44 protein-coding genes are annotated in these 40,843 nt (G+C 53.3%); 25 read left to right on the plus strand and 19 right to left on the minus strand.

Annotated elements, in window-relative coordinates; translation table 11 throughout:
* From TA5113_RS14825 to TA5113_RS14850, 6 genes are all read right to left on the minus strand, one after another.
* Positions 1 to 491, minus strand: a 491-nt coding sequence (locus TA5113_RS14825; protein ID WP_181949476.1) for a phosphate ABC transporter permease family protein, incomplete at its 3' end; no start/stop codon positions are given.
* Positions 492 to 600: 109 nt separating this feature from the next.
* Entirely contained in the window at positions 601 to 1,632 is a 1,032-nt protein-coding gene (locus TA5113_RS14830; protein WP_058316078.1) for a substrate-binding domain-containing protein, read from the minus strand.
* 141 nt (positions 1,633 to 1,773) lie between these two features.
* On the minus strand, positions 1,774 to 2,802 hold the full coding sequence (locus TA5113_RS14835) for a sensor histidine kinase (RefSeq protein WP_058316077.1): 1,029 nt from the start codon (positions 2,800 to 2,802) through the stop codon (positions 1,774 to 1,776).
* A 71-nt stretch (positions 2,803 to 2,873) separates the two neighbouring features.
* On the minus strand, positions 2,874 to 3,398 hold the full coding sequence (locus tag TA5113_RS14840) for a gamma carbonic anhydrase family protein (RefSeq protein ID WP_058316076.1): 525 nt from the start codon (positions 3,396 to 3,398) through the stop codon (positions 2,874 to 2,876).
* A complete protein-coding gene (gmk, locus tag TA5113_RS14845) occupies positions 3,395 to 4,036 on the minus strand; it encodes a guanylate kinase (protein ID WP_058316170.1) in 642 nt (213 codons plus the stop codon). Before gmk ends, TA5113_RS14840 begins: the two co-directional genes overlap by 4 nt.
* 6 nt (positions 4,037 to 4,042) lie before the next feature.
* On the minus strand, positions 4,043 to 4,933 hold the full coding sequence (locus TA5113_RS14850) for a YicC/YloC family endoribonuclease (protein ID WP_058316075.1): 891 nt from the start codon (positions 4,931 to 4,933) through the stop codon (positions 4,043 to 4,045).
* A gap of 246 nt (positions 4,934 to 5,179) precedes the next feature.
* Between TA5113_RS14850 and TA5113_RS14855 the strand changes: the two genes are divergently transcribed.
* Positions 5,180 to 5,827 (plus strand): PAS domain-containing protein, encoded by a 648-nt coding sequence (locus tag TA5113_RS14855; RefSeq protein WP_058316074.1) that lies wholly within the window; start codon positions 5,180 to 5,182, stop codon positions 5,825 to 5,827.
* A 65-nt stretch (positions 5,828 to 5,892) separates the two neighbouring features.
* On the opposite strand, the gene TA5113_RS14860 is transcribed toward TA5113_RS14855, so the two are convergent.
* Positions 5,893 to 7,263 (minus strand): class II 3-deoxy-7-phosphoheptulonate synthase, encoded by a 1,371-nt coding sequence (locus TA5113_RS14860; protein WP_058316073.1) that lies wholly within the window; start codon positions 7,261 to 7,263, stop codon positions 5,893 to 5,895.
* Positions 7,264 to 7,408: 145 nt separating this feature from the next.
* Between TA5113_RS14860 and TA5113_RS14865 the strand changes: the two genes are divergently transcribed.
* Positions 7,409 to 8,413 (plus strand): GlxA family transcriptional regulator, encoded by a 1,005-nt coding sequence (locus tag TA5113_RS14865; RefSeq protein WP_058316072.1) that lies wholly within the window; start codon positions 7,409 to 7,411, stop codon positions 8,411 to 8,413.
* A 6-nt stretch (positions 8,414 to 8,419) separates the two neighbouring features.
* Here TA5113_RS14865 and TA5113_RS14870 read toward each other — a convergent pair whose 3' ends face one another.
* Positions 8,420 to 9,514 (minus strand): PQQ-dependent sugar dehydrogenase, encoded by a 1,095-nt coding sequence (locus TA5113_RS14870; RefSeq protein ID WP_058316169.1) that lies wholly within the window; start codon positions 9,512 to 9,514, stop codon positions 8,420 to 8,422.
* A 246-nt stretch (positions 9,515 to 9,760) separates the two neighbouring features.
* Here TA5113_RS14870 and TA5113_RS17255 point away from each other — a divergent pair, with 246 nt between their 5' ends.
* Together TA5113_RS17255 and TA5113_RS14875 are read left to right on the plus strand one after the other, a co-directional pair.
* Positions 9,761 to 9,889, plus strand: coding sequence for a hypothetical protein (locus TA5113_RS17255; protein WP_258953933.1), 129 nt, complete (start codon positions 9,761 to 9,763; stop codon positions 9,887 to 9,889).
* 71 nt (positions 9,890 to 9,960) lie between these two features.
* Entirely contained in the window at positions 9,961 to 10,296 is a 336-nt protein-coding gene (locus TA5113_RS14875; RefSeq protein WP_058316071.1) for a TfoX/Sxy family protein, read from the plus strand.
* A 1-nt stretch (position 10,297) separates the two neighbouring features.
* Here the strand turns inward: TA5113_RS14875 and rpiB are convergent, their stop codons facing one another.
* Together rpiB and ndk are read right to left on the minus strand one after the other, a co-directional pair.
* On the minus strand, positions 10,298 to 10,738 hold the full coding sequence (gene rpiB, locus TA5113_RS14880) for a ribose 5-phosphate isomerase B (protein WP_181949477.1): 441 nt from the start codon (positions 10,736 to 10,738) through the stop codon (positions 10,298 to 10,300).
* 80 nt (positions 10,739 to 10,818) lie between these two features.
* Positions 10,819 to 11,241: a nucleoside-diphosphate kinase gene (ndk, locus tag TA5113_RS14885; protein WP_058316070.1), complete on the minus strand. Its 423-nt coding sequence runs from the start codon at positions 11,239 to 11,241 to the stop codon at positions 10,819 to 10,821.
* Between the two features lie 198 nt (positions 11,242 to 11,439).
* On the opposite strand from ndk, the gene TA5113_RS14890 reads away from it, so the two are divergent.
* The 4 genes from TA5113_RS14890 (at position 11,440) to TA5113_RS14905 (ending at position 15,007) form a co-directional block, all read left to right on the plus strand.
* Positions 11,440 to 11,799: a winged helix-turn-helix transcriptional regulator gene (locus tag TA5113_RS14890; protein ID WP_220387215.1), complete on the plus strand. Its 360-nt coding sequence runs from the start codon at positions 11,440 to 11,442 to the stop codon at positions 11,797 to 11,799.
* Positions 11,800 to 11,872: 73 nt separating this feature from the next.
* The gene (locus tag TA5113_RS14895) at positions 11,873 to 13,726 is read left to right on the plus strand and encodes an ABC-F family ATP-binding cassette domain-containing protein (RefSeq protein WP_058316068.1); all 1,854 of its coding nucleotides are present in this window, start codon (positions 11,873 to 11,875) and stop codon (positions 13,724 to 13,726) included.
* Between the two features lie 15 nt (positions 13,727 to 13,741).
* The gene (locus tag TA5113_RS14900; RefSeq protein WP_058316067.1) at positions 13,742 to 14,380 is read left to right on the plus strand and encodes a MarC family protein; all 639 of its coding nucleotides are present in this window, start codon (positions 13,742 to 13,744) and stop codon (positions 14,378 to 14,380) included.
* Positions 14,381 to 14,419: 39 nt separating this feature from the next.
* The gene (locus TA5113_RS14905) at positions 14,420 to 15,007 is read left to right on the plus strand and encodes a retropepsin-like aspartic protease family protein (RefSeq protein ID WP_058316066.1); all 588 of its coding nucleotides are present in this window, start codon (positions 14,420 to 14,422) and stop codon (positions 15,005 to 15,007) included.
* 14 nt (positions 15,008 to 15,021) lie between these two features.
* Here the strand turns inward: TA5113_RS14905 and TA5113_RS14910 are convergent, their stop codons facing one another.
* A complete protein-coding gene (locus tag TA5113_RS14910) occupies positions 15,022 to 15,489 on the minus strand; it encodes a DNA polymerase III subunit chi (RefSeq protein WP_058316065.1) in 468 nt (155 codons plus the stop codon).
* Between the two features lie 6 nt (positions 15,490 to 15,495).
* Positions 15,496 to 16,962 carry a leucyl aminopeptidase gene (locus tag TA5113_RS14915; protein WP_058316064.1) on the minus strand — a complete coding sequence of 489 codons (1,467 nt, stop codon included), beginning with the start codon at positions 16,960 to 16,962 and terminating at the stop codon, positions 15,496 to 15,498.
* A 127-nt stretch (positions 16,963 to 17,089) separates the two neighbouring features.
* Here TA5113_RS14915 and lptF point away from each other — a divergent pair, with 127 nt between their 5' ends.
* The 6 genes from lptF to rsmA are packed head-to-tail and all read left to right on the plus strand — an operon-like array spanning position 17,090 to position 24,572.
* On the plus strand, positions 17,090 to 18,205 hold the full coding sequence (gene lptF / locus TA5113_RS14920; protein ID WP_058316167.1) for an LPS export ABC transporter permease LptF: 1,116 nt from the start codon (positions 17,090 to 17,092) through the stop codon (positions 18,203 to 18,205).
* Positions 18,202 to 19,299 carry an LPS export ABC transporter permease LptG gene (gene lptG / locus TA5113_RS14925; protein ID WP_058316063.1) on the plus strand — a complete coding sequence of 366 codons (1,098 nt, stop codon included), beginning with the start codon at positions 18,202 to 18,204 and terminating at the stop codon, positions 19,297 to 19,299. The genes lptF and lptG overlap by 4 nt, the downstream gene beginning before the upstream one ends.
* Entirely contained in the window at positions 19,296 to 21,473 is a 2,178-nt protein-coding gene (locus TA5113_RS14930; RefSeq protein ID WP_058316801.1) for an LPS-assembly protein LptD, read from the plus strand. Before lptG ends, TA5113_RS14930 begins: the two co-directional genes overlap by 4 nt.
* 19 nt (positions 21,474 to 21,492) lie before the next feature.
* Positions 21,493 to 22,710 carry a peptidylprolyl isomerase gene (locus TA5113_RS14935; RefSeq protein WP_058316166.1) on the plus strand — a complete coding sequence of 406 codons (1,218 nt, stop codon included), beginning with the start codon at positions 21,493 to 21,495 and terminating at the stop codon, positions 22,708 to 22,710.
* Positions 22,707 to 23,705: a 4-hydroxythreonine-4-phosphate dehydrogenase PdxA gene (pdxA, locus tag TA5113_RS14940; RefSeq protein ID WP_058316061.1), complete on the plus strand. Its 999-nt coding sequence runs from the start codon at positions 22,707 to 22,709 to the stop codon at positions 23,703 to 23,705. The genes TA5113_RS14935 and pdxA overlap by 4 nt, the downstream gene beginning before the upstream one ends.
* A 24-nt stretch (positions 23,706 to 23,729) precedes the next feature.
* Positions 23,730 to 24,572: a 16S rRNA (adenine(1518)-N(6)/adenine(1519)-N(6))-dimethyltransferase RsmA gene (rsmA, locus tag TA5113_RS14945; RefSeq protein ID WP_058316060.1), complete on the plus strand. Its 843-nt coding sequence runs from the start codon at positions 23,730 to 23,732 to the stop codon at positions 24,570 to 24,572.
* 43 nt (positions 24,573 to 24,615) lie between these two features.
* Here rsmA and TA5113_RS14950 read toward each other — a convergent pair whose 3' ends face one another.
* On the minus strand, positions 24,616 to 25,026 hold the full coding sequence (locus tag TA5113_RS14950) for a hypothetical protein (RefSeq protein ID WP_220387216.1): 411 nt from the start codon (positions 25,024 to 25,026) through the stop codon (positions 24,616 to 24,618).
* Positions 25,027 to 25,124: 98 nt separating this feature from the next.
* Here TA5113_RS14950 and TA5113_RS14955 point away from each other — a divergent pair, with 98 nt between their 5' ends.
* Positions 25,125 to 25,430 (plus strand): metalloregulator ArsR/SmtB family transcription factor, encoded by a 306-nt coding sequence (locus tag TA5113_RS14955; protein WP_058316059.1) that lies wholly within the window; start codon positions 25,125 to 25,127, stop codon positions 25,428 to 25,430.
* Between the two features lie 127 nt (positions 25,431 to 25,557).
* On the opposite strand, the gene TA5113_RS14960 is transcribed toward TA5113_RS14955, so the two are convergent.
* From TA5113_RS14960 to TA5113_RS14975, 4 genes are all read right to left on the minus strand, one after another.
* Positions 25,558 to 26,175 carry a DUF4167 domain-containing protein gene (locus tag TA5113_RS14960; RefSeq protein WP_058316058.1) on the minus strand — a complete coding sequence of 206 codons (618 nt, stop codon included), beginning with the start codon at positions 26,173 to 26,175 and terminating at the stop codon, positions 25,558 to 25,560.
* A gap of 229 nt (positions 26,176 to 26,404) precedes the next feature.
* Complete coding sequence (gene prmC, locus TA5113_RS14965; protein ID WP_058316057.1) at positions 26,405 to 27,241, minus strand: peptide chain release factor N(5)-glutamine methyltransferase; 837 nt, start codon at positions 27,239 to 27,241, stop codon at positions 26,405 to 26,407.
* Positions 27,238 to 28,293, minus strand: a complete 1,056-nt coding sequence (gene prfA / locus TA5113_RS14970) for a peptide chain release factor 1 (RefSeq protein ID WP_058316056.1) — start codon at positions 28,291 to 28,293, stop codon at positions 27,238 to 27,240. The genes prmC and prfA overlap by 4 nt, the downstream gene beginning before the upstream one ends.
* 304 nt (positions 28,294 to 28,597) lie before the next feature.
* Positions 28,598 to 29,014, minus strand: a complete 417-nt coding sequence (locus TA5113_RS14975; RefSeq protein ID WP_058316055.1) for a DUF1499 domain-containing protein — start codon at positions 29,012 to 29,014, stop codon at positions 28,598 to 28,600.
* Between the two features lie 232 nt (positions 29,015 to 29,246).
* Here TA5113_RS14975 and TA5113_RS14980 point away from each other — a divergent pair, with 232 nt between their 5' ends.
* The 7 genes from TA5113_RS14980 to TA5113_RS15010 all read left to right on the plus strand — a co-directional run bounded on the left by TA5113_RS14980 (position 29,247) and on the right by TA5113_RS15010 (position 35,831).
* Positions 29,247 to 29,873: an outer membrane protein gene (locus TA5113_RS14980; protein ID WP_058316054.1), complete on the plus strand. Its 627-nt coding sequence runs from the start codon at positions 29,247 to 29,249 to the stop codon at positions 29,871 to 29,873.
* Positions 29,874 to 30,031: 158 nt separating this feature from the next.
* On the plus strand, positions 30,032 to 30,823 hold the full coding sequence (gene mazG / locus TA5113_RS14985) for a nucleoside triphosphate pyrophosphohydrolase (RefSeq protein WP_058316165.1): 792 nt from the start codon (positions 30,032 to 30,034) through the stop codon (positions 30,821 to 30,823).
* A 90-nt stretch (positions 30,824 to 30,913) separates the two neighbouring features.
* Complete coding sequence (locus TA5113_RS14990; protein ID WP_058316053.1) at positions 30,914 to 31,927, plus strand: Fe(3+) ABC transporter substrate-binding protein; 1,014 nt, start codon at positions 30,914 to 30,916, stop codon at positions 31,925 to 31,927.
* Positions 31,928 to 32,110: 183 nt separating this feature from the next.
* Positions 32,111 to 33,058, plus strand: coding sequence for a nucleoside hydrolase (locus TA5113_RS14995; protein ID WP_058316052.1), 948 nt, complete (start codon positions 32,111 to 32,113; stop codon positions 33,056 to 33,058).
* Positions 33,055 to 33,504, plus strand: a complete 450-nt coding sequence (locus TA5113_RS15000) for a GNAT family N-acetyltransferase (RefSeq protein ID WP_058316051.1) — start codon at positions 33,055 to 33,057, stop codon at positions 33,502 to 33,504. The genes TA5113_RS14995 and TA5113_RS15000 overlap by 4 nt, the downstream gene beginning before the upstream one ends.
* Before the next feature lie 57 nt (positions 33,505 to 33,561).
* Positions 33,562 to 34,980 carry a protein adenylyltransferase SelO gene (locus tag TA5113_RS15005; RefSeq protein ID WP_058316050.1) on the plus strand — a complete coding sequence of 473 codons (1,419 nt, stop codon included), beginning with the start codon at positions 33,562 to 33,564 and terminating at the stop codon, positions 34,978 to 34,980.
* 5 nt (positions 34,981 to 34,985) lie between these two features.
* A complete protein-coding gene (locus TA5113_RS15010) occupies positions 34,986 to 35,831 on the plus strand; it encodes a PhzF family phenazine biosynthesis protein (RefSeq protein WP_058316049.1) in 846 nt (281 codons plus the stop codon).
* On the opposite strand, the gene TA5113_RS15015 is transcribed toward TA5113_RS15010, so the two are convergent.
* Positions 35,828 to 37,240, minus strand: coding sequence for a DEAD/DEAH box helicase (locus TA5113_RS15015; protein WP_058316048.1), 1,413 nt, complete (start codon positions 37,238 to 37,240; stop codon positions 35,828 to 35,830). The genes TA5113_RS15010 and TA5113_RS15015 overlap by 4 nt on opposite strands.
* A 180-nt stretch (positions 37,241 to 37,420) precedes the next feature.
* Here TA5113_RS15015 and TA5113_RS15020 point away from each other — a divergent pair, with 180 nt between their 5' ends.
* Positions 37,421 to 37,840 (plus strand): Fur family transcriptional regulator, encoded by a 420-nt coding sequence (locus tag TA5113_RS15020; protein ID WP_058316047.1) that lies wholly within the window; start codon positions 37,421 to 37,423, stop codon positions 37,838 to 37,840.
* 1 nt (position 37,841) lies between these two features.
* Positions 37,842 to 38,702 (plus strand): DMT family transporter, encoded by an 861-nt coding sequence (locus TA5113_RS15025; RefSeq protein ID WP_058316046.1) that lies wholly within the window; start codon positions 37,842 to 37,844, stop codon positions 38,700 to 38,702.
* Here the strand turns inward: TA5113_RS15025 and TA5113_RS15030 are convergent.
* On the minus strand, positions 38,692 to 39,804 hold the full coding sequence (locus tag TA5113_RS15030; protein ID WP_058316045.1) for a PAS domain-containing sensor histidine kinase: 1,113 nt from the start codon (positions 39,802 to 39,804) through the stop codon (positions 38,692 to 38,694). The two genes, TA5113_RS15025 and TA5113_RS15030, sit on opposite strands and share 11 nt — an antisense overlap.
* A gap of 306 nt (positions 39,805 to 40,110) precedes the next feature.
* On the opposite strand from TA5113_RS15030, the gene eno reads away from it, so the two are divergent.
* Positions 40,111 to 40,843 (plus strand): phosphopyruvate hydratase (eno, locus tag TA5113_RS16715; protein WP_082638124.1); only part of this gene is annotated, 733 nt, incomplete at its 3' end.

Genomic DNA, 40,843 nt, shown 5'->3' on the forward strand with positions numbered 1-40,843 from the left:
ATGATCGTCGCGCCAAATGCAGACTGTTTGTTGTATTCCTGAGCGGCGCGAATGATTGGGGATGTGAGATCGGATGTGACGATCTGACCAGCATCCTTTAGGCGCTGGGTGAAATCAACAAAGTCCGCGCGACCGTCGGTTGCCATTTCGGATGTCATTGCCCCATCAGCAACAGCATTTCGAATACCGTCTGCCGTGCGAACCACCTCGGACATCACAAGCCCGATGCTGGACCCGTCTTTGATTTCAGAAGATGGGATCATCGCCGAGACATTGCGGTCGATCACAAAGGGTTGGATCAGAAGCCACAAAATCATAATGCCAAAAGCTGGCACGACGATTTTTAGAAGAACATTTGCCCCATAATAGGATGGCAGTGAGTGCAAATCCCGAGCGTCTCCTCCAGCGCTGCTTAAAGCGCGAGTGCGGCCCAGGATGTAACCGAGTGCTGACACAGCTAACACGATTATGACAAGCCAAGAAAGTGGCATCCGTCCCCCAGAAGATTTAGTAAATTTAAGCCGCTTATAAGCGACCGTTAAGACATTAAAAAGGGGCGGGGCAAATCCCCGCCCCCTCTATTTTAACCCTAAGGGTTAATTAGTTGGTCATTGCACCTTCAGCAGCAACGTTGCCTTGAGTGTCCGCCAGTTCTGGGTCGGAAACCAGACCGTACTGTGCCAGTGGGCCTTCTGGACCTGCCAGCTCATCAGAGATGAAGAACTGAGCGTATTCTTTCAGGCCAGGAACAACACCGATGTGCGCTTTCTTGACGTAGAAGAACAGTGGGCGAGAAACTGGGTATTCAGCAGAAGCGATGGTTTCAGTGGAAGGAACAACGCCTGCCATTGTCGCAACTTTCAGCTTGTCTGTGTTGTTCTCGTAGAACGCCAGACCGAATACGCCGATGCCGTTTGCGTTTGCGTCGATGGATGCCAGTGTTTCTGTGTAGTCACCGTCGATGTCGACTGCGCGGCCATCAGACATAACTTCCAGACATGCATCTTCTGCATCGTCTTCAGACATGCCAGCTGCCATCATCGCTTCGAATGCGCCAGTTGCTTCACAGCCAGCTGCAACAACTTTTTCTTCGAAAACTTCACGGGTACCGTGCTTAGTACCTGGGATGAAGGCCAGGATGTCTTCGGAAGGCAGGTCAGCGTTGAAGTCAGACCACTGCTTGTATGGGTTATCAACCAGCTTGCCGTCGACCATTACTTTTGGTGCCAGCGCGTTGAAGATGTCGGACTGTGTGAAAGCAGTGTATGCTGGGCCGTCTTTTTGAGACGCGAATACGATGCCGTCATAACCGATGCGAACTTCGATGATCTCGGTAACGCCGTTTTCAGCACATGCTTTGATTTCTTTGTCACGGATTTTGCGGGACGCGTTCGCCACGTCTGTGTGCTCTGTGCCAACACCTTGGCAGAAGCGCTTCAGACCAGCAGAAGAACCACCGGATTCAACAACTGGTGTTGGGAAGTCGGTGTTTTCGCCGAACGCTTCAGCAACGATGGAAGCGTAAGGAAGAACTGTGGAAGAACCGGCAACTTGCACTTGGTCGCGTGCAGCGGCAGATGTGGCAGCAACGGCAGCGATCGCCAGTGCGGAAGCAGTCAGTTTTACAGACATAGATTTTAACTCCTGAGTGTTCGAGCCGCTGTTTCGCGGCTTCGATGCACGACCTAAAGTCTCTGCACAACGCTTTTGTGACACCTATGTAACGGTTTTATGACAGTCCATCTGAAACGCCGAAACTTCTTAATTTTTTCTTTAGTTCCGGGGCAGAATGACTGTGAAAGTACTGCCCTGTCCAAGGGTGCTTTCGATCTTAATGCGGCCTCTGTGGCGAGCAACAATATGTTTTACAATCGCAAGGCCTAGTCCCGTACCGCCCATCTCTCGCGAACGATGAGAATCGATACGGTAAAATCGCTCCATCAGGCGGGGAATATGAACATCTTCAATACCTGGCCCTGTATCTTTGACTGCGATACGCAACGCCGGTTTGCGCAATGTTGGGTCTTTTTCCACTTCTTCGATGGTCACAGCGACAGTTCCTTGCTCCCCACCGTATTTCACACCGTTCTCGATTAGGTTCGTGAACACTTGGATCAACTGATCCCGGTCGGCCGGCAAAGTGACCGGGCGTTCCGGCTTTTCAAAGATCAGCTCGTGGCCCTTGGTGGTCGCCACATCCTGAAGATTGCGAATGACCGTAGACAGAATATCTCCAATATCCTCCGGATCACGCGGGCGCATGCGCGCTTCTTCCTCAACACGGCTCAGGGAGAGAAGATCGCCAACCAGTCGGTTCATGCGATTGGCTTCAGCTGCCATGATGTTAAGAAACCGCTCTCGCGCGCCTTCATCATCCTTTGCTGGCCCGCGCAGCGTTTCGATGAAACCAAGCAGTGCCGTCAAAGGGGTTTTCAGTTCGTGGCTAACGTTGGCGACAAATTCGCGGCGAATTTCGCCGGCCTGTTCCACATGTGTGATGTCTTGAAAGCAGGCCAATACACCGGTGCCCTCGCCGGTCTTTACCAGCGAAAAGGTTACTTCAAACCGGGTTTCTTGTGCATCTTCTGTATGAATGTAAATGGCTTGTTGCTGCGCGCCCGTGCGCAGACATTTTTCGGCCGCTGCGTTAAAGCCCGGCTGGCGAAACACCAAAACCATCGCGCGGTTTTCCGTCGCGTTGGGCTGGAGCGCCGCAGCCTTTGCATTCGCGCCAACAACACGTGCATCCGCACTGATGAACACCGCTGGAAGCGGAATGCCATTCAAGAGAGAGTTGATCATAGAGCGGCCCAAACACCTTTTAAGTCAATTGCGCCGCAGACTTGTGGAAAGCCTTCAAAATGTAAAGACCGTTAGCTGATCGGCTTCAGACCTTCGCGAAACCTGCGCATATAGGTCTGATAATTCAGCGCACTTTTCCGCAATCCTTCGATGGCACTGTCGTCCAATTGACGGATCACCTTGCCCGGCGCGCCCATCACAAGAGAGCCATCGGGGATCTCTTTGCCTTCCGTGACCAAGGCCCCTGCCCCAATCAGACAGTTTTTGCCGATCTTAGCCCCGTTCATCACGGATGCGCCCATGCCAATCAATGTGTTGTCGCCAATGGTGCAACCATGCAGCAACGCTTTGTGACCGATTGTGCAGCCAGCACCGATGGTCAGCGGATAGCCCATATCTGTGTGAAGAACACAGTTTTCCTGAATATTGCTGCCAACCCCTAAATGGATGACTTCATTGTCACCGCGAAGCGTAGAGCCGAACCAAATCGAAGCCGCCTCTTCCACAACGATCTTTCCGATCACATTGGCATCCGGCGCGATCCAAGTGTCTTCGGCGATTGTCGGCGCGATGCCATCCAAAGTGTAAAGGGTCATTGGCCATCCTCGAATTCTTGCTGCAATTGGCGCACATGCTCGACCAAATGCGGTTGCTGGATGCGTTTTAGCCGCGTCGCTGTCACGATTTGCTTCAGCTCAATTTCTGTCTGATCCAGGTCATCGTTGATCAGCACGTGGTCGTAGCTGCCCCAATGGCTGATCTCATCCCAGCTTTTCTGCATGCGTTTCGCAATGGTTTCGGCGCTGTCTTGGTTGCGGCTTTCAAGGCGACGGCGCAGTTCTTTGATCGATGGTGGCAGAATGAAGATAGACAAGGTGTGCTGACCAAGCGCCGAGTTTCGGATCTGCTGCGCACCCTGCCAGTCGATGTCAAAGAGAACATCTTTTCCGCCATCAATCGCCGTCTGAACCGGTGCTTTCGGAGATCCGTAGAAGTTCCCAAACACATGGGCATGCTCCAGCATGCCATCTTCTGCGACCGAGCTTTTGAAATCTGCTTCGCTCATGAAGTGATAATCTTCACCATCAACCTCGCCAGGACGTGGTTCACGGGTGGTGGCAGAGACAGAAAATTCAATCGTCGGATCCCAAATCCGCAGACGTTTGGACAAGGTTGATTTCCCAGCGCCCGATGGCGAAGAGAGAATTATCAAAAGACCGCGGCGATTTTGCATGATCACTTATTCCACATTCTGAACTTGTTCGCGCATCTGATCGATGACGGCTTTTAGGTCAAGACCAACCCGTGTCAGCTCTACATTCTGCGCCTTGGAACAAAGAGTGTTCGCTTCACGGTTAAATTCTTGCATCAGAAAATCCAGCTTGCGCCCGATTGGGCTGCCTTGACTGATCAGGCCACGCGCCGCATCCACATGCGCCTTCAGGCGATCTATCTCCTCGGTCACATCGGATTTCACCGCAAGCATCGCAAGCTCTTGCGCCACGCGATCCTCATCGGCGCCATCGGTGTTGTCCAAAACCCGTTGAAGATTTGAGCGCAGGGTCTCAGCCGTTTCCGCTTTGCGGGCTTCGGCAATTCCAGCAGCCGTCCCAGTCAGGGTTTCTATTTCTGAAATCTGCTCCAGCAAAACTTTCTCAAGCGCTACACCTTCAGTTTTGCGCATTTCAACGAAGCTTTTCAGCAGCTCAGGATAAGCTGCAATCAGTGCTTTCGCCAATGCTGCACTGTCCCCGTCTCCTGTGGCGCTTTCAAGCACGCCGCGCACGGCCAACACATCTGTTGCGTTGCTCGGTGATAGCGTATGACCCTGATCCAAAGCTTTTTGTTCGACTTCTGCCAATGCTGCCAGAACCGCATCCAACGTGCCGTGGTTTAGGGCCAAGCTCGCTGTTTCCTCGGCGCGTGAAACACGCAAGCTCAGTGTCATGGCGCCTCGGCTCACCGCCTTGGTTGTCAATGCACGCAGTTGCGGCTCCAGCCCTTCAATCCAGTCCGGAACGCGGAACCTAAGGTCCAGCCCCTTGGAATTCACGCTGCGCAATTCCCATGCCCAGCTATATCCTGCGGCGTCCCCTTTGCCCCCGGCAAACCCTGTCATGGATTGCAACATGCTCACTCTCCTGCGTTTTTTCCGTCTTAGCACTAAGCCCAAGCGGTTGACCATGTCTAAAGGAGGAAGGTCGGGTACAGGCGGGTTAACCAATTAGTAAGACTTCGCACCAATTTTCATTCAAATCTGCGATATTAATCTAACGGGAAGTATTCTCTGTGGGCGGAGCGATCCGTCCGAAACGAAGATGCCGGGGTCGAGTTTGAATTCGACGGGCGAAATTCACGTAGCGTGAGGAGACGCGTAGTGTTGAAAGGCATTTTGGGACAGTCAAAGGATCGCAGCTATAGCTTTCCACTTATCGCTGAGGTGGAAGCCTATTGGCAGAGATTGCGCCAAGGACGGTGCATTCCCAAACGCAGCGACCTTGTTCCTCGTGGCATACGCGGCGCTTTGCCGAATGCGTTTATCCTTAATGTTCCGGACCATGGGTCAGCGCGTTTTCGGATTGTTGGCTCACAAATATCATCATTGCGCCAGCGAGATCTAAACGGAAGTGCCGTATCTGATTTGATATCCGAGCCGCGCAAAGGGATCATTGATGATATTTTGGCGGATGTAACGGTTCTCCCGGCCAAGGCGCGGCTGAACTTCGCGCAGAATGAAAATGATGACCGCGTAATTGCCCAGATGGTGTTGCTTCCAATGACCAATGAGGCCGGACAGCTCAACCGTATCTTGGGGTGTTTGGATTTTCACCCGACGCTCGTTAGGAAAGCGTCGCCGCAGCTCTTGCACCCAACCGGAACGGTCGTCCGCTCTCTTGCGGTGAAATCTGAAGATAGGGTTCGACGGATGCGTCTGCCGAACTTACACCTTGTTTCCGACAACCAAATGAACCTGCCGCTACGTCCATCATCAAAAAGAACAGCCTTACGGCTTGTTGAAACCTAAGTTGGCATAAGCTCAATAAAAAAGGCGCACCCCATGGCGCGCCTTCTTCAAAAATTTTGAAAGCCTTAGCTTGCTTTCGCCGCAGGCGCTGAGTCGCGTAGGGATGAAAGCTCTTCCGCCACCAAGAACGCCAATTCCAAAGACTGGCTCGCGTTCAAGCGTGGGTCACAAGCTGTGTGGTACCGATCGGACAGGTCTTCCTCAGTAACGTCACGTACACCACCGGTGCACTCTGTCACGTCTTGCCCGGTCATCTCGAAATGCACGCCACCTGGGATTGTGCCTTCCGCTTTATGAACCGCGAAGAACTCCTGAACTTCGCGCAGAACGCTATCAAATGGACGGGTTTTGTAACCGGTCGCAGATTTGATGGTGTTGCCGTGCATCGGATCACAGGACCAGACAACATTCGCGCCTTCTTCCTGAACAGTCTTGATCAGACGCGGCAGGTGATCACCAACAGTGCCCGCACCAAAACGCGCGATCAAAGTCAGACGGCCCGCTTCGTTTTCAGGGTTCAGCTTTTCAAGCAGAACCTTCAGGTCTTCCGCTGTGGTCGTTGGGCCACATTTCAGACCGATCGGGTTTTGAACACCAGACAGGAATTCGACATGCGCGCCGTCAGGCTGACGGGTGCGGTCACCGATCCAAAGCATGTGGCCAGAACCTGCGAGCCACTTGCCGGACGTGGAATCAACGCGTGTCAGCGCTTCTTCATATTCCAACAACAGGCTTTCGTGGCTTGTGTAGAAGTCCACGGTGTGCAGGTCATGTTCGTTTTCGCTATCAATTCCAGCGGCTTGCATGAAGTCCAGCGCATCAGAGATACGGTTCGCCATATCCCGGAATTTCGCGGCTTTCTCGCTTTCGGTGAAACCCAGTGTCCAGCCGTGGATCTGACGCACATCTGCGTAACCACCGGTGCTGAAAGCACGCAGAAGGTTCAGTGTCGCCGCCGCCTGAGTGTATGCCTGCAGCATTTTTGCTGGATCAGGAATGCGGCTAGCGGACGTAAAATCGAGCTCGTTGATGATGTCGCCACGGTAGCTTGGCAGTTCCACGCCATCCACAGTTTCTGTCGGAGCAGACCGTGGTTTCGCGAATTGGCCTGCCATGCGGCCGACTTTCACAACAGGGACTTTGGCGCCAAAGGTCAGCACCATCGCCATCTGCAGCATCACTTTGAACGTGTCACGAATGTGGTCCGCGCTGAACTGATTGAACGCTTCCGCACAGTCCCCGCCTTGCAACAAAAAGGCCTCGCCGCGAGACGCGGCTGCGAGTTTGGCCTTCAGGCTCCGCGCTTCGCCAGCAAAGACCAAAGGCGGATAGCTTGCGAGCTTCGCTTCTACAGCGTTAAGCGCGTCCTGATCCGTATAGTCCGGCATCTGAACCCGGGGCTTCGCGCGCCAGTCAGATTTTTGCCATTCTGCCATTGTCTTTACTCCAATTGAATAAGCTAGTTTGTCCGCTAACAGTCGCGAACTGCCCTCATATGCCAAATATCGTGCTTGACGAAAACCCCGCAAATGCATCAAGTGATTTATCTGCGCAACTTTTGTTAGGTGAGAGCCAAGCCGCGTGTCCCAAGACTATGATTTCCCAGTCGAAGTTGAAACTTCTGACAAACCACCTCGTCGTTTCGTTTTTGTACTGCTCAATGAGTTCACTCTTTTTGCAGTCGCGAGCGCTGGCGAATGCCTGCGCGTGGCCAACCGGATGGCCGGAAAACACCTGTATCGTTGGGCTATCACGAGTGAGACCAATGAACCTGTGATGAGCTCCGCAGGAATCCCGTTCCCTGTCGATATTACCTTTGATGACGTGACAAAGGACGATACGCTTATCGTTTGCGGAGGCATGAATGTTCAGGCGAATTCCACACCAAAAACGCTGAACTGGCTGCGCCGGGAATCGCGCAAAGGTGCGACAATCGGATCATTCTGCGCCGGGGCCCATGCATTAGCGAAAGCTGGATTGCTAGACGGATACCGCGCGACGATCCACTGGGAAAACCAAGATGGATTCGTTGAGGATTTCCCCGAAATCAACCTTACCCGTTCCGTCTTTGCCATTGATCGCAAACGGTTTACCGCTGCAGGCGGCACCGCTGCAATTGATTTGATGCTGCGTATCATTGCGGATGACCACGGCACTGACCTTTCCAATGCGGTTGCGGACCAGCTGATTTATTCCTCAATCCGCACCGACCAGGATTTCCAACGCCTTTCCACACCAACGCGAATGGGGGTTCGTCACCCACGTTTGAGCATCGTGATTGAGATGATGGAGGAAAGCATCGAGGAACCCATCAGCCCAAGCGCATTGGCGGAGAGCGTGAATATGTCGACCCGGCAGCTTGAACGCTTGTTCCGTCGATACTTGGATCGCTCTCCTAAGCAATATTACATGGAACTGCGCCTTGCGCGTGCTCGGAACCTGTTGATGCAAACCAACATGAGCACCATCGATATTGCGATTGCCTGCGGGTTTACCTCTCCGAGTCACTTCTCAAAATGCTACCGAACCCATTACGGCGTGACGCCTTATCGTGAACGCGGCAGCCAAGGAACGGCTAAGAGCTAAGTCTGTTTATCGGGCGATCCGATAAACAGCGCCTCGATCGTCTGAAATAAACCAAATGCTGCCGTCAGGTGCTTGACGCACATCGCGGACACGTTTGGTTTCAGGTGATTTCAGGGCTTCGACCTCCTTTAGGTTCGCGCCGGAAAGCCTTGAAATATAATCAAACTTCAAGCTTCCGACAAAGATATCACCGGACCATTCGCTAAAGGTGTCGGCTTCATAAACCATCAAGCCTGACGGCGCGATTGACGGGTCCCAATAATGCTCGGGTTGCTCCATTCCCGTCTTTGATGTGCCCTCTCCGATCTTGCCACCAGAGTAATGAACGCCATAAGCAATCACCGGCCAACCATAGTTGTTGCCCTTCTGAACCAAGTTCACCTCGTCGCCGCCACGTGCACCGTGTTCAACGGCCCAAAGCCGTCCTCTGGAGTCAAAGCTCATGCCTTGCGGGTTGCGATGACCATAGCTCCAGATTTCCGGCTGAACCCCTGATAGCGACCCAAACGGGTTGTCCCGCGCAGGCGCGCCGTTGCGATCAATCTTCAATACGGATCCATTATGGTTGCTCCGATCCTGCGCCGATGGTCGATCGCCCCGGTCCCCGATAGTCACATAAAGCGCCCCATCAGGGCCTTCCGCCAAACGGCTCCCAAAATGACGACCACCCTGAGATCCTGCTGCGATTTCGAAGATCGTCGTCACATTGCTGAGTTGCCGGCGATCCACATCAAGATCAGCGCGCGCGACGGCAGTGCCACTGCCCCGGCTTTGGGGTTTGGAGTATGTCAGAAAGATCTGGCCGTTGGTTGCAAAGTCTTTTGGCACCAACACATCTAGCAATCCACCTTGCCCATCCGCTGCAACCTTTGGGAGACCGGTTAGTCGGTGTTTGTCACCACGACCATCCACAATAAAAAGCCGCCCTCTTCGTTCTGTTACCAAAAACTGATTGTTTGGAAGGAACCCAAGGGCCCAGGGGTTCTTAAACCCTGATGCCACCCTCTCAACCTTTAATTGTCCTAACGAGCTGTCCATAGATTGGGCAGCAGCCATTCCTGCCGACAAAAATATAATCAATCCAACGAATGCAGCGCGCATGAAAACCTCCTGTGTTGCCATCCATATTGGGGTCAAACAGTGTTGGGTAAAGACCAAAGCATCATTTGTGATGACGAGCATTTTTTCACCGCCGGCAACAGTTTATCGGTTCTCCGGCATATTGTTGCCAAATTTCTATCGCAGCCTATCCGATGGGACAGTGGGATATACGCCCGTTCCGTTGTGACTTGGATCTGAAAACAACAGCATAAGACAGGTTCAATGATGAGTATGAGGAGCAGCTAAATGCCTATTACAATGCAAAATGATCCGAAGCAGTCTTCTGGTTCGAGCCGTCCAACGCCGCCGGTAAAATCAGCACCGCAAAAGCCTGATGCCAAGAAACCGATCTTTTCGGATTGGGCGTCGATCTAATCCTGACAGACCCTGTCAGTTTTGTGTCATTTGTGATGTGACGCTTTGGTGATCCGTGATAGGCCAGACCAATGTCTACGCCCATCTCGTCGATCCGAAATCTTGGCCCAGCCATGGAAGAGGCCTGCGCACGCGCAGGCATACACTCGGCAGAAGAATTGCGCGAGATAGGTGCGGATGATGCTTACGCCAAGCTTCTGAAATCAGGCACTAAACCCCACTTCATCGGCTACTATGTTCTCGTCATGGCGCTTCAAGGCCGCCCATGGAACGATTGCAAAGGCAAAGAGAAAGCCGAGCTTCGCAAGCGCTTTGATATCCTCAAAGCTGGCAATGTGGATAAGGGGCGCTCAGAGTTGGAGCGGATGCTCAATCAGATCGGTGTGATTGAACGCCCCTTAGGTTAATCTATTGTTCGATCATATCCACGCGCGTTGCGTGGCGGCCGCCTTCAAACTCTGCGCTCAGGAACGCATCCACGATCTCAAGCGCCAGGCTTTCACCTATCACCCGTGCCCCAAGTGAGAGCATCTGCGCATTGTTATGGGCGCGGATCATCTTGGCAGAGAATGTATCGCTGCAGCCACCGCAGCGGATGCCCGGCACTTTGTTGGCCGCCATCATGATCCCCTGCCCGGTTCCACAAAGAATGATTCCAAGATCAGCTTCGCCATCAGCAATTTTTTGAGCGGCAGCCTGACCATGTAGCGGGTAATGGGTGCTTTCAGACGTCATCGGACCAATGTCGATGGCCTCATAACCCAGATCAGCAACGTGTTTGGCAATGGTCTTACGCAATTCGATATCAGCGTGATCGCTTGACAGGACGACGCGTGTTGGTGTGGTCATATTCATTTCCATTCAGGCAAAAGAAAAGCCGCCTCGCGAAAACGAGACGGCCTATCTTATTTCTCAGATCTCAGCGTGGCTTAGCCCACCAGCTCCAGACCGGAGAAGAAGTATGCGATTTCTACCGCTGCAGTTTCTGGCGCGTCAGAACCGTGTACGGAGTTTTCACCAACAGATTCAGCGAACTCTGCACGGATGGTGCCAGGTGCTGCGTCTGCTGGGTTTGTTGCGCCCATAACTTCGCGGTTTTTCAGGATTGCGCCTTCGCCTTCCAGAACCTGTGCAACGATTGGCGCAGATGCCATGAATTCGCACAGTTCGTCGTAGAATGGACGCTCTGCGTGAACTTTGTAGAACTCACCCGCTTGCGCTTTGGTCAGGTGGATGCGTTTTTGTGCGACAACACGCAGACCTGCTTCTTCAAATTTAGCGTTGATCGCGCCTGTCAGGTTACGGCGAGTTGCATCAGGTTTGATGATAGAGAATGTGCGTTCCAGAGCCATGGGACTACCTTCGGATAAAAGTTGAATTTGGCCGCGCAGTAGCATGTGAATTTGCGTTTGGAAAGCTTTTTGAATGACGCAATCGTCGAATGCGATTTTGGCCTATCATTTCATCTCAATCTAAGCGCATATTATGAATTAAGATATGGTTTCGAATTAAGTTAGATAATGTGACTTAGTTTGATTATGGAACTAAATATGAAATTCGAACTAAATTCAGAAAATGTACTTAGGTGTCTAGATATGATTGGCGGCAAATGGAAGCCCGCCATCCTTGCTGCCATACACCATGATGCAAATCGCTTCGGCGCGATGCGCAAGGCAATACCATCCATCACAAAGCAAATGCTAACCCAGCAATTGCGTGAATTGGAGCGTGATGGTCTGATTGATCGAGAGATTTTCCCAGAGATACCACCGCGAGTGGAATACACGCTGACGAAATACGGTAAAACTGCCCTTCCCGTGGTTCAGGCCATGCAGGATTGGGGTGAAGCGGATCTCGCAAAGCCCGATGCATCAGCCAAAGATCGCGACCAATTCATGCTCCCGCTCTAACGCACAAAACGACTGGCAAATGTTTGTGCCTTTCTGATTGACAAAAATCCCGCGCTCATAGAGTGCTCGGTCCATGCTACGTATTCAGGATATCTCCTATAAGGTCGAAGGCCGCTCATTGTTTGAGGGCGCTTCTGCCACCATTCCCACAGGTCATAAAGTTGGCCTGATTGGCCGTAATGGCGCGGGCAAGACCACGCTTTTTCGTCTTATTCGCGGGGAGTTAACCCTTGAGGGCGGTACAATCACCCTGCCCGACCGCGCCCGTATTGGCGGTGTATCGCAGGAAGTGCCCAGCAATGAGGTGTCGTTGATCAACACGGTGCTTGCTGCAGATACGGAACGCGCGAGCCTTATGGCAGAATCCGAGACGGCAACAGATCCCGCGCGGATTGCTGAAATCCAAACCCGGCTTGCCGACATTGATGCCTGGAGCGCTGAGGCACGCGCGAGCTCGATCCTTAAAGGGCTTGGTTTTGACGACGCTGATCAGCTGCGTCCCTGTTCGGACTATTCCGGCGGCTGGCGTATGCGTGTGGCCCTTGCTGCCGTTTTGTTTGCGCAGCCTGACTATCTGCTGCTCGATGAACCGACCAACTATCTGGATCTTGAAGGCGCGTTGTGGCTTGAGAACTATTTGGTCAAATACCCGCATACCGTTCTGATCATCTCGCACGACCGCGAGCTGCTGAACCGATCTGTCAACGCGATTCTGCATTTGGATGAGCGTCGTTTGACCTACTACACCGGCGTCTATGACCAGTTTGTTGCGCAGCGTAACGCACAGCGCGCTGTGCAGGCGGCAGCGGCGAAGAAACAAGAAGCGCAGCGCGCGCATCTGCAAGCCTTCGTGGATCGATTCAAAGCCAAAGCCAGCAAAGCTAAGCAGGCGCAAAGCCGGGTGAAGATGCTGGAAAAAATGACGCCCATTACTGCGCCCGAAGATGCGGCGCGGGTGGTCTTTACCTTTCCACAGCCTGATGAGTTATCTCCGCCAATCATTGCGACTGAAGGCGCATCGGTGGGATACGGGGAAACCATTGTTCTCAAAGGCTTAGATCTGCGAATTGATCAGGATGATCGCATCGCTCTATTGGGTAAGAATGGTCAGGGCAAATCTACCTTGGCAAAGCTTTTGTCCGGCCGTCTGGAAAAGATGGGTGGCAAATATAGCAAATCCAGCAAGCTCAAGATCGGCTTCTTTGCGCAGCACCAGGTGGACGAGCTTTACGTCGATGAAACCCCCATCCAACACCTGATGCGCGAGCGTGGCTATGAAGGTCAGGCCAAGATCCGTGCGCGATTGGCTGGCTTTGGTCTGGGGGCTGCACAGGCGGAAACAGAAGTCGGTCGCTTATCAGGCGGACAAAAAGCGCGTCTGTCACTGCTGCTGGCCACCCTTGATGCGCCGCAGCTTCTGATTTTGGACGAACCGACCAACCACCTTGATATCGAAAGCCGCGAAGCTTTGGTCGAGGCACTGACGGCCTATAAGGGTGCCGTAATCTTGGTCAGCCACGACATGCATTTGCTATCGTTGGTAGCTGACCGACTATGGCTGGTGAACAAAGGCACCGTCACCCCGTATGAAGAAGACTTGGCGGCCTATCGCAAACTCTTGCTGGCCACTGACAAACCAGCCGGGAATAAGGCTAAAGCTGCCAAACCCACCCCAAAGAAGGCGTCACAGGACACGATAAAGGCCCTGCGTGCTGAGGTGCGCAAATGTGAAGAGCGGATCGAAAAGATCTCTGCCATGGGCGACAAGCTGTCTCAGAAATTAGCAGATCAATCGCTTTATGAAGACGGCCGCATCGGTGAAATGGAAGTCTGGCAGAAGAAGTACAGCGAAGTGATGGAGGCGCAGGACCGCGCCGAGGCACTTTGGATGGATGCACTGGAAAAGCTTGAAAAAGCTGAAGGTTAAGAATTAGGGTCGCCCATGGATACTGCTTTTCTGATCACGTCTTTTGCGACGCTCTTTGTCATTATTGACCCGATTGGTTTGCTGCCAATTTTCATCGCTCTGACACCCGGTATGTCAGCCGCCCAGAGGCGCGCCATTGCCTTCCGCGCATGCGGAGTGGCCTTTGGCGTGCTCGCCCTTTTTGCGTTCTTTGGTGAAGCCGTGCTTGGGTTCATCGGCATTTCCATGCCCGCCTTCCGCATCGCTGGTGGCGCTTTGCTGTTCCTCACCGCGCTGGACATGCTCTTTGAACGCCGCACCAAACGGCGCGAAGATCAGGCCCATGAAGGTCAAGACAGCGACGAATACGATAGCTCCAGCGATCCATCAGTGTTTCCAATCGCGATTCCATTGATTGCGGGTCCGGGCTCGATCGCCACTGTTATCTTGCTTGGCGGCCAAGCGCCTGGCCTTCAGGGCACATTTGTGGTGCTGGGCGTCGCTTTGGCGGTGATCGTTTCCGCAATTTTGCTGTTCCTAGCGGGCAATATCTTAGAACGTGCCCTGGGCAAGGTCGGCATCAACGTCGTCACGCGCCTGCTCGGTATGTTGCTGGCCGCACTTTCCATTCAGTTCATCCTTGATGGGCTTAAAGCCTTTGGGTTTGCCTCGTAAACCTTTGATCCAATTCCTATATGGAGGTCAGGAGGCCCTATGGATCAAGTAGAGACAGGACATCTGATTTACCTCGTGGTGTTGACCGCCATGGTGGTGTTTTGGTTTTTTTCCGACATGCGTCAAAGCCTTGGCAAAACGCTGCAACATGCGGTGGCTTGGGGATTGATCATTCTCGGGGCTATTGCCGCTGTGGCCATGTGGGACACGATTGAAGCGGCGCTTTTTGGCGAACAGCAACGCTATGTTTACTCCGATAGTCCGTCGATTGAGATCCCGGTTCAGGCGGATGGCCACTATTATCTGACCGCAGAGCTAAACGGCAAAACCGTGGGTTTCGTTGTTGATACCGGCGCAACGTCGATCGTTCTAACGCAAGATGACGCGGCTAAGATTGGGCTTGATCCATCCAAATTGCGTTTCAATGGGATCGCGCGCACTGCGAATGGAACGGTTGCCACCGCAACAGCCATCGTTGATGAATTTGACGTCGGACCTTTTACGGATCGCTCGGTCCGTGCCGAGGTCAATCAGGGCGAATTGGATATCTCGTTGTTGGGAATGACCTATCTATCGCGCTACGGAGAGATCACGATTTCGGGCGGGAAGATGGTGTTATCTCGCTAATTTAAGAGCGCAGCTTATGCTGCTGACTTTTCGGCTTTTTTCTCCCATCGCCCACTCTCTTCAGACCAATATTGCGCCGCGCATCCAGCATCGGTCAGCGCTTTCCATTGGGTCCGCGCATGGGCAACAGCACTCTCATCCAAACCATCAAAGAGCACGCAAACCCGTTCTAGGTTTTGCACCTCATCGGCGCTGATCGCAGCACCATTTACGGTCATGATACAAGACGCCCCATTTGGGATTGCAGCGTCGGTTGTCAGCAAGATCGGCTGATGGGCATCATGGGCGCCACCCGCTTGGCCGTGGGGCAAGAAGTCATCATCCCGCCCCAACCACAGTTTTTGGTCCAAATGATCCAAATGCGCCGCATCTGTTCCTCTGACCACAATGCGCCAACCGGCCTCACGCGCTTTTCCAAGCAACATGGGCAAAGCCTGATCTAAGGCACTTTGGGTCAGATGGTAAAAATACGCAGCACCCATGGTGGATCACTCGGCGATCTCAAAGCGGTCAGACACCAACCGGTTCAGCGCCAAGACACCCCAACCAGAAGCGCCTTTTGGCGCGTATTTTGTATCGGTCTTGGTGCTTGCAACACCGGCGATGTCGAGGTGGATCCAAGGTGTGCCGTCTTGCACGAAACGGTGCAGGAATTCAGCGGCAGTGATGGAGCCAGCGGCGCGACCACCCACATTCTTGACGTCAGCGATGCGAGATTTCAGCTGATCGGCATAGGCTTTGCCCAATGGCATTTGCCATGCGCCTTCGCCTTCAGTTTCGGCCGCTTTCAGGAAAGCGCGTGCAAAGGAATCGTCATTGGAGAACACACCCGCGTTTTCATGGCCCAAGCCGATGATGATGGCGCCGGTCAATGTGGCCAGGTCGATCATGGCGGATGGCTTAAAGGTTTCCTGCGCATAATGCATAACGTCACACAACACCAAACGGCCTTCGGCGTCGGTATTGATGACCTCAATTGTGTCACCTTTCATGGACGTAACCACATCGCCCGGACGAGTTGCATTGCCGGACGGCATGTTTTCAACGAGCCCCACAAGGCCAACAACATTGGCTTTTGCTTTGCGAAGCGCGAGCGCACGCATGGTGCCGGCGACAACGCCAGCGCCACCCATATCCATGGTCATGTCTTCCATGCCGCCAGCTGGTTTGAGTGAGATGCCGCCGGTATCAAACACAACACCTTTTCCGATTAGGGCCAATGGCGCGCTATCGGCCTCACCACCCATCCATTTCATGACAACGACTTTGGAAGGGCTGACACTGCCCTGCCCGACGGATAGCAACGCTCCCATACCAAGCTCAGAAAGCCGGTCTTCTTCAAGCACTTCGACCTCAAGCCCGAGGCCTTCCATATCAACAAGACGATCCGCAAAGCTTTGCGTTGTCAGAACATTTGCAGGCTCATTCACCAAATCGCGGGTGAAGAACGCGCCTTCGGCAATTGCCAGTAACGGGCTTGCTTTCTCTTCGACTTCCGCAGGCTTTGTGACCATTACGGTCACAGCGCGCGCATCCTCTTCAGCGGCGGCTGTTTTATGGTCGGTGAACTCATAATCACGCAAAGCGATACCAAGGGCGACCTGCGCCGCTTTGGAGTGATTTCCCAAACATGCCAGTAGATTGGCTTTGCCACGGGCCTTGCCCAAGGCGACACCTGCCGCGCGTGCTTCGTCCTGAGTCGCACGCTTCTCTAGGCAGATCACATCGACAGCCTCAGCTGCCATACCCACCGGGTAAGCAAGAACACGCGCATCAGCCGCCTTCAATCCAGCCTCAATCATCCGCGCAATCGCGCCTTTTGTCAGACGGTTCACCCGGCGCGCGGCCTGATCCATGCGCCCATCCGGGGTCACAAGAACCGCGACACGGCCCACAAAAGTTGAGATTTCATCAATGTTCACATCTTGAAAGGTAATGGTGACGGGCTTGACCAAGTGACTGCTCCTTCGCTGTTGCTATAAGTCCTAGCGCGTTGGTCATATGTTGACCAGATAGCAGTTTTCCCTCTGGTGAATTTGCATTAAGGTCAGCGCTACGGATTTCTTGCCTGGGGGGCAAAGCGTGAGCAGATTCGACCGCTATTTGCTGTCGCAACTAATGATGCTGTTTGGCTTCTTTGCGTTGGTGTTGGTGTCCGTCTACTGGGTCAACCGTGCGGTCATTCTTTTTGATCGTTTGATTGCCGATGGCCAACCCATTTCGACCTTCTTCGAATTCACCATTCTGAGCCTGCCTGCGGTCATTAAGTTGATCTTACCCATCGCGACTTTCGCAGCGGCGACCTATGTGACCAACCGTCTGTCGACCGAAAGCGAGTTGGTGGTCATGCAGTCCACGGGTTTTAGCCCTTGGCGCTTGGGCCGCCCGTTTTTGATCTTTGGTTTATTGGTTGGCGCAATGATGGCCGCTCTGTCGCTGTTTTTGGTACCATTGAGCTCCACCCAGCTGGATCAACGAGAACGAGAAGTGGCAGAGAACGCAACCGCCCGGCTTTTAACTGAGGGTACATTTCTTGAACCCTCGCCTGGTGTCGTTTTCTACATTCGAGAGATCGACAGCAGCGGTGTTCTAAGTGACGTGTTCCTAGCGGATCATTCCAATCCAGATCAAACGGTCACCTATACGGCGACCGAAGCCTACCTGATTAAGTCCGAGAATGGTCCCAAACTGATCATGGTTGACGGTTTAGCGCAAGTTGTGCAGGCCAGTGATAATCGCCTTTTTACCACCAACTTTGCTGATTTTACTTATGATATCAGTGGTTTTCTCTCTCAAGGCTCAAACCGTCGGAAGACCCTTGAACGGGCGAGTACCATGGAGCTGCTGACTGAGGGCGAAGAACTGGCTGCTCTGCTCAATTTGCCAAATGGCTGGATCAAAGCAGAGCTCCATGGTCGCATCACGCAAATTTTCATGTGCGCGATCGCGGCGATGGTTGGTTTCGCGACCCTTCTGCTCGGGGGATACAGTCGTTTTGGGGTTTGGCAGAATATTGTCTACGCCTTTATGATTTTGATCCTATTGGAAGGCATTCGAAATGGTGTGACCGATCCCGTGCGGAAAGATGAGGGCATCTGGCCGCTTATGTATCTACCACCAGCGATTGGCACGGCTGTTGTCGTAGGTATGCTGTTCTCTAAAACGAGAACCTTTCGCAGGCGCGGGGTTCCGGCATGACACTTTACTTTTATTTCGCGCGAAAATTTCTGTGGGCTTTCCTCGCATTGACCGGTGTTTTCGCTGCCATTCTGTTGTTGTTCGATTTGGTCGAGCATCTCCGTAGGTTTGACACCTCGACAGTAGGTTATGTGGCGATCTTCGAATTGATGTTGTTGAACATGCCAAAAGAACTTTATCAGATCATTCCGTTGATCATGATCCTAAGTTCGCTGGTGTTGTTCCTCAATTTAGCCCGCAGCAGTGAGCTTGTTGTCACCCGCGCCAGCGGACGCTCGGCATTAATATCGCTGTTGTCACCAGTAACCGTTGCACTTTTTATCGGCCTTTTTGGGGTCACAACTCTTAACCCGATCGTTGCAGCAACGACAAAACGTTACGATGACCAAGCGGCAGCCATTAGAAGCGGTGGCGGGAATGTACTTACATTCTCCAGAGACGGGATTTGGTTGCGGCAAGGCGGAGATACCGGCCAGACTGTTATCTTTGCCGAGGGAGCCAATCACGATGCGACGTCTTTGCGAGGCGCAATCTTCGTTACATTTGGCGATGGCACGGGCCCCGTGCGCCGGATACACGCAGACACCGCGCAATTAACCGATGGCGAATGGCGGCTGACAAACGCAAAAATCTGGCCACTTGCTATGGGAATAAATTCCGAAGCAGAATCCGAGGTCGCTGCTGAACTTGCCTTGCCGACCAGCCTTACTGCAGAACAAATTCGTGACGGTTTCGGCAAACCCCGCACGGTGTCCGTTTGGGAGCTCCCCAGACTAATTAATCAATTGGAAGACGCGGGCTTTTCGGCACGGCGTCATACCATGTGGCTGCATATGGAATTGGCGCAGCCGATTTTCTTGATCGCAATGGTGCTCGTCAGCGCTGCATTCACAATGCGCCATACGCGAATGGGTCGCACCGGGCTCGCTTCGCTTCTCGCGACCATGTCAGGCTTTGGACTCTACTATGTGAGGAACTTTGCTCAAATTCTTGGGGAGAATGGGCAAATCCCTATTGAACTCGCTGCGTGGACACCGCCTATTGCAAGTGTGTTTCTCGCACTTGGGTTATTGTTGCATATGGAAGACGGATGACGGGTTTGACGGCTAGAATATCAGCGCGCAACCGAGCATGGTTGGCGGCCATATCCATTGCGACCCTGACTGCGACGATGACAGTCCCCGCTCAGGCTCAGGACCAACGCGATGAACAAGTTATCCTCGTAGCTGACTCTGTGTTCCTGCAAGCCAATAATCTTTTGACTGCCACGGGCAATATTGAGGCGTTTTACGGCGACACCAAACTCACAGCCTCTAAAATCATCTACGACGGTGCAACTGATACGATCTCTATAGAAGGGCCGATCGAACTTACTGGTCCAGATGGCTTTCAGGTTTTTGCGTCAATGGCGGAGCTGGACGCTGATCTGAAGAATGGATTGATCAAGAGCGCTCGGCTGGTCTTAAACGAACAGCTCGAGGTCAGAGCGCAGGAAATGCGGCGCGTGAATGGTCGCCGATCTGAATTGCATAAAGCCACGGCTACATCATGTAAAACCTGCGAAAATGGAGAGCCCCCGCTTTGGCAAATCCGCGCGAAAAAGGTGACGCATGATCAAGACGAGCAACAGCTTTATTTTGATCAGGCGCAGTTTCGCGTTTTTGATGTTCCAATTTTTTATGTTCCCCGTCTGCGATTGCCGGATCCAACCCTAGAGCGTGCAACCGGATTTCTCATTCCCAGCATTAGGGCGCGGTCTCGTTTAGGGACTGGTATTCGCATTCCATATTTCATCGCCATAGGGGATCACAAAGACCTGACTCTGACGCCATATATCGCAACGAATACGCGAACCCTCGAATGGGGTTATCGGCAGGCCTTCCGAAACGGCGATATTTCCTTTGAAGGCGCAATTTCTAAGGACGACTTTAGCGGATACGACAGTCGGGCTTATGTGTTTGGATCCGGACAGTTCGATCTTAAGCGCGATTACAAACTCAGCTTTCAGATTCAGCGCGTATCCGACGCAAGCTATTTGCCGGACTACGACTACTCAAGTCAGGACCGCCTTAGCAGCGACATAACGATTTCGCGTGTCAATCGCTCTGAAAACACTCAACTTTCGATCACCAATTTTGAGACGATCCGGACAGGCGAAGACAATGAAACAATTCCTTCATGGGTTGTGTCAGCGAGAAAACAGAAACGATTCAGCCCCGCTTTGATTGGCGGCGAAGCATTGTGGGAATTGGAAGCACATAGCCACTACCGGATTTCATCGGCTGATACCGTTGGGCGCGATGTGAATCGGGTGAATGCCGCAATTGATTGGCGCAAGAATTGGGTGTTTGGGTCTGGATTGGAGTTGGGGACACAAGCGGGCATGGCGCTGGACGTCATCGACACGCACCAAGACAGTACGGTGAGCGACCGAAGCTATATGGAACTCACACCATCCACGTCAGTCACCTTGCGATATCCGTGGATCAAGCGCGCGGGGAATGGCGCGACCTATGTCGTCGAACCCATCGCGCAGGTCGGCTGGAGCGGTGGTACCCTGCGCGCTGGTAGCCCAAATACGATTGCAAATGACGAAAGCACTCGCGTTGAGTTTGATGAAGGCAATCTGCTGTCTTTGTCTCGTTTCCCTTCCGACGACCGCCGCGAACATGGTTTTGTTGCAGCCTGGGGGCTGAATTGGAGTCGATTTGCAGAAGATTGGTCCACCCACCTTACATTTGGCCAAGTGGTGCGGGACGAAACACATCCGGACTTCACCGCAAGCTCCGGGCTTCAGTCCACGACTTCGGATTTTCTTGTTGCCGCAAAATTCGAAAACGCGTCTGGATTGCAATTTAGTACACGCGCTTTGATCGATGGAATCGAAGGATTAAACAAAGCTGAAGCACGCGGTGGCTGGCACAATGATAAACTCGCATTGGACGCGACATACATCTGGCTTGATGGGGATCTTGAAGAAGATCGACCTAATGACCTTTCCGAATGGAATTTTGATGGGTCATACCGCATGGGCCAACATTGGACCGGATTGGCCAACTGGCGCTACGACGTGGCGAGTAGAGCGACGGCTGAGGCAGGGGTCGGCGTCCAATATCGCAACGAATGTGTGAAAGCGAAATTTGAAGTTTCACGTCGATTTACATCGTCGTCTGCGGTACAACCAGCCACGGATTACAGCTTTCTAGTTGAAATTCTCGGCTTTTCGTCGAAAACAATAGATAAAACCTATGCGCGGACGTGCAACTAGACGGCAGGATGAGGCTAAAATGAAGTTCAGAGCTTTGATTTTCGGTGCATTGACCATGAGCGCTGTTGGATTGGCACCTGCGGCTTTGTTGGCACAAAGCCTTTTTGGTCCTGCTGCGACTGTGAATGACTCAGTGGTCACCAACTATGAAGTCGATCAGCGCGCAAAGTTTTATAAGCTGATCCGCCGCCTTGGGAACCTTGAGAAACTTGCGCTTGAAGATCTGATTGAAGATCGCCTGAAATCCCAAGCCGCAAGTTCCATCGGCATCGAAGTTGACCAAAATCAGCTTGAAGCCGGTATGACTGAATTTGCAGCACGTGCCGATCTTAAAACACCCGAATTCATCAAAGCGATTGCCTCGGAAGGCGTTGATGTTCACACATTCCGGGATTTTGTACGTACCGGTCTTCTTTGGCGCGGCGTTGTACAGGCGCGTTTTCAGGGCCGTGTACAGATTTCCGAAGCTGAGATTGACGCGGCACTTGGCAGTTCGGGTCAAGCAGGTCTGAGGGTTCTGCTCTCGGAAATTATCATTCCGGTCACACCGCAGACCGAAGAACAGGTACGCGATCTGGCCAACCAAATCAGTGAAATCAAATCCTACCGCGATTTTGCGGAAGCCGCGCGTCAATACTCTGCATCGGGTTCGCGCAACAATGATGGACGCCTCGAATGGCTCCCTCTGACGCGCCTGCCAGGACCTTTGCAGCCCGTCATTTTGGAACTGAAACCGGGTGAAGTCACCGCTCCTCTTGAATTAGAGGGCGCGATTGCTGTTTTCCAAATGCGCGGTATCGAAGAGGTGCCGGTCAAAAAGGCAGCAATCGCTGCAATCGAATACGGCGTGTTGCGCTTGCCGGGTGGTCGTAACCCGGAGACGATTGCCCGAGCAGAAGAAATTCGAGGCAATATCGACACCTGCGATGATCTGTATGGTGTGAATTTTGGTGGCCCAGAAGAGGCGCTCGCCATTGAAGCGCGTCAGCCTTCCGAAATCCCTCGTGGTGTTGCTTTGGAACTGGCGAAACTCGACCGGCATGAAGTGTCCACTGCCCTGACATCTCAGGATGGCAGCCAGCTGCTCTTCATCATGATGTGTGGCCGCACAGCGACTGTGAACGAAGAAGCGACCCGCGAAGACGTTTTGAATGCCCTACGCAACCGCCGTCTCAACTCCTATGCAGACGGCTATCTGGAGCAACTGCGTGCAGACGCGGTGATCGAAATCAAATGAACACACCCTCTTCGTCAGCGCCCATCGCGTTGACTTGTGGAGAGCCTGCAGGCGTTGGCTTAGAACTCGCTGAAGCGGCTTGGTTAAGGCTGAAGGGCGAGCTGGTTTTCTTTTTGATTGCGGACCCAGCGCATCTTACAGGCTCTGCCCCGGTTCAGATGATCGAAAGCCCTGCTGAGGCCGCTGCGGTGATGCCAACCGCCCTGCCCGTTTTACCGCATCAATTTGCTGGCAAAGCGACCAAGGGCACTCCTGATCCGGCCAATGCTCAGGGTGTGATCGATGTGATTGCACGAGCTGTCGATTTTGCGACGACTGGTGAGGCGTCGGCAGTCTGCACGGCACCTATTCACAAGAAAGCCCTGAAAGACGGTGCTGACTTCCGCTGGCCCGGGCATACTGAATACTTGGCCGACCTCGCCGGTGTGGATCAGGTAGTTATGATGCTTGCGAGCGACGAGCTGCGCGTGGTGCCCACAACGATCCACATTGCGCTCTCTGAGGTACCCGCCGAACTTACGCAAGACCTGCTGCGCCGCACCATTGAGATCACCGATATCGATCTGAAAAAATACTTTGGTATCAAAAATCCTCGCTTGGCGGTCGCCGGGCTCAATCCACATGCAGGTGAAGGCGGTGTGATGGGGTATGAAGATGCAACCGTCATTGCGCCGGTGGTCTCGGAACTGGTTTCAGAAGGTTATGATCTAAACGGGCCTCTCTCTGCTGACACCATGTTTCACGCCCGCGCGCGTCAGTCCTATGATGCAGCAATTTGCATGTATCACGACCAAGCGCTGATCCCGATCAAAACCTTGGACTTTGATCGTGGGGTGAACGTCACTTTGGGCCTACCTTTCATTCGCACGTCTCCCGACCATGGCACTGCTTTTGACATAGCTGGCAAAGGTATTGCCAATCCAACGAGCACCATCGAAGCGCTCCGCTTAGCTGCAAAAATGGCCAAGGCGCGCGAAAAAGCGGTTGTGGCTTAGGGGCGTTCTGGCCCAAAAGGACCTATGGCCGGTATTGATACACTCCCTCCGCTGCGCGACGTCATCGAAACTCATGGCATCGCTGCGCGTAAATCCCTTGGGCAAAACTTTCTGCTCGATCTCAACCTGACCGCAAAAATTGCCCGTCAGGCGGGGGACTTGAGCGAATGTGATATTCTTGAGATCGGTCCCGGTCCGGGGGGCTTGACCCGTGGTCTGCTGGCTGAAGGTGCACGCAAAGTTCTGGCGATTGAAAAAGACGAGCGCTGCATGGCGGCTTTGGCTGAAATTTCAGAGGCTTATCCGGGGAAGCTCAACGTCATAAATGGCGACGCGCTTGAGGTCGATCCGATGGCACATTTGACGCCGCCCATTCGAGTGGCCGCCAATCTGCCCTACAATGTGGGCACTGAACTCCTCGTCCGTTGGCTGACACCAAAAGAATGGCCGCCCTTCTGGCAGAGCCTCACGTTGATGTTCCAAAAAGAAGTGGCGGAACGCATTACCGCCCAGCCCGGCAGCAAAGCCTACGGACGTTTGGGTATCCTCGCCCAATGGCGAACCGATGCGCGCATCGTCATCAACCTGCCGCCAGAAGCCTTCAGCCCACCGCCAAAAGTCAGCAGCGCAGTCGTCCATCTCAAAGCACTGGAAAAGCCGCGTTTTGACGCTGACGCTGCAGTGTTGTCGAAAGTCGTGGCCGCAGCGTTCAATCAGCGCCGCAAGATGTTGCGCTCATCGTTGAAAGGCGTCGCGAGCGATATGGAAGATCGTTTGGTGGCTGCGGGGATCAAGCCAACGGATCGCGCGGAAGTGGTGCCGCTAGAGGGGTTTTGTGCCTTGGCTCGGGAGGTGGCAAAAGGTTAAAACAGACCCAAAATTGGGTCTGTTTGGGCTTTAGATCTTCTAACTAAGTAGCCGGGTTTGGCGCTTCCGAGTTGGCCTTTTTCCAAGGTGGCGTCTCGCCGCTCTCAAATTTTTGTTTTGGCTTCGATGCATTTTTGAAGCGTACCAATGCAAACATGTTGAAGAAGTGCATGCCACCGAGAAACAGGACGGCCATACCAACCTTCGTACTGACAAATTCGACAGAACTCACCACGTCGTGTGGACGCTGACCATATTCCAAAGCAACGGTAACAAATCCGATATTAACCAGATAGAAGCCGACCAAAAGTAAATGGTTGACGGAGTCGGCAAGCTGTTCCCTGCTCTTGAATGCATCAATAAGGAACATATGTCCGTTCTTGCTTAATGTACGTCCAACTAAGACCGTCGCGACAAGGCTGATCGCGATGTAAGCAGCATAGGTATATAGCATATTGAAATCTCCATAGGGTTTAGTATATTTAGTTAAGTAGCTAATTATCTATCGCATCGATTAGTTAATTAGTCAATTAGCTAATTGGAGAAATTCAAATGGATAGCGTATTTCAGGCCCTTGCGTCCGCTCCCCGCCGCAAGATTTTAGCCTACTTGTCGTCCACCGACCTGACTGCCGGCGAAATAGCGGAACGCTTTGATATGTCTAAACCCTCGATTTCCAAGCATTTAAGCGTCTTGGAGGCAGCTGGACTGATAAAAGGCACCAAGAAAGGTCAATTCGTGACCTATTCATTGATTTCAGAGAACATCACCAACGTTTTGAACGGATTTGTTCAAGATGTTTGTCCGGTTTCACGCCCACTTAAGAAGGAAAGTAAAGAAATTGCCGAAGGAAAATAGGGCGATACCTGAGTTGAAATTGCACGGCACCACCTGTTCCATGTTATGATAAGAGCGCAACAACTGATTGGTAAAAAAATGGCCCACGGTTAGCGGGCCAATATAAATTTAAAATTCTGACGTTTCTTTATTCTGCAGCTTTGGTTTCTGCTTCGGCAGGTGCATCCGCCTTAGGCTCTGCCTTCGGCTTGCGCGGTCGCCGCTGTTTCGGCGCCGGTTGCTCGCCACTTTCGGCGTCTGCATCTTGCTTTTTAGGACGGCGCGCTCGTTTCGGCTTTTGACCAGCCTCTGGCGTTTCCACTAGACCGTTATCGTCATCGCCACCAATTACATCCAGACCCGCATCCGATGGTTGATCCGCCTCGGCAGGATCAACAGCCGCGGTCGGCTGGTTGCTTTCGCGTTCCTGGCGTTCCGCGCGCGCTGCGCGTTCACGATCCCGCTCTGCTTGGCGTTCGCGGTTCTGACGCTCTTGTTCTTCGCGTTTGGCTTCCATTTCACGCTGCGCTTCGCTCAGCATCCGCAGATAATGTTCTGCGTGTTGTTGGAAGTTTTCAGTTGCAACACGGTCGTTGCTCAGCTGCGCATCCCGTGCCAGCTGGTTGTATTTGTCGATAATCTGTTGCGGCGTACCGCGCACCTTGCCTTCCGGACCGTTGCTGTCAAACACACGGTTTACGATATTGCCGGAAGGACGGTTGTTGCGGTTATTTTTATTCCGCGAACGGGATTTCTGAGATCTCATATTTGGAAGTCCAGCCCTGGATTCACTGCTTATGATGACCTTGCAGGTGCCTCATGCACATCGCGTCAGTCATACGATTTTCGGCTTGGTGTTCCGCGGGACCGCCTTCGCATCCACCGCTGGAACACTTAACGGTTACCGCTACATTTGGTCCCTTACAAGGGGGTCTATCAGTTTTTTGTGAAAAAACTGCAAAATAGACGTCGTTTTTCGCGTTATTGATGTGTTTTCAATGGGGTTTTCGTCCCAAAACGATACGATCTCGTCCATCAAGATCGGGCAATATTTCAACGTCAATTAGACCCGATTGAGAGAAAATCTCAGCCACATCAGCGCCTTGCTTCCAACCGATCTCGACCAAAATGCGTCCACCGGGCGCAAGGTGCATCGCAGTGCCTGTCGCCAAAATGCGATAAGGGGAAAGCCCATCGCCACCCGGGGTCAGCGCGAGATGTGGATCATGTAATGCAACATCAGGGCTGAGATGGGCCATTTCTTCTTCGGTGATATAGGGCGGATTAGACACAATCAGATCGAACGTCCCTGCGATCCCCTCAAACCAACTGGATGTCTGAACCTCAAGCCGGTCTCGAACGCCATGGGTGGTGGCATTGCGCGTGGTCACCGCCAAGCAGGGCTGCGAAACATCGGAACAAACACCCTTCGCCTGAGGCCATTCCGCCAAAAGCGTCACGCCGATAATGCCGCTGCCGCATCCAAGATCAATCAGGCGCTTCGGACTTGGGCCTTTTAAGGCCGCTTCAATCAGGCATTCGGTTTCGGGCCGTGGATCAAGGACATCCGGAGTGACCTCAAAGTCCCTGCCCCAGAAATTTCTCCGCCCCAAAATGCGAGAGACCGGCTCATTTGCCGAACGCCGTGCGAGATAGCCGTGAAATCGTTTGATTTGCTCTTCTGTGACGTCCCAGTCCGGCTCTAACGTCAATCGTCCAACGGACATGCCTAGGACTTCCGCCAGCAATAGCCTTGCGTCGCGCTCTGGACCGGCAATGCCTGCGTCGCGCAAGGCCCGTGTGCCTTCCATGAGCGCGACGCGCAGGATCATGATTGCATCTCAGCCAGCATCGCCGCTTGATCATCAGCTGTAAGCGCATCAACGATTTCGTCGATGTCGCCGCCCATGATCTGATCAAGCTTATAGAGCGTCAGGTTAATTCGGTGATCGGTCATGCGTCCCTGTGGGAAATTATAGGTACGGATGCGTTCGGAACGATCGCCAGAACCTACCTGCGACTTCCGATCAGCAGACCGTTCGCTGTCAATCCGCTGACGCTCCATATCGTAAAGCCGCGTTTTCAGAACCTGCATCGCGATCTCGCGGTTCCGGTGCTGAGATTTTTCCGAACTTGTCACAACGATGCCAGACGGCATGTGCGTGATGCGAACCGCAGAGTCAGTCGTATTCACGTGCTGACCGCCCGCACCGGAACTGCGCATCGTATCGATGCGAATGTCGCCGGGATCAATATTGATATCCACGTCATCCGCTTCTGGAAGCACAGCGACCGTGGCCGCGGAGGTGTGGATCCGTCCGCCGCTCTCTGTCGTCGGCACCCGTTGCACACGATGCACGCCGCTTTCATATTTCAGCCGCGCAAAAACGTTTTCGCCCTTAATGTGGGCAACGACTTCTTTGATGCCGCCAAGCTCCGTTGCGCTTTCTTCAATAATTTCAAAGGTCCAGCCACGGGCTTCGGAATAGCGCTGATACATACGCAAAAGATCACCCGCAAAAAGCGCCGCTTCGTCACCGCCAGTGCCCGGACGGATTTCCACCATGGCAGGACGCGCATCAGCCGCATCTTTCGGCAGCAAAGCGATTTGCAGTTCTTTTTCCGCTTCAGGCAGACGCGCCTTAAGCTCTGGCAGCTCTTCCTCGGCCAACTCCCGCATATCGGGGTCTTCCATCATCAGCTCTGCTTCTTCCAAATCAGACAACAGTTGCTTGTAGGCAGAGATCTGTTCGACCACAGGCTTAAGTTCGGAATACTCTTTGGCCAGCGCCGCAATATCTGCACCCGCTGCCCCATCTGCCATCTGCGCTTCAAGATACTCGAACCGCTGGGCAATTTGTTCTAAACGCTCGAAAGGAACCATGGCGCTACCTTCCTGATCCGCCGCGTTTGGTCAAGGGGCGATCCTGTGCTAGGCTCACTCCATGGGTCGAATTTTCATAGCACTGGCCCTTATCGGGCTGACTTCCCCCACTCTTGCAGACGAACGGTCTCAGCGTGGCGCCGGGATTGACTGCTTTTGCACGGATCGCTTGGGAAAACGCGTGGAACTCGGTGAATATATCTGCATGCAGGTGGATGGGCGCATGTATATGGCCCAATGCCAAATGTCACAGAACAACCCGATGTGGCGTGAAATTGCGCCGGGGTGTTTGAGCTCCCGGCTTTCAGTAATCCCGAGTATTCAAATGACTGAGCCACCGCTCGACGCGAGCTGAGTTCACTCCGAGATCTGATTTTCCAAACACCAAACGTGCGTAAATCCGCAAAGGCGCAGTCTCAGTCCCCAAGTCGGCCTGAACCGTCGTCAAATCCGGGAACCCCCAAAGTCTTGACCGCGTCACGTAGGTAATTCGTCCTTCTTTCAAATCACCGATCAAAACCCGAGTTCTTGGCTCAGAAAGAATGAGGTTGTGCAGGTCTTCAAAATTTACATCGGCGAGCCGTTCGACCCCACCTGCCAGCTTCGAATTTTCAGTAAAGCTCAGGGGGTGATGGGCGCGCTCTGTATCAATCGGCTTTAAGCGCACGAAAGCTGTCCCCAGCAGGAAAAGAAGGAGACCAAATGAAATTGCTGTTTTCATGGCTGCGTGTCCGCTGATTGCTGTTGAGTGCTAAAGGCGACTTAAATTCTCTCGACAGTTTTTCAAGCTATCGGTTGCGAGATTGATCTCATGTGCATGGCTGCGTTTCAAACAGACATCAGACAAAAATCTCAACAACAATAAAACTTAACAAAGACGCCAAAGGCCTCTGTATTTCCAAAGAAAATCGGTTAACAGAAACATAATACTCTAAGACGCAAGAAGGTGATCCATGCCCCTCAAACTGAAAACCGCTGCACAGTCGGTTCTACTCAGCCTTTCTTTGGCAACAACAGCCACAGCTGGCGCCCTCGGGGACCCGATCATCGAAAAACCTTTGGAATTGATTGAAGAACCAGATTGGCAAGGTTTGCGACTTGGTCTGACCTACAATGGTGAGATGTCTGGGAACACCACCGCAGCGTCTGAAGGCTTCCCATTTCTGGATACAGGCCATGCCAGCGATGGCAACCAGGGCGGGTTTGTAGGATATGACCTACAGCGCGGTAAAATGGTTTACGGTTTGGAATACCAACACATTATACGCGACAGCGCCGTTCAAGGCGATCCAAGCCGCGTCCATGGCGACATCAGCTCGCTTCGGGTGCGTATCGGCAGAACCGCGGGCAAGACTCTGTTCTTCGGCTCGATTGGGTCCGCTCAGAGCACCTTTGACGATGCAGGCACAAATATCGACATGGATGGCTTCGTGGCTGGCATTGGGATCGAGCGCTTGCTTGGAAAGAACGGTATCGTTGGTCTTGCGGTCGATCACTACGATCTTTCTGGTGAGCGGCTGGCCACAACCGTGGATTCAAATCACACCGTTCTTCAGCTTCGGGTTGGCTTCAAATTCTAATTTGACCTTTCGTTCTGCCGCGTGACGTCACATAAATGAGCCAGCAACGGTTGGCTCATTTTAGCTTATTCCTTTGCGTGGGCTCTAGACCAATTCAGAGGAATTAACCGTTGGCAAATTCAAACAGCGACGCGCTTATTCATGACCCCAAAGGCGGCATGCCTCGGCTTTTGGAAATCATGCGCCGTTTACGTGACCCAAAGACCGGCTGCCCATGGGATATTGAACAAGATTTCAGCACCATTGCGCCCTACACGATTGAGGAAGCCTACGAGGTCGCAGATGCGATTGAGCGTGAAGCATGGGATGAATTGAAGGGCGAGCTGGGTGACCTGCTTTTCCAATCTGTCTTCCACGCACAAATGGCTGCCGAAAAGGGATTGTTCGAATTTGATGACGTGGCGGACACCATGTCTGATAAAATGGTGGCCCGGCACCCTCATGTCTTCGGGGATGAAAGCCGTGACAAATCAGCGGATCAGCAGACCAAAGATTGGGAAACCATCAAGGCCGCCGAACGCGCCGGCAAAGCGCAAAAAGGCACGCTTGACGGGGTCGCGGTTGGCCTACCTGCCCTCCTGCGTGCGGTCAAACTTCAAAAACGTGCAGCACGCGTTGGGTTTGACTGGCCTGATACATCGCACGTCTTGGACAAAATTGTTGAAGAAAGCCAAGAGCTTGTCGAAGCGCGTGATGACCTGACGCAGGCGGAAGTGGAAGAAGAATTCGGTGATCTGCTGTTCGTGATGGCCAATCTGGCGCGTCATATGGGTGTGGAACCTGAAGGGGCACTGCGTTCCGCCAACGCAAAATTCACACGTCGCTTTGAAAAAGTGGAAGAAAAGCTTGCTGATCGCGGAAAGTCACCCGTCCAGTCTGACCTCGCCGAAATGGATGCTCTGTGGGACGAAGCGAAAGCCGAAGAAAAGGCGGCGAAACTTCGTAAATAAATTCCCGACTACATTATTCAGGTATTGACCCGACTAAAAGTGTCAGGTTAAACGACCCCCATTGAAACCCACAATGAATGATCAAACACAATGTCCGTGAATATCAAATCAACTCTCTTCGCAGCCGCCGCCACGATGATTGCCCTGCCCGCCTTTGCTGAAGAAGTGAACGTATATTCCTATCGACAGCCAGAGCTCATTAAACCTTTGACAGATGCCTTCACCGCCGAAACTGGCATCAAGGTAAACGTCGCCTACTTGGCAAAAGGTATGATCGAACGCTTACAAGCCGAAGGGGATCGCTCCCCAGCGGACGTTATCCTGACGGTTGATATCTCGCGTCTTGCAGGTGTTGTGAACGCAGGCCTTACCCAGCCGGTCGAAAGTGAAACGCTGAACGCAAACGTCCCTTCCGACTATCGCGATCCAGAAAACCACTGGTTCGGCCTGACAACCCGCGCGCGCATCGTTTACGCATCCAAGGACCGGGTCGCTGAAGGCGAAATAACCACCTACGAAGATCTGGCGGACCCAAAATGGGAAGGTCGTATCTGCACCCGCTCCGGCACCAACGCCTATAACGTTGCTTTGACATCTGCTGTGCTGCACCACAACGGTGAAGAAGCTACAAAGTCTTGGCTTGAAGGCGTTAAATCCAACCTGGCACGCAAACCACAAGGCAACGACCGCGCACAGGTCAAAGCGATCTGGGCCGGTGAATGTGATATTTCCGTGGGTAACACTTACTACATGGGCAAAATGCTGGCTGATGACGAGCAAAAGGAATGGGCCGAAAGCGTAAATATCGTCTTCCCGACCTTTGAAAACGGTGGCACCCATGTGAACGTTTCTGGTGTCGCAATGACCAAAGCCGCACCAAACAAAGACGCCGCTTTGAAAATGTTGGAATTCCTGACATCACCAAAAGCTCAGGAGATCTATGCAGAAGCCAACTTCGAGTATCCAATCGCAGACGGCACACAAGCTGCTCCGCTCGTTCAAGGCTGGGGCACATTTGAGGCGGATGACGTAAACCTCATGACCCTAGCGGGCAATCGCGACGCGGCTCTGAAGCTGATCGAGACCGTCGACTTTGACGGCTAAGGCCGAAACACATCCTTGAATTTGGGGGCGTTGGTCAAAACCAGCGCCCCTTTTTCTTGTCTTCTTTTTGGCAAAATTATCCTGGGGTGAAAGCGCATCGCGCTGAGGGGCAAAGCCCCTCTTCTCCCCTAGACAAGCACGTTGCCACGGCCCACACTTGGCGCAAATTCTTTAGAGCAGCTTATGACCACCCCACGTAAAATCATCATCGACACAGATCCGGGCCAAGACGACGCCGCAGCGATCATGCTCACCTTAGGAAGCCCTAACGAACTCGATGTGTTGGGGGTCACATGTGTTGCCGGCAACGTCCCTTTGCCGCTTACGCAAAAGAATGCACGGATTGTATGTGAGTGGTCAGGAAAGCCCGATACCAAAGTCTATGCAGGATGTGACCGCCCCATGAAAAGGCCGCTTGTCACTGCGGAACATGTGCACGGGAAAACAGGGTTGGACGGACCAGACCCGCTGCCAGAGCCCCAGATGACACTTCAAGATCAGCATGGTGTCGACTTCATCATCGAAGCGCTACGCTCAGAGCCAGCGGGCACAGTCACAGTTTGCACCCTTGGGCCGCTGACAAACATTGGAACCGCCTTCAACAAGGCACCCGATATCATTGAACGGGTGCAAGAAATCGTTATGATGGGCGGTGCTTATTTCGAGGTGGGCAACATCACGCCTGCCGCTGAGTTCAACATCTACGTTGACCCGGAAGCCGCTGATATTGTGTTTAAATCGGGCATTCCAATTACCGTGATGCCGCTTGATGTGACCCATAAGGCGCTCACCACAAAGTCACGCGTTGCTGCCTTCCGCGAGCTTGGCACCACTGCTGGGATTGCGCTGGCAGAGATGCTTGATTTCTTTGAGCGCTTTGACGTGGAGAAATATGGCTCTGAAGGTGGTCCGCTGCATGATCCTTGCACCGTCGCATATCTTTTGAAGCCCGAGCTTTTCAGTGGCCGACACGTGAATGTCCAGATTGAAACCCAATCTGAACTCACGCTTGGCATGACCGTCGCGGACTATTGGGGCGTCACTGACCATCCTCCCAACGCAATGTTCATGCAGGATATTGATGCGGATGGTTTCTTTGAGCTTCTAACCGAAAGGGTGGCCCGCCTATGAGCGCAGCGCTTCATCTTGCCAAGCCCACTGATTTAGAAAAGCTCACCCACTTGGTAGCAGCTTTTCATGCAGAAATTGGCATTTCCTCTGAGGAGACAGCGCGCGAGCGTGCTTTGATCCCGATGCTGGATGGGTCGCCCTACGGCATCGTGTACCTGATCGGCCCGACCCGTGCGCCCATAGGCTATATTGCGATCACCTTTAGCTGGTCTATTGAATTTGGCGGCATGATTGCGACTCTGGATGAGTTTTATGTCCGGCCCCAAATCCGCGGACGGGGCATTGGCACCGAGGCGCTATTGAGCTTACGCAAGACGCTCGCCCAATCCGAAGTGAACGCACTATTCCTTGAAGTACAAGACACCGATGCGAAGGCGAAACGGCTTTATCAAAAGGCGGGCTTCGGCGACCGAAAGGGCTATCAATCCCTTTTCACAGATCTTTAGCCCAAGCTTGCCCCAATCCCGCTCGACAGAGCGCAAAATATACCTATCTAGGATAGCATGACGCTCCATATTCCATTCGCCAACACCTATGGCACGCTTCCCGCTCAGCTGTTCACTCGGATGCAGCCGACATCAGTCACTCAGCCAAGCCTGATCGCCTTTAACGAAACCTTGGCATCTGAGCTTGGGATCAGCGCGACGAGCGATACGGAAGAGCTCGCTCGGATTTTTGGCGGCAACGCGCTGCCAGACGGTGCGGATCCCATGGCGCAGCTTTATTCCGGGCATCAATTTGGCCATTGGAACCCGCAACTGGGCGATGGGCGTGCACTGTTGTTGGGGGATGTTGAGACGCCAGAGGGCCGCTTTGATATCCAGCTCAAGGGATCCGGTCCAACGGTCTATTCCCGCAACGGAGACGGCCGCGCATGGCTCGGCCCTGTGCTGCGTGAATATGTGGTCTCTGAAGCCATGCATGCGCTTGGCGTGCCCACAACCCGCGCCCTTGCAGCAGTCGCGACGGGTGAATCCGTCTATCGTGAAACCGCTCTTCCCGGCGCTGTCATCACGCGCGTTGCGTCCAGCCATATCCGTGTTGGCACATTCCAAGCCATGTCCGCACGGCAAGACATGGAAGGCCTCAAAGCCTTGTTTGAGCACGCGGTGGAGCGGCACTACCCCAACGCGACCGATCCTCTTTCATTCCTTAAGGCGGTCATTGCCGCGCAAACGAAGCTGGTGAGCAAATGGATGTCGCTCGGCTTTATCCATGGGGTTATGAACACAGACAATTGCGCGATCTCCGGTGAAACCATCGATTATGGCCCTTGCGCCTTTATGGATGCGTTCCACCCGATGCAGGTGTTCTCCTCCATCGATCGCAACGGGCGCTATGCCTATGGTAGCCAACCGGACATTATCGTTTGGAACATGGCGCAGCTTGCCACATCTTTGATCCCTCTGATGCCTGACGCGGAGCAGGCCGTAGAGGTCTTCACAGAAGCTGTTCATGCAATGCCAAAGATGCTTCATGATGCGTGGCTGACAGAATTCCGCGCGAAGATTGGGATTTCCACGCCACACGCGGACGATGGCGCTTTGATTCAAAATCTCTTGGCAATCCTGGCCGAGGAAAAGGCTGACTTCACCAACAGTTTCCGTGCGCTTGCCGACAATATCGCCAACCCGCCTTTAGATCAGTCCGAGGACTTCAAGGCTTGGCAAACCCGCTGGCGCAAGCGGATCGAGAATGAAAACGATCCAGAAGCCTTGATGCGCGCGACGAACCCTTTTGTCATCCCGCGAAACCACCAGATCGAAGCGATGATCCAAGCCGCAGTTGATGGGGACTACGCACTATTTCACAAGCTCAATGACGTTCTGGCGACGCCTTATGAAACCTCAACAGACGCCTTGCCTTACACAACGCCGCCCACAGAAGATGAGCGTGTGAAGGCAACTTTCTGCGGAACCTGACCCGCATGACACGCTATTTCGTCTACGACGTTTTTTCCGATAAACCGTTTGGTGGCAATCAATTAGCAGTCATTCCTGATGCAATGGACTTGCCGGAAGCGGACCTTCAACGCATCGCGCGCGAGTTTAACTTTTCCGAGACAACCTTCGTTTTCCCAGCCGACGACCCCGCCAACCACGCCAAAGTGCGTATCTTCACACCCACGATGGAGGTCCCTTTCGCAGGCCATCCAGTCATCGGCACTGCCATTGCGCTTGCGGACAGCAGCGGCGGGCCTGAGGAAATGACCTTGGAGTTGGGTGTTGGTCCGCTTAGATGTCAGGCCGCTCAAGGGAAAGCGGCCTTCACGACCGCAGTTCCGCTGGAGATCATGGCTGAACCGGACTTGGAATTGGTGGTATCAACTCTGGGTCTTCAGGGCGCTGATATTGTGACCAACACTCATGTGCCAACTCTCGCCACTTTGGGCCTGCCCTTTACCATCACAGAATTGGCGAGCCGTGAAGCGCTTGCCCGCATCGAAATTGATATTTCAAAAATGCGGATCGGTGCAGCGGCGCACCCGGCGTCGTTGGACTTTGCTCAATTCGTGTATTGGGTCAACGGAGACGAAATCCACGCTCGGATGTTTGCCCCGCTGGACAATATCCCTGAGGACCCAGCAACCGGCTCAGCGACGGCTACATTGGCCGCACTACGCGCGCACATAACCGGTGAAGAGCAATCCTTCACGCTTCACCAAGGTGAAGATATGGGACGACACAGCGTGATTGGCGTGCGCACCACGAACGGTGCGATCACGATCTCTGGCGCTGCAAAACGGACCATGGAAGGTCAGTTGGTTTACTAGCTATTGCTGCCCGGCTTGCCGCCACGGCGTCCTTTACCGGGGCCTCCGCGTCGCCTTTGACCACCAGGTCTTCCACCCGGTTTGCCACCGCCCGGCTTGCCTCCGGGCTTGCCACCGGATCCACGATGGCCGCCGGCACCCTGCTCACCGCCTTGGTTGCCGCCGCCTTTATTCCCACCTGAGCGTCCGCCGGGACGACCACCGGGACGACCGCCCGGTCTACCGCCACGCCCGCGTCCGCCGCCACCACGCGGTTTGCGCGGCTCAATCTCGGCCCCCTCCCAAGGGCGACCCGAGGCCACCGGAATGGTGAATTTCATGGTCTTTTGGATTGCCTTCAATTCATCCACTTCATCGGGCGCACAGAAGGCAATCGCCGCTCCGTCCATACCCGCACGAGCGGTCCGGCCAATACGGTGAACATAGTTATCAGGCACGTTTGGCAGGTCGTAGTTATAAACGTGTCGTACAATCGGGATGTCTAGGCCGCGCGCAGCCACATCTGTGGCCACCAAAACGCGGGTTTCTTCAGCGCGGAAGGCAGCGATAGCGCGTTCACGCTGGCCTTGGCTTTTGTTGCCATGCACAGCCGCCGCCTCATAACCCGCTTTGATCAACGATTTCATCAACCGGTCGGCACCATGTTTGGTGCGTACAAAAACAATCGCTGCTTCATCGCGGTGCGTGTCCAGAAGTTCGATCAATAGGTTCGTCTTCTCGGCCTTCGCAATAAAATGAATAGACTGCGTGATCTTGTCGGCGGCTTTGCCCGGAGGGTTGACCTGAATTCGGATTGGGTTCGTCAGGTAAGTGTTTGCAATTTCTGCCATTTGTTTCGGCATGGTTGCTGAAAACAACATGGTCTGGCGCTCTTCCGGAAGTGCGGATGAGATCTGACGCAGTGCATGAATGAAACCCAGATCAAGCATCTGATCCGCTTCATCAAGCACCAAGAAATCAGTGTCTTCAAAGTCAATCGCGTTGCGTTCCATCAGGTCGATCAGACGCCCTGGGGTCGCGACAATAATATCGGTGCCGCGGGACACACGGTTGATCTGCGGATTAATCGCAACGCCACCCACCACAAGCCCAACTTTGAAATGAGTGCCTTCGGTCAACGATTTCAATGACGTCGCGATCTGGTTCGCCAGCTCGCGCGTTGGCGCAAGGATCAAAGCGCGCGCGGTTTTTGGCGCAGGTTTTGTACCGTAGCTTTGCAGCCGAGAGATAAGCGGCAGGCCGAAGGCAAGCGTTTTACCGGTGCCGGTTTGTGCCAAACCCATCACGTCTTGGCCATTCAGCGCATGGGGGATCGCGCGGTTCTGGATCGGGGTGGCTTCTTTCAGCCCCAGCCCTTCCAGTTTCTTCACCAGAGTTTTGGGCAAACCCAACTCGCTAAATTCCGCCATATCCTGTCCTTTTGGGGCTTATTTGGCCGCAGCTTCAGGCCAGGTGATCTATAGCCTGTGGCTAGTGCTTGGTTTTCAGGCATGCGTCAAGCGCGAAATGCGGTGGATATCTTGCCGAGAATGGTGGAAATTTGTGCGGGCCGACGATAGTAACTATGGCCAAAGAACATCGAGGCAAGCATGTCAGACACTATTATTTCCCGCTGTGAAGCCAAAGGGCTTCGTATGACGGAACAACGTCGCACCATTGCAGGTGTGCTTGAAGACAGCAAAGACCACCCCGATGTTGAAGAACTCTACGCCCGCGCAAGTGCGCGTGATTCTGCCATCTCATTGGCCACTGTGTATCGGACAGTGAAACTGTTTGAAGAAGCGGGAATTCTGGACAAACTGGAGTTTGGCGATGGCCGTGCGCGGTATGAAGACGCCGAACGGGACCACCATGACCACTTGATCGACATAAATTCTGGCGAAGTGATTGAGTTCATGGATCCTGATATCGAAAAGCTTCAGGAAAAAATCGCCGAAAAGCTTGGCTACAAGCTTATGGGCCACAAGATGGAGCTCTATGGCGTGCCGTTAAAGCGCGACGAGCACTAGCTTGGACAATCTGCGTGCCATGGGCCTCATGGGCCTGGCTATGGCCTGTTTCGCCGCTGGCGACGGCATGATCAAACTTCTCACGCAAAGCATCTCCCGTGGACAGGTAATGGTCTTTATGGGACTTGGCGGAGTGGTTGTATTCGCACTTTTGTGCCGGCAACAATCGACGCGGATCATTTCACCGCTGTTTTTCCGACCGATCATCGTTTTGAGGAACGTGGCCGAGGTGACCGCTGCGGTGAGTTTCTTTACCGCATTCACCCTTGCCCCCTTGTCTTCCATTGCAGCTATCATGCAGACCATTCCGTTGATCTTGACAGTCACTGCCGCCGTTTTCCTAAAGGAACATGTTGGGCCGCGCCGCTGGGGTGCTGTGTTTATCGGTATGATTGGCGTCATGATCATTCTTAGGCCTGACAGTGGTGGTTTGGATCCCGCGCTTTTGCTTGCTGTTCTTGGCACTCTTGCTTTGGCCGCACGCGATCTGGCGGCGCGTTTGGCCCCGCAAGAAGCCTCAACACCCCTATTGTCGCTTTATGCCTTTGGCGCGCTAATTCCGGTTGGGTTCGTGCTGTCTTGGGTCGGTGAAGGAAACCAACCTATTTCGCTGACATCTGCTTGGCACCTGATCCTGATGAACGCATTCGCAATTTTGGGCTATTTCTGCGCAACAAAGGCCATGCGCATTGGCGAAGTCTCTTCAGTCTCGCCAGTACGATACACTCGCCTGCCTTTTGCTGCGGTTGTTGGCTATGTTCTATTTTCAGAAATTCCCGATGCGCAGACCCTGTTTGGATCAGCGCTGATTATTGGGGCGGGATTGTTCGTAATGCTCCGCGAGGCGCAGATTAAGAGCTGACCGCTGGGAAACGGACCCAGAACGTTGCGCCATTGTCTTCGTTGTTGAAATAGCCAATTTGACCACCCATGCCTTCGGTCATCTGCTTACAGATGGACAAGCCAAGACCGGTAGACTTGAATTTGCGCTTTTCACCGGTCTTTGCCTGCGTGAAGCGCTGGAACATTTTGCCCTGCAGTTCGTCTGGAACCCCGGGCCCATGGTCGCGCACCGCAAATTGAACCATATCACCGTCAAGGCTGAGGCCCATTTCGATCTCTGCATCCGCCGGCGAGAATTTCGCTGCATTTGACAATAGGTTCGCAAGGATTTGCTGAAGACGGTTCACATCGGCCTCAACAACCAGCGTGTCGCCATCATCGCTCATCAGTTTGATGCTTTGACCATCTTGCAAATAGCCTTCCATCGACGCTGTTGCATCATTGGCCGCTTCAGTCGCATCGATCTTGGTCATCTCATAGGACATCGTGCCGCTTTCAAGCGACTTAAAGTCCAGCAACTCGTTCACCAAATGAAGCAAACGGTTCGCATTGCGTTGCGCAAGCTCCAACATGTTTCCAATTGGTCCCGGTAATTCACCAAGCGAACCGCTATTGGCCATTTTCAGCGCGCCGAGGACAGAAGTGAGCGGTGTGCGCAGCTCGTGGCTGATCATCGCAACAAACTCGTCTTTCGCGCGTTCACGTTCCATCTGGTCGGATACGTCAATATGAACGCCAGTGACGCGCAGCGGCATGCCGCTTGAATCACGTTCCGCAACACCGGCATTGGATTGGATCCAAATATAGTGCCCCTCGTCGTGACGCAAACGGAAGGTCGAGATGCTCCGTTCTGACGCGCCAGACAGCATTGCTTCATCCGCAATCTTAACCTTGCTGAGATCGTCGGGATGAATGCGGTCGAGCCATTCTGTTTGCCCGCAAATCTCTGCGTCGGCTGGCAACCCAATCAGTTCTTTCCAAGCAGAGGAGACACGGGAATGACCCGTCACAAGGTTCAGGTCGAAAACGCCAACATGTGCCGCTTCAATGATCCCTCCGAGATCAATTCCTGCTTCCGTGGAATCGGCCAGCGATTGTGCTTCAGGCACGCTGTCCTCCATTACTGCTCTTAACGTCATTTTGCTCGTTACAACTACTATTCAAATCCAAGAAACAACGCCAGCGAAAGCCGACTTTTGGCCCAATTAACCGTGAATTTCGACTAAATTTAGAACCAATTGGGGTCATTTCGCAGCCGAGAAAAACCTATGGTTGTGCGCAGTCTCAAACTGAGGTTTCGGCAAAATTAAATCTGTTTGCCCTAACGTTAGCGTAAAACCTCCGTTAGCGCTATCAAACACCGTTTACATTTTACAATTGCTTGGTATTAAACGCGCATACCTGACGTAGCACTAGGGACATCCTCCATGAGCACCATTATTGATATTCACGCCCGCGAAATTCTAGACAGCCGCGGCAACCCAACCGTTGAGGTTGATGTTGTCTTGGAAGACGGCACCATGGGCCGCGCGGCCGTGCCTTCTGGCGCATCCACCGGTGCCTACGAAGCAGTCGAAAAGCGCGACGGCGACAAAGCCCGCTATCTTGGCAAAGGTGTTCTGGAAGCAGTGGCCGCCGTGAACGGTGAGATCGCCGAAAACCTGGTTGGCTTTGATGTGACCGAACAGGAAGCCATTGATGCTGCGATGATCGAACTCGACGGCACAGACAACAAAGGTCGTCTTGGTGCAAACGCAATCCTTGGCGTGTCTCTGGCTTGCGCGAAAGCCGCAGCGGATTTCACCGCTCAGCCACTCTATCGCTACATCGGTGGCACGCAGGCGCGCGTTCTGCCTGTTCCAATGATGAACATCATCAACGGTGGCGAGCACGCAGATAACCCAATCGACATCCAAGAATTCATGATCATGCCGGTTTCGGCAACGAACGTGAAAGAAGCGATCCGCATGGGTGCGGAAGTCTTCCACACCCTTAAGAAAGAGCTTTCTGCAGCGGGTCACAACACCGGTATCGGTGATGAAGGTGGCTTCGCGCCAAACCTCGAAAGCACCCGCGTCGCGCTGGACTTCGTGATGGCTGCGATTGAAAAGGCGGGCTACAAGCCGGGCGAAGACATCTATCTGGCGCTGGATTGCGCGT

Source organism: Cognatishimia activa, from assembly GCF_001458335.1.
Taxonomy (GTDB): domain Bacteria; phylum Pseudomonadota; class Alphaproteobacteria; order Rhodobacterales; family Rhodobacteraceae; genus Cognatishimia; species Cognatishimia activa.

Coding starts and splice junctions, on each gene's coding strand:
- TA5113_RS14910 (WP_058316065.1), bottom strand. CDS start 15,489: ATGGGTGCTGCGTATTTTTACCATCTGACCCAAAGTGCCTTAGATCAG.
- TA5113_RS14930 (WP_058316801.1), top strand. CDS start 19,296: ATGACGGGTTTGACGGCTAGAATATCAGCGCGCAACCGAGCATGGTTG.
- lptG (WP_058316063.1), top strand. CDS start 18,202: ATGACACTTTACTTTTATTTCGCGCGAAAATTTCTGTGGGCTTTCCTC.
- TA5113_RS14850 (WP_058316075.1), bottom strand. CDS start 4,933: ATGTTGCAATCCATGACAGGGTTTGCCGGGGGCAAAGGGGACGCCGCA.
- TA5113_RS14960 (WP_058316058.1), bottom strand. CDS start 26,175: ATGAGATCTCAGAAATCCCGTTCGCGGAATAAAAATAACCGCAACAAC.
- rsmA (WP_058316060.1), top strand. CDS start 23,730: ATGGCCGGTATTGATACACTCCCTCCGCTGCGCGACGTCATCGAAACT.
- TA5113_RS14990 (WP_058316053.1), top strand. CDS start 30,914: ATGTCCGTGAATATCAAATCAACTCTCTTCGCAGCCGCCGCCACGATG.
- rpiB (WP_181949477.1), bottom strand. CDS start 10,738: ATGACCACACCAACACGCGTCGTCCTGTCAAGCGATCACGCTGATATC.
- TA5113_RS14955 (WP_058316059.1), top strand. CDS start 25,125: ATGGATAGCGTATTTCAGGCCCTTGCGTCCGCTCCCCGCCGCAAGATT.
- TA5113_RS14860 (WP_058316073.1), bottom strand. CDS start 7,263: ATGGCAGAATGGCAAAAATCTGACTGGCGCGCGAAGCCCCGGGTTCAG.
- TA5113_RS14950 (WP_220387216.1), bottom strand. CDS start 25,026: ATGCTATATACCTATGCTGCTTACATCGCGATCAGCCTTGTCGCGACG.
- TA5113_RS14835 (WP_058316077.1), bottom strand. CDS start 2,802: ATGATCAACTCTCTCTTGAATGGCATTCCGCTTCCAGCGGTGTTCATC.
- TA5113_RS14935 (WP_058316166.1), top strand. CDS start 21,493: ATGAAGTTCAGAGCTTTGATTTTCGGTGCATTGACCATGAGCGCTGTT.
- TA5113_RS14995 (WP_058316052.1), top strand. CDS start 32,111: ATGACCACCCCACGTAAAATCATCATCGACACAGATCCGGGCCAAGAC.
- gmk (WP_058316170.1), bottom strand. CDS start 4,036: ATGCAAAATCGCCGCGGTCTTTTGATAATTCTCTCTTCGCCATCGGGC.
- TA5113_RS14975 (WP_058316055.1), bottom strand. CDS start 29,014: ATGAAAACAGCAATTTCATTTGGTCTCCTTCTTTTCCTGCTGGGGACA.
- TA5113_RS14875 (WP_058316071.1), top strand. CDS start 9,961: ATGTCTACGCCCATCTCGTCGATCCGAAATCTTGGCCCAGCCATGGAA.
- mazG (WP_058316165.1), top strand. CDS start 30,032: ATGCCTCGGCTTTTGGAAATCATGCGCCGTTTACGTGACCCAAAGACC.
- TA5113_RS14870 (WP_058316169.1), bottom strand. CDS start 9,514: ATGCGCGCTGCATTCGTTGGATTGATTATATTTTTGTCGGCAGGAATG.
- TA5113_RS14980 (WP_058316054.1), top strand. CDS start 29,247: ATGCCCCTCAAACTGAAAACCGCTGCACAGTCGGTTCTACTCAGCCTT.
- TA5113_RS14890 (WP_220387215.1), top strand. CDS start 11,440: ATGAAATTCGAACTAAATTCAGAAAATGTACTTAGGTGTCTAGATATG.
- TA5113_RS15020 (WP_058316047.1), top strand. CDS start 37,421: ATGTCAGACACTATTATTTCCCGCTGTGAAGCCAAAGGGCTTCGTATG.
- TA5113_RS14840 (WP_058316076.1), bottom strand. CDS start 3,398: ATGACCCTTTACACTTTGGATGGCATCGCGCCGACAATCGCCGAAGAC.
- TA5113_RS17255 (WP_258953933.1), top strand. CDS start 9,761: ATGCCTATTACAATGCAAAATGATCCGAAGCAGTCTTCTGGTTCGAGC.
- ndk (WP_058316070.1), bottom strand. CDS start 11,241: ATGGCTCTGGAACGCACATTCTCTATCATCAAACCTGATGCAACTCGC.
- TA5113_RS15005 (WP_058316050.1), top strand. CDS start 33,562: ATGACGCTCCATATTCCATTCGCCAACACCTATGGCACGCTTCCCGCT.
- prmC (WP_058316057.1), bottom strand. CDS start 27,241: ATGATCCTGCGCGTCGCGCTCATGGAAGGCACACGGGCCTTGCGCGAC.
- pdxA (WP_058316061.1), top strand. CDS start 22,707: ATGAACACACCCTCTTCGTCAGCGCCCATCGCGTTGACTTGTGGAGAG.
- prfA (WP_058316056.1), bottom strand. CDS start 28,293: ATGGTTCCTTTCGAGCGTTTAGAACAAATTGCCCAGCGGTTCGAGTAT.
- TA5113_RS15015 (WP_058316048.1), bottom strand. CDS start 37,240: ATGGCGGAATTTAGCGAGTTGGGTTTGCCCAAAACTCTGGTGAAGAAA.
- TA5113_RS15000 (WP_058316051.1), top strand. CDS start 33,055: ATGAGCGCAGCGCTTCATCTTGCCAAGCCCACTGATTTAGAAAAGCTC.
- TA5113_RS14900 (WP_058316067.1), top strand. CDS start 13,742: ATGGATACTGCTTTTCTGATCACGTCTTTTGCGACGCTCTTTGTCATT.
- TA5113_RS14905 (WP_058316066.1), top strand. CDS start 14,420: ATGGATCAAGTAGAGACAGGACATCTGATTTACCTCGTGGTGTTGACC.
- TA5113_RS15010 (WP_058316049.1), top strand. CDS start 34,986: ATGACACGCTATTTCGTCTACGACGTTTTTTCCGATAAACCGTTTGGT.
- TA5113_RS15030 (WP_058316045.1), bottom strand. CDS start 39,804: ATGGAGGACAGCGTGCCTGAAGCACAATCGCTGGCCGATTCCACGGAA.
- TA5113_RS14830 (WP_058316078.1), bottom strand. CDS start 1,632: ATGTCTGTAAAACTGACTGCTTCCGCACTGGCGATCGCTGCCGTTGCT.
- TA5113_RS14895 (WP_058316068.1), top strand. CDS start 11,873: ATGCTACGTATTCAGGATATCTCCTATAAGGTCGAAGGCCGCTCATTG.